General features: G+C 58.1%; 48 protein-coding genes, 2 tRNA genes and 4 rRNA genes (2 of these 54 only partly in view). 13 read left to right on the top strand and 41 right to left on the bottom strand.

What is annotated here, in order from left to right; translation table 11 throughout:
• The 4 genes in view from LVW35_RS00810 to LVW35_RS00795 are tightly spaced (at most 40 nt apart) and all read right to left on the bottom strand, a layout consistent with a single transcriptional unit that may run on beyond the window.
• A protein-coding gene (locus LVW35_RS00810) for a DUF799 domain-containing protein (RefSeq protein ID WP_078046326.1) crosses the window boundary here: on the bottom strand, positions 1–313 show its 5' portion. Its footprint begins 338 nt before the window's first position; the window shows 313 of its 651 coding nt (coding positions 1–313); it begins with the start codon at positions 311–313; its stop codon lies beyond the left edge, outside the window.
• Positions 310–672: a DUF4810 domain-containing protein gene (locus tag LVW35_RS00805; protein WP_233893233.1), complete on the bottom strand. Its 363-nt coding sequence runs from the start codon at positions 670–672 to the stop codon at positions 310–312. The genes LVW35_RS00810 and LVW35_RS00805 overlap by 4 nt, the downstream gene beginning before the upstream one ends.
• A gap of 29 nt (positions 673–701) precedes the next feature.
• A complete protein-coding gene (locus LVW35_RS00800; RefSeq protein WP_233893232.1) occupies positions 702–1,382 on the bottom strand; it encodes a CsgG/HfaB family protein in 681 nt (226 codons plus the stop codon).
• Between the two features lie 40 nt (positions 1,383–1,422).
• Positions 1,423–2,004 carry a hypothetical protein gene (locus LVW35_RS00795; protein ID WP_233893231.1) on the bottom strand — a complete coding sequence of 194 codons (582 nt, stop codon included), beginning with the start codon at positions 2,002–2,004 and terminating at the stop codon, positions 1,423–1,425.
• A 270-nt stretch (positions 2,005–2,274) separates the two neighbouring features.
• On the opposite strand from LVW35_RS00795, the gene LVW35_RS00790 reads away from it, so the two are divergent.
• Positions 2,275–2,886: a hypothetical protein gene (locus LVW35_RS00790; RefSeq protein ID WP_233893229.1), complete on the top strand. Its 612-nt coding sequence runs from the start codon at positions 2,275–2,277 to the stop codon at positions 2,884–2,886.
• A gap of 16 nt (positions 2,887–2,902) precedes the next feature.
• A complete protein-coding gene (locus tag LVW35_RS00785) occupies positions 2,903–3,490 on the top strand; it encodes a hypothetical protein (RefSeq protein ID WP_233893227.1) in 588 nt (195 codons plus the stop codon).
• A 194-nt stretch (positions 3,491–3,684) separates the two neighbouring features.
• Here the strand turns inward: LVW35_RS00785 and LVW35_RS00780 are convergent, their stop codons facing one another.
• From LVW35_RS00780 to LVW35_RS00690, 19 genes are all read right to left on the bottom strand, one after another.
• Positions 3,685–3,996 (bottom strand): hypothetical protein, encoded by a 312-nt coding sequence (locus tag LVW35_RS00780; RefSeq protein WP_233893226.1) that lies wholly within the window; start codon positions 3,994–3,996, stop codon positions 3,685–3,687.
• The gene (locus LVW35_RS00775) at positions 3,997–4,950 is read right to left on the bottom strand and encodes a hypothetical protein (RefSeq protein WP_233893225.1); all 954 of its coding nucleotides are present in this window, start codon (positions 4,948–4,950) and stop codon (positions 3,997–3,999) included. It abuts the gene before it with no gap.
• A gap of 147 nt (positions 4,951–5,097) precedes the next feature.
• Positions 5,098–5,580: a poly-beta-1,6-N-acetyl-D-glucosamine biosynthesis protein PgaD gene (gene pgaD / locus LVW35_RS00770; protein ID WP_233893224.1), complete on the bottom strand. Its 483-nt coding sequence runs from the start codon at positions 5,578–5,580 to the stop codon at positions 5,098–5,100.
• 2 nt (positions 5,581–5,582) lie between these two features.
• Entirely contained in the window at positions 5,583–6,923 is a 1,341-nt protein-coding gene (gene pgaC / locus LVW35_RS00765) for a poly-beta-1,6-N-acetyl-D-glucosamine synthase (protein ID WP_233893223.1), read from the bottom strand.
• A 2-nt stretch (positions 6,924–6,925) separates the two neighbouring features.
• A complete protein-coding gene (gene pgaB, locus LVW35_RS00760; protein WP_233893222.1) occupies positions 6,926–8,923 on the bottom strand; it encodes a poly-beta-1,6-N-acetyl-D-glucosamine N-deacetylase PgaB in 1,998 nt (665 codons plus the stop codon).
• A gap of 12 nt (positions 8,924–8,935) precedes the next feature.
• Positions 8,936–11,416, bottom strand: coding sequence for a poly-beta-1,6 N-acetyl-D-glucosamine export porin PgaA (gene pgaA / locus LVW35_RS00755; protein ID WP_233893221.1), 2,481 nt, complete (start codon positions 11,414–11,416; stop codon positions 8,936–8,938).
• A gap of 249 nt (positions 11,417–11,665) precedes the next feature.
• A complete protein-coding gene (locus LVW35_RS00750) occupies positions 11,666–13,162 on the bottom strand; it encodes a YdgA family protein (RefSeq protein WP_233893220.1) in 1,497 nt (498 codons plus the stop codon).
• Positions 13,163–13,307: 145 nt separating this feature from the next.
• Complete coding sequence (locus LVW35_RS00745) at positions 13,308–13,940, bottom strand: hypothetical protein (protein ID WP_028615228.1); 633 nt, start codon at positions 13,938–13,940, stop codon at positions 13,308–13,310.
• A gap of 81 nt (positions 13,941–14,021) precedes the next feature.
• A complete protein-coding gene (locus tag LVW35_RS00740) occupies positions 14,022–15,464 on the bottom strand; it encodes an efflux transporter outer membrane subunit (protein WP_233893219.1) in 1,443 nt (480 codons plus the stop codon).
• The gene (locus LVW35_RS00735) at positions 15,461–16,351 is read right to left on the bottom strand and encodes an efflux RND transporter periplasmic adaptor subunit (protein ID WP_233893218.1); all 891 of its coding nucleotides are present in this window, start codon (positions 16,349–16,351) and stop codon (positions 15,461–15,463) included. Before LVW35_RS00735 ends, LVW35_RS00740 begins: the two co-directional genes overlap by 4 nt.
• On the bottom strand, positions 16,348–16,557 hold the full coding sequence (locus LVW35_RS00730; protein WP_010214247.1) for a DUF1656 domain-containing protein: 210 nt from the start codon (positions 16,555–16,557) through the stop codon (positions 16,348–16,350). The genes LVW35_RS00735 and LVW35_RS00730 overlap by 4 nt, the downstream gene beginning before the upstream one ends.
• On the bottom strand, positions 16,554–18,632 hold the full coding sequence (locus LVW35_RS00725; RefSeq protein ID WP_233893217.1) for an FUSC family protein: 2,079 nt from the start codon (positions 18,630–18,632) through the stop codon (positions 16,554–16,556). The genes LVW35_RS00730 and LVW35_RS00725 overlap by 4 nt, the downstream gene beginning before the upstream one ends.
• A complete protein-coding gene (locus LVW35_RS00720; RefSeq protein WP_233893216.1) occupies positions 18,629–19,039 on the bottom strand; it encodes a MarR family winged helix-turn-helix transcriptional regulator in 411 nt (136 codons plus the stop codon). Before LVW35_RS00720 ends, LVW35_RS00725 begins: the two co-directional genes overlap by 4 nt.
• 87 nt (positions 19,040–19,126) lie before the next feature.
• Positions 19,127–19,435: a hypothetical protein gene (locus tag LVW35_RS00715; protein WP_233893215.1), complete on the bottom strand. Its 309-nt coding sequence runs from the start codon at positions 19,433–19,435 to the stop codon at positions 19,127–19,129.
• 60 nt (positions 19,436–19,495) lie between these two features.
• Entirely contained in the window at positions 19,496–19,912 is a 417-nt protein-coding gene (locus LVW35_RS00710; RefSeq protein WP_233893214.1) for a hypothetical protein, read from the bottom strand.
• Positions 19,909–20,583 (bottom strand): hypothetical protein, encoded by a 675-nt coding sequence (locus LVW35_RS00705; RefSeq protein ID WP_233893212.1) that lies wholly within the window; start codon positions 20,581–20,583, stop codon positions 19,909–19,911. The genes LVW35_RS00710 and LVW35_RS00705 overlap by 4 nt, the downstream gene beginning before the upstream one ends.
• A 127-nt stretch (positions 20,584–20,710) precedes the next feature.
• Positions 20,711–22,183, bottom strand: a complete 1,473-nt coding sequence (locus LVW35_RS00700) for a Fic family protein (protein ID WP_233893211.1) — start codon at positions 22,181–22,183, stop codon at positions 20,711–20,713.
• A gap of 101 nt (positions 22,184–22,284) precedes the next feature.
• Positions 22,285–22,530: a DUF2789 domain-containing protein gene (locus LVW35_RS00695; RefSeq protein WP_233893209.1), complete on the bottom strand. Its 246-nt coding sequence runs from the start codon at positions 22,528–22,530 to the stop codon at positions 22,285–22,287.
• Positions 22,531–22,563: 33 nt separating this feature from the next.
• A complete protein-coding gene (locus tag LVW35_RS00690; RefSeq protein WP_233893208.1) occupies positions 22,564–24,168 on the bottom strand; it encodes a glycosyltransferase family 39 protein in 1,605 nt (534 codons plus the stop codon).
• Between the two features lie 168 nt (positions 24,169–24,336).
• On the opposite strand from LVW35_RS00690, the gene LVW35_RS00685 reads away from it, so the two are divergent.
• Both LVW35_RS00685 and LVW35_RS00680 read left to right on the top strand, forming a co-directional pair.
• Entirely contained in the window at positions 24,337–26,505 is a 2,169-nt protein-coding gene (locus LVW35_RS00685) for an outer membrane assembly lipoprotein YfiO (protein ID WP_233893206.1), read from the top strand.
• Positions 26,502–27,206, top strand: a complete 705-nt coding sequence (locus LVW35_RS00680; RefSeq protein WP_233893204.1) for a DUF3142 domain-containing protein — start codon at positions 26,502–26,504, stop codon at positions 27,204–27,206. The genes LVW35_RS00685 and LVW35_RS00680 overlap by 4 nt, the downstream gene beginning before the upstream one ends.
• Here LVW35_RS00680 and LVW35_RS00675 read toward each other — a convergent pair.
• From LVW35_RS00675 to LVW35_RS00635, 9 genes are all read right to left on the bottom strand, one after another.
• Entirely contained in the window at positions 27,106–28,656 is a 1,551-nt protein-coding gene (locus LVW35_RS00675) for an efflux transporter outer membrane subunit (protein ID WP_233893203.1), read from the bottom strand. The genes LVW35_RS00680 and LVW35_RS00675 overlap by 101 nt on opposite strands.
• Positions 28,653–29,711: an HlyD family secretion protein gene (locus LVW35_RS00670; protein WP_233893202.1), complete on the bottom strand. Its 1,059-nt coding sequence runs from the start codon at positions 29,709–29,711 to the stop codon at positions 28,653–28,655. Before LVW35_RS00670 ends, LVW35_RS00675 begins: the two co-directional genes overlap by 4 nt.
• A 15-nt stretch (positions 29,712–29,726) precedes the next feature.
• Positions 29,727–31,262, bottom strand: a complete 1,536-nt coding sequence (locus tag LVW35_RS00665; RefSeq protein WP_233893201.1) for an MFS transporter — start codon at positions 31,260–31,262, stop codon at positions 29,727–29,729.
• Between the two features lie 102 nt (positions 31,263–31,364).
• On the bottom strand, positions 31,365–32,285 hold the full coding sequence (locus tag LVW35_RS00660) for a LysR family transcriptional regulator (protein ID WP_233893200.1): 921 nt from the start codon (positions 32,283–32,285) through the stop codon (positions 31,365–31,367).
• A gap of 52 nt (positions 32,286–32,337) precedes the next feature.
• Positions 32,338–32,964 carry a TonB family protein gene (locus LVW35_RS00655; protein WP_233893199.1) on the bottom strand — a complete coding sequence of 209 codons (627 nt, stop codon included), beginning with the start codon at positions 32,962–32,964 and terminating at the stop codon, positions 32,338–32,340.
• 99 nt (positions 32,965–33,063) lie between these two features.
• A complete protein-coding gene (locus tag LVW35_RS00650; RefSeq protein ID WP_233893198.1) occupies positions 33,064–33,912 on the bottom strand; it encodes an ABC transporter permease in 849 nt (282 codons plus the stop codon).
• Positions 33,913–33,923: 11 nt separating this feature from the next.
• Complete coding sequence (locus tag LVW35_RS00645) at positions 33,924–34,775, bottom strand: ABC transporter ATP-binding protein (protein ID WP_233893197.1); 852 nt, start codon at positions 34,773–34,775, stop codon at positions 33,924–33,926.
• A 1-nt stretch (position 34,776) separates the two neighbouring features.
• Positions 34,777–35,802, bottom strand: coding sequence for an ABC transporter substrate-binding protein (locus tag LVW35_RS00640; RefSeq protein WP_233893195.1), 1,026 nt, complete (start codon positions 35,800–35,802; stop codon positions 34,777–34,779).
• Positions 35,803–35,816: 14 nt separating this feature from the next.
• Positions 35,817–36,710 (bottom strand): TauD/TfdA dioxygenase family protein, encoded by an 894-nt coding sequence (locus tag LVW35_RS00635; protein ID WP_233893194.1) that lies wholly within the window; start codon positions 36,708–36,710, stop codon positions 35,817–35,819.
• A 368-nt stretch (positions 36,711–37,078) separates the two neighbouring features.
• Here LVW35_RS00635 and LVW35_RS00630 point away from each other — a divergent pair, with 368 nt between their 5' ends.
• From LVW35_RS00630 to LVW35_RS00610, 5 genes are all read left to right on the top strand, one after another.
• Positions 37,079–37,789: a GntR family transcriptional regulator gene (locus tag LVW35_RS00630; protein WP_233893192.1), complete on the top strand. Its 711-nt coding sequence runs from the start codon at positions 37,079–37,081 to the stop codon at positions 37,787–37,789.
• A gap of 337 nt (positions 37,790–38,126) precedes the next feature.
• Positions 38,127–38,885: a DUF3050 domain-containing protein gene (locus LVW35_RS00625; RefSeq protein WP_233893191.1), complete on the top strand. Its 759-nt coding sequence runs from the start codon at positions 38,127–38,129 to the stop codon at positions 38,883–38,885.
• Positions 38,882–39,829: a diiron oxygenase gene (locus LVW35_RS00620; protein ID WP_233893190.1), complete on the top strand. Its 948-nt coding sequence runs from the start codon at positions 38,882–38,884 to the stop codon at positions 39,827–39,829. The genes LVW35_RS00625 and LVW35_RS00620 overlap by 4 nt, the downstream gene beginning before the upstream one ends.
• A complete protein-coding gene (locus LVW35_RS00615; RefSeq protein WP_233893189.1) occupies positions 39,826–43,203 on the top strand; it encodes an amino acid adenylation domain-containing protein in 3,378 nt (1,125 codons plus the stop codon). The genes LVW35_RS00620 and LVW35_RS00615 overlap by 4 nt, the downstream gene beginning before the upstream one ends.
• A gap of 18 nt (positions 43,204–43,221) precedes the next feature.
• On the top strand, positions 43,222–43,680 hold the full coding sequence (locus LVW35_RS00610) for an SRPBCC family protein (protein WP_233893188.1): 459 nt from the start codon (positions 43,222–43,224) through the stop codon (positions 43,678–43,680).
• A 45-nt stretch (positions 43,681–43,725) separates the two neighbouring features.
• Here the strand turns inward: LVW35_RS00610 and LVW35_RS00605 are convergent, their stop codons facing one another.
• From LVW35_RS00605 to LVW35_RS00565, 9 genes are all read right to left on the bottom strand, one after another.
• On the bottom strand, positions 43,726–45,606 hold the full coding sequence (locus tag LVW35_RS00605; RefSeq protein ID WP_233893187.1) for a methyl-accepting chemotaxis protein: 1,881 nt from the start codon (positions 45,604–45,606) through the stop codon (positions 43,726–43,728).
• A 283-nt stretch (positions 45,607–45,889) separates the two neighbouring features.
• Positions 45,890–46,005, bottom strand: a 5S ribosomal RNA gene (rrf, locus tag LVW35_RS00600).
• A gap of 109 nt (positions 46,006–46,114) precedes the next feature.
• Positions 46,115–46,230 (bottom strand): 5S ribosomal RNA (rrf, locus tag LVW35_RS00595).
• A gap of 157 nt (positions 46,231–46,387) precedes the next feature.
• Positions 46,388–49,279: ribosomal RNA gene (locus tag LVW35_RS00590) — 23S ribosomal RNA — on the bottom strand.
• A gap of 243 nt (positions 49,280–49,522) precedes the next feature.
• Positions 49,523–49,598: transfer RNA gene (locus tag LVW35_RS00585), tRNA-Ala, on the bottom strand.
• A 10-nt stretch (positions 49,599–49,608) separates the two neighbouring features.
• Positions 49,609–49,685: transfer RNA gene (locus LVW35_RS00580), tRNA-Ile, on the bottom strand.
• 123 nt (positions 49,686–49,808) lie between these two features.
• Positions 49,809–51,345 (bottom strand): 16S ribosomal RNA (locus tag LVW35_RS00575).
• Together the 16S, 23S and 5S rRNA genes with 2 tRNA genes alongside form the textbook arrangement of a ribosomal RNA operon.
• Positions 51,346–51,919: 574 nt before the next feature.
• On the bottom strand, positions 51,920–53,140 hold the full coding sequence (locus LVW35_RS00570) for a CaiB/BaiF CoA transferase family protein (protein WP_233893186.1): 1,221 nt from the start codon (positions 53,138–53,140) through the stop codon (positions 51,920–51,922).
• A 12-nt stretch (positions 53,141–53,152) separates the two neighbouring features.
• Entirely contained in the window at positions 53,153–54,334 is a 1,182-nt protein-coding gene (locus LVW35_RS00565) for an acyl-CoA dehydrogenase (protein ID WP_003187423.1), read from the bottom strand.
• Between the two features lie 158 nt (positions 54,335–54,492).
• Between LVW35_RS00565 and LVW35_RS00560 the strand changes: the two genes are divergently transcribed.
• The 4 genes from LVW35_RS00560 to LVW35_RS00545 all read left to right on the top strand — a co-directional run.
• Positions 54,493–55,392, top strand: coding sequence for a LysR family transcriptional regulator (locus tag LVW35_RS00560; protein WP_233893185.1), 900 nt, complete (start codon positions 54,493–54,495; stop codon positions 55,390–55,392).
• Between the two features lie 451 nt (positions 55,393–55,843).
• Positions 55,844–56,965, top strand: a complete 1,122-nt coding sequence (locus tag LVW35_RS00555; protein ID WP_099493329.1) for a Re/Si-specific NAD(P)(+) transhydrogenase subunit alpha — start codon at positions 55,844–55,846, stop codon at positions 56,963–56,965.
• A gap of 15 nt (positions 56,966–56,980) precedes the next feature.
• Positions 56,981–57,301 (top strand): NAD(P) transhydrogenase subunit alpha, encoded by a 321-nt coding sequence (locus LVW35_RS00550; RefSeq protein WP_003220416.1) that lies wholly within the window; start codon positions 56,981–56,983, stop codon positions 57,299–57,301.
• A protein-coding gene (locus LVW35_RS00545; protein WP_233893184.1) for an NAD(P)(+) transhydrogenase (Re/Si-specific) subunit beta crosses the window boundary here: on the top strand, positions 57,301–57,671 show its 5' end (the start). It continues 1,066 nt past the right edge of the window; the window shows 371 of its 1,437 coding nt (coding positions 1–371); it begins with the start codon at positions 57,301–57,303; its stop codon lies beyond the right edge, outside the window. The genes LVW35_RS00550 and LVW35_RS00545 overlap by 1 nt, the downstream gene beginning before the upstream one ends.

The following is a 57,671-nucleotide window of genomic DNA, read 5'->3' as shown; positions in this document are numbered from 1 at the left end:
CAAAGATGTCGTGCAGCTTGGTCGGCGGTACGGCCTGGATATCGTTGGCGGTGGTGAGGCCGTTCTGGCGGAAGGTTTCGTCCACCAGGGCAATCGGCAACACGTAGTAGCCGGCTTCGGCCAGCGGGTAGGTCACTTGCGAGACCATGCTGTAGGACGCCTGCACTTCCGGCGACTCATTGAGCGGCGGCAGTACCAGGATCGACTTGGGCCGCGCCTGCTTGTACGCCGTGTAGTCGATGGTCTTGGGGGCCGCGCAACCGCCGAGCAAGGCCAGAGCCAGCAAGGCGCCGGTGAGTTTCAACAGGCTCATTTAGTGGCGACTCCAGTCTTGGCATTTTTCAGCAGGAAATCCATATATGCAGCGGACTCAGGGAACAGTGCCTTCTCGGTGCGGAATTCCTGCACCATCTGGTCATCCTTGCCCATGCTCAGATACAGCATGCCCAAGTGGGCGTGGTAACCCGGCGGGGCCTTGCGGCCACTGGCGTTGATCTTCTGCAGATCGCGCTCCAACGCCTCGACCTGCGCTTCCTTGGGTTCGCCCTTGAAGTACTCGTAAACCTGCGGCTGGTAGCTTTCCCATTGGTACAGCGGCTGGGGCGCCGTCTGGCACCCGGCGACCGTCGCCATTGCTGTCAGCATCAGCGCCAACTTGACTGCCTTGCTCATCCTTGTACTGCTCCTTGAGGTGCTGCTGATCAGTTGCGTGGGTTCCAGGCGCCGGCGTTGATGCCGTCGACAAGGCGGTTGATGGCTTCACGCATGGCCAGGTCGAGGACCTTGCCATTGAGGGTGGAGTCGTAGCTGGCGGTGCCGCCGAAGCCGATCACTTCGCGGTTGGACAGCGCGTACTCACCGGCACCCTGGGTGGAATACACCACTTCGGAGGTGCTGATGTTGACGATATTCAGTGCGACTTTTGCGTAAGCCACCTGGGTCTTGCCACGACCGAGGATGCCGAACAGCTGGCGGTCACCGGTTTCTTTGCGGCCGAACTCGGTCACATCGCCAGTCACCACGTAGTCAGCGCCCTTGAGCTTCTGCACGGTGCCTTTGATTTTGGCTTCCTGGGAGATTTCGCCCATGTTGTCGCGGTCCAGCACGCTGAAGCGGTTGGTCTGCTGCAGGTGGGTGATGAGGATGGTCTTGGCCTGGCCGCCGAGACGGTCAACGCCATCGGAGAAGATGCCGCGCATGTAGCTGGAGCGGTTATCGAACTTGCCCACGGCAATCGGCACACGCACGCCGGAATAGGCCACGTGGGCGCTGGCGACTTGCTCCACCGGCATCGCGCGGTTGCTCTCGGTGGCGCAACCGGCCACGGTCAACAGCGCTGCGGCGGTGAAGCCGGACAGCAGGATTTTGGACAGTGTGTTCACAGGGTGCTCCTAAGTGGGAAAACGGGTGCGGCAGCTAACGCTAGCGGGACGGAATGTCACGCAGGTCGTCAACGATGAATCGGCTCAATAAACCGGTGTAGAAGGTCTCGACGCTGGAGTTGCCAGAGTTGGTCAGCACCCCGGCCATCGTTTTCATGTTCTGCCAGTCGCCCTTGTACCCGCCTGGCATCAATCCTTGACGAGCCTGAGAGAAATGCAACACCTCGGCACCAGCTTTCTTGACCTTGACCTGGTAGTTGAAGTCGACACTGGCGAGGATCGTCTTGTCATCGACAATGGCCGTCATGAACCCGCCTTGGGTGTCTTGTATGCGCCGGGTATAGATGACGTTCACATCCAGCAGGTAATCGGCCTTGTCCTTGCTGCTGGCGTAACGCTTGGCCTTGAGCAGGCGGTCGACCAGATCGACACCCAGTTGCTGGCGCACTTTGTCATCCGGCAGGAAGCGTTCGTTCTTGCCCACCACCTCGACGTCGAAGGTGTCGAGCCAGTAAGTAGCCGTCTTGGAAATGGTCACAGGCGCCGGGGAGATGTAGTAATCCGGCTTGGAGGCACAGCCCACCATAAGGCAGGCCGCGAGAAATACGGCAAACACGCGCATGTCTGAATTCGTCCCTGAAAAGTATCGTGTTTTAAACAATCGCGGCATTTTACGGAGTTGAAAGGCGTTCTCAAGCTGTTTTGACGCCTGAACTGCGCCGTTTTACTGGCGCTTATGCCCAAGCTTCTGGCGAAATGCGCTAAGACATTGGCTGCAAAACAAAAAGAATGATGGCTATTTGATTTCACTCGATAAATAAAAATGCGCTCTCAAGTTATGCCCTTGTAGGACGAGACACTGGCTTGGTTCATTAACTTATAGGGATATTGCGTGTTGAAAACCCTTCTCCGGGCGACGGCGCTCGTCGCCGCATTATCGATGACCGGCTGTGTGTCATACACCGTCACCGGCCCCATCGGCGCCCCGCTCCATCCGGCCTCAACCACCAGCCCGCGCAGCGCGCAAGTCGCCGATGTGACGGTGAATGCCGCTGACGTCAACGAAGCCAACAAGACGGCCATCAGCCGCTCCCTGACGGCCCAGATCAATCAATACGTGCGCACGGCAGGTTATTTCAAGCAGATCACCGAGTATCCAGTACGCCTGGGCGAGCACGACGTCACACTCAAATTCAACATGACCGCTCTCGATGGCCATCGCGCCCCGCACCCAGCCTACGTACCCGGCGCGCTGCTGACGCTGACGATCTGGATCTGGGTCAACGGTCCGATCTACGTGGACAGCTTTGACGTGGCCGGCAACCTGGTCATCGTCGATCGCGACGGCAAGGAACTGGCTTCAGCGAAGGAGTCGATCAAGTTCGAACACAACGTCGGGCTTTACAGCGGCCAGTATTGGGCGCCCTCGATGGGCGGCCAGCAACTGACCAAACTGGTCGCGCAATTACTCGACACCGCTACCGCCAAACTGGCGAAACCGTAAATTTCAGGAGCAACACATGAAAGGATTGATCAAACACTGTCTGGTACTCGCAGCGGTCTTGTTGACCGGTTGCGTTTCTTACTCACAGCACGAGCTGCCAGCAGTGCAAACCTGGCCGCCGACCGCTAACGCACCGGCACAAAAGCCGACGGCGTACGTGCGCACCACGGCGCAAAACCACGTCAACGGTGGCCCGGGCAACGCGGCAGTGGGTGCCCCAATAGTGCTGTGGGAAAAAGCCGTGGCCGATTCGTATCGCGCGTCCAATCGTTTTTCGCGGGTGAGCACCGACAAGGTCGACTCGGATATCTACGTCGACGCCACGCTGCACAACAACGAAGAGTACAGCCCGGTGTCGGCGTTTATCACCGGCTTTACGTTTTTCATCATCCCTTCTACGGCAAAAAACATCTTCACCTTGGAGACGGTGTTCAAGGACAAGGACGGCAAGGAACTGGGCCGCGTGAAAAAGAGCGAATCGGTGCGCACTTGGATGCATCTGGTGCTGATCGTGGGCATCCCGTTCCAGGCGGATACAAAGGAAGTGGTCGAGGCGCTGACGCGCAGTACGCTGGATGAAGCGGTGCAGCGCAAGTTGCTGTAAAGGTTCTGTAGCGAGGGAGCTTGCTTCCGTGAGGCCAGTGACTGATGCTCCCATATTGATCGGTTGTGGCACGTATAAAAAAGGGGGTAGAATTATTTAATACGCTTTTCAAGCCTAATTCAAATAAACCTGTCCCCTTTTCTTTTTTACTTTTCTTATGGGGAGAGAAAAGTAGAAAAATTACTAATTAGCAATCAACGGAACCGCTCAATTAAATCCGCCTCGATCTGACCTAGCAAGTTATCCTTATCTTCACCATTTTCCACAATCAAATAATTCCCTATCTGACTGTCGTGATAAACAGTTAACATAACCCCATTACATATCAACACCCAACGTCGAGAGTAAATATTATCAGCGATTTGAACTGGGCTCGCCTGCCAATATATTTTTAAATACTTTACAATCGAGTCAAAACCATCCCAATCAGAAGAAAAGCCCAAATGACACTCGACTCTCCCATCAGCGTTAACTCTTTTAGTTATAATTGGCAACGACTCATCCATTCAGTCAACTCCAAGACGCTTATTAACTTCTGCTCTAGTTCTTTGAGAACTGTCTAAAATAGCTTTATAAATATCATCACCTGACAAGCCCTGGGATTTTCTGTAGTCGATCATTTCGGACCATGTCATATTAGGTTCCTCTCCAATCAAGCGATCTGCACTTACCCTATCCGACATAAACTCTCTAGCTTGAGCTCTATTTTCATTCCTCATATCAAAAGCTTGTTTAGCTTGAGCGTCTAAGGGGGCACTCTTATCGACACGATCTAGAGTTTTCGAATCCTCATTCCAATACCATTGACGCGCTTGTAGATTTGTTTTTGTACCTCTTATTGGATTATCTCCATACAGAGCGTAAAACTCCGAACTTCTGAGGTTAACGATATCTGGACTGAAAGAAGTCCCTTCTAGGGTCGGTGTACCACCCGAAAATTCAATAGGCTTGCTTGGCAGTGTATTTGCGCTACTACGTAGAGTCCAACGCCCACCAATCCACTCAACTGCCTTGCCGCCCACGCCTGCGGTAATTGCCCCCGTGGCTGCATCAAACACAATTCCGCCAAGCTTATCCGGGGTTGCAAAAATCAGCTCGTCGCCGGCCCGCTCGAGGCTCTGTGCTGGTATGGGGCTATTGATCCAATTGACACCATCCTTACCCGCCTGAAGTAGATTTGCCGGGATGTCCGTCAGGTGAGTGATCGTGTCATAGACCTTACCTGGCCAATCTACAGCCCTATCAACAAACCCAGCCCCCATTTCGCCGGCGATATATCCCAGCTCATGAGCGGGTTCATAGCCAGTCCAGACTAACTCGCTTCTATCGATTCCATTCCAGTAAGAATCCAAGGCATCCTTGTACTCTCCAGATGTCATTCCTTCTTGATAGTTGGCTAAATCCACCTGACGAATCTGATCAGCTCGCTCCATATCCCGAGCTTTATCAAGACTGTCCATCGCTTGCGTGATACTTCGCTTACAACCAGCGACATCTCCTCCACGTGCATTACATCCTTCACGCGCTTTGTCCGCCGCTTCTCCCATTTGTCGGGATTAAACCAGATCGCTCCCAAGTTGCATGGGAACGATCTTCCTGCGTTCAACCTAGCTGGCGTCTTTGTTCTGATCCTTGTCAGCCACCAGCGTCAGACCCGGCTTTTCCACATCGAGGGAAACGTGAGACCTCACTTGCGCCACACCGCCCTCCTCATCGTTATGGATCACCAAAACACCAGGCCGGCGCAGTTGCTCCAGGTCCCCGTCAGCAAGGCTGAAGCTCTCGTTCAGGTTCTGATCGGTCAAAGCCTTTACCTCGGCCCGACGCTGGGCGAATTTTCGGCCTCGGCGCTGCTGGTAGCGTGCCCAGCTAATCAGGATCACGGCGTTGAAAAGGGCGATCCACAAATAGATCTGCAGGGTATTGAGCGCTGCAAAAATCGGCGCCTCGATGCGGGGCCCACCGTGGGTTTCCAGCATTGAGCTGATCCCGCGCGCCAGCAACCAGATCAACCCGGCCCAGGCCATCAAGGTCAACAGCACGTCGATGATCCACATCACCGTACGTTGGCGAGTTCTGACCAGTTTCATGATCACGCCTCCTCTTCAGTAAGTTTGATGCCGCGATCGGGACTGACCCAGCGCGCACGCTTCTGGTGTTGGTTGAACAGCACCTTGGGAAAACTGACCAGGGTGGTGAACAAACTGACCAGCCAGAACACCATCGGGTACCACACGGTCCAGAACAGCGTTTTCCACAGGTCCTTCTCGTAGCGGCGGTCGATGATGATGCTCACTGCGAACTGCAACAGACACACCATTGCCAATACCAGGCCGGTAAACGCCGGCGGCATCAGGGAGTCGACGGCAATCGCTTGCGGCAGCGGGATGAATTTCCCCACGCCCCAGAAGATCACCGACAGCAGGAAGGTAAACGCCCAACCGGTGGACAGGCAGTATTCGAACAACAGCGGCCACAGGTAGCGATGACGCCACTGCCAGATGCCACGGATGTTTTTGAACAGCACTTCGGCACCGCCCTGGGCCCAACGCAGGCGCTGTTTCCACAGGCCGCCGACCGTTTCGGGCATCAGAATCCAGCACAGAGCGCGAGGCTCGTAGAAGATGCTCCAGTGATCGAGCTGCAGCTTCCAACTGACATCGATGTCCTCGGTGATCATGTCGGTGCTCCAGTAGTCGATGCGATCGAGCGCCTTTTTACGGAACGCGACCACCACACCCGACACCGTGAAGATCCGGCCAAACACCCGTTGCGTGCGCTTGATCAAGCCGATGATCGAAGAGAACTCACCGACCTGCACGCGGCCGATCAAGGTCGAGCGTGTGCGAATGCGCGGGTTGCCGGTCACCGCGCCCAGGCGTGGGTTGTCCAGCATCGGCGCAACCAGATAGGCGGCTGCGTTTTTATCCAGCAATGCGTCGCCGTCGATACACACCAGGTATTCACTGCGCGCCGCCACAGCGCCCATGCGCAAGGCCACCGCCTTGCCCTGGTTCTGCGCCAGGTGCAGCACGCGCAAGCGCGGATGTTCCAGTGCCAAGGCGTCGAGTACGGCGGCGGTGTTGTCTTTGGAACCGTCGTTCACCGCGATCACTTCGATGTTCGGGTAGAGCTGACCCAGCGCCGCATGGATAGTATCGGCAGCGTTATCGCCTTCGTTGTAGCAAGGAATGATGATCGAGATCAGCGGGTTGCCGGCCAAGGTGGGACCCGGCGTGTCCTCTTCCCACGGCCAGTGGCGCTCCCAGTGCAGCCAGAAATACAGGCCGCCTGCGATCCACAACGCTGACATGAACAGCGGGTAGAAAAACACAAAGTCCATCAGGAACTGCCCGGTGACCAGGAAGATCAGGCCCAGGGGCACGCCCAATACCAATGCCAGTACGAATAAAGCCAGGAGTCTGTCGAACATGGTCAAGGGTTCCATTGGTTGGAAAGGGCCGGACGCACAGTCTTCAGGTCCGGGGAATTTTCCAGGAAGTTATCCGGGTAGTAGCCAAAACTCGTGACACCCTGGCGCTTGAGTACACCCATCCATTCAGCCATCTGCTTGGCATTGATGTCCGGTGCGGCTTTGGTGCGCCAGTCTTTGGCTTGCAGTTCAAACACGGTGCGCTCCATGGCGCCGGGGCGCGCCTTGATCGTGGCAACCAGCTTTTCCAACCAGGCATTGGAGTGGCTGTACTCCTGGCCTTCCATCAACGGCATGGCCATGGGCGCGGTCCAGTCGTAGGTCTGCAGGAAGTCATCGAGGTTCTGCGCGAACCAGGCTTCGCTGCCGGGGTTGAGCATCGGTTCGGCGAAAATATTGCGCGCGGTCTGTATCTGCGGCCCCCCGATGGCGCGGACCTTGGCGGTCAGTTCCTTGGTGAAGTCAATCAGGTAACGGCTTTTGTAGCGGGTCCAGCGCTGCATCACCGCCGGATCGGCGCGCAGAGCCTCGATCGTGTCCGGCAGGCCGGCGGCGGCGTAAGCTTTGAGCGCGGCGGGGCTGGCATCTTCGAAATCGTTGAACACCGCATCGTCGTGGTACAGCACACCGTCGATGGCGTTGTTGCGCGCCAGGTCCTCGTAGATCTCACCGATGATCTTGCGTACCTGCGGGTCAAACGGCGACAGGCGTTTGTATTGGTCCGGGTCGAGCCCGACCTTGCCGGTTTCCGGGGCCCAACGCGTCACGCGCGGCAGCTTGGGATCGAGGGCGAAACTGAGCACCGGCATCCAGGCATACACCACGGCATGGGCGCGAGTGTGCAACTGCCAGGAAACGCGGTTGAACAGGTCGGCGCGCACCGGTAAGTGGCGGTTGGGGAAGTACAACTCATGCACCAGGCCGTCGCCCTTGGGGTCGGCGAAGGCTTGCAGGAACACGGTGCCCGCCCCCATGTCCACCACGCGCTGCACCAACTGGTCGAGATTGCGCGCTTGTTGGGCCGGGTCCGGGTCGTAGACGTTATCCAGGTCCACATGCAATACGCGCATCGGTGCCTTGGTTTGCACCGCAACCATGCTATTGGCGAAATGCTCGCCGTCCGGGTCGGAGGCCACCAGGAAACGCGGGCTGTTCATCAAGTCACTGGAGCTGTCGAGGCCATCTTCCAGGGTCAGGGCCATCTGGTAACCCTGCTCGCCAATGATCGCCAGCGAGGTACCTTTGGCGGCACCGTAAGGCCATACCCACACCCGTGGTTTCTTGCCGGTGACGCTTTGAATCTTGTTGGAGATCGCCGCAACGTCAGCCCGCATGCGCGCATCGAACTGCGCCTGGCTTTCATAGCGCCCGGTAGCCGGATCGAAGCGCAGCGAGGTCGCCGCCGGCTCCAGGTTGCCCTGCGGGTTGGCCAGGATGCCTTTGTGGTTGTTGTCGGTGTGTGCGGCGATTTCCACCAGGCCCGACTGGGATACTTCGCGGATCTGCTGCCAGGTCAGGAACTCACCCCGCGGCCGTGGCTGGCCGGCGAAGTCCACAGGCTGGTTCATCGGTGTGTCGATCCAGTAGCCCACAGGCGCCAACAAGGCTGGCCAGCGGTAGGCACGCAGGATCGGCATCACCCGCGTGTAGAAGCTGGAATAGCCATCATCGAAGCTGAGCATGATCGCTTTGGGCGGCAACTCAGGCCCACCGTTGCGCGCCGCCAGAATCTGGTCGACGCTGACCGCCTTGTAGCCGTTCTCGCGCAGCCAGGCCAACTGCTCGATCAAACGCTCGGTACGCACCGCCACCACCGCCTGATCGGGGTCGCGATCCTCGACGTCGTGGTAGGCAATGCCCAGGAAATGGTTTTTCGGCCACGGCGCTTCGTTGGCCGGTGTCGGCCGCTCGGCGGGTGGAGTAAAGGGCGCGGGTTGCTGGGCACAGGCACTGGCCAGCATTACGCCCAGGATCAACAAGCAACGGCTGAGGACGGTCATGGTCAGGCTCTTTTAGAAACGGTAAGTGAGGTCGACGAGCAGACGCAGATCGCGTTCGCGATCGCCGTCATAAGGTCGGCTGATCAGGCTCAGGTTGGCGCCGGCGTCCAGGACATCGTTCCAGCGAAAGCGTTGGCCGTAGCCCACCAGACCGATACCACCCGTGGAATAATCCTGCTGGCTATACGTACCCGCACCGACCTGGAACTGCTGACTCCACTGGGTCTCGTAGCGGTGATAGAGCACATGATTGATGTTGAGGACAGGCAACACGGTGAAGTCCGACTTCGGGTTGAAGTAGACCGTGTCTTCCTTGCTGTTGCGGCTGGCACCGACTTCCAGGCCCAGGTCCACTTGCACTTTCGGCGAGCTGTAGAGGCCTTCGCGGCCGCTGAGCAAGGCTTCGAAGCGGTCATTGCCGTCGCTGAAATGGGAAGGGCTGAGGGTCAGTTTCCACTCGCGGCTTTCATTGGCGCGCCAGCGGATAAAACCGCTGCCGCCGTTAGCGGTGATCCCGTCATTCAACGCCCGTAATGGCGTGGTGGACAGCAGGTAGCCGAGGCTACCGCCGTACTGCCAGTTGTCGTTGATGTCGCGGGCAACCGACACGGCGGCACCTTGTTTTGAACCATCGCCGTAGGAGTGGTTGGAAACCTCGGCTTCAATGGTCATGTCGCGGGTACGTCGCTCTACGCCCACCACTTGCCAGCGGTGATGGCCGGTGCCTTCTTCAAAGTCGGCAGTGGCATAACCGGCCCCGGCGAACAGGCGCCAGTCTTCGTCGATGGGCGGCGTGTAGATCCGACTTTCAATACCCCAGTCGCGGCTACCCGAGACGGCACCGGCATCGCCATTGTTGCCGCCGCCGAAGCTTTTACCGGTGTAGGCCTCGACCCGCAGTTCGGCCATGTCATGTACATCACGCAGGCGTTTGAGGCGCTGCACCTGGCGGTTGTCCGGGTTACGGGCGACCACGTCGTCGGTGAGGATGTCGAGCTGACGCCACTCCTGCAGGTCCAGGGCCGTGAAGCCTTGGGACATCTCCAGGCCAATGTCACGCGGGCTTTGCGTTTCGGTTTCCTTCAGTGAACGTTCGGCGCGCCGGGGCCAGTCGCGAGCACGGTACATCTCGGCTTGCGCCAGGCGCAGGCCGATGCTGCCAGGGGCCTTGCCCACCAACTCTTCCAGAGCCTTTTCGCTCGACGGCAGGTCGGCACCATAGGTGCCGGCCTGGGCAGCCAATTGTTGGGCGTCCATCCACTCATCGTTCGGGTTGCCGATAGGCAGTCCCTTGAGTTCAACCCGGGGTTTCTGGCTGTCGGCCAAGTGCTTGGCGACCGCCCGCGCTTCATCTACCTGATCGTTTTCGAGCAAGGCGTAGAACAAGGCAGTGCTGTCTTCAACACGGTCACCCACGTCTGCATCTGGAGCCGTCAGGGCCTGGCGATACAACGGCGCGGCTTTTTCCGGCAGGCGCTGGTCGAGGTAGGAGGCTGCTACCCAACGCACTGCATAGGTGGGCAACTGCACACCTTCGGCTTGGAGGGTTTCGTACTCTCGGATCACCTCGGCGGTACGCGCCCGCGCCTTGAGCGCACCCAGGCGGTCAATGCGCCAGCGCACCACGTCGTCCTTGGCCGTGGGGTCCGGGGTCCAGCGCGCGAGGAGTTGGTCGTAGCCCTGCAAGGCGCGATCCGCGATGACATAACGCTCTTTCTCGGTACGCGTAGCGAACTCGGCCATGCGCACACGCTCGGCGGCCAGGTCACCTTCCAGGCGACGCTGGGTCACCGGGTCGACAAGCCCTGGACGCTGGGCCGACAAGCGCAACGCAGGCTCGGGCAGACGTGCTTTTTGCAAGGCGACCACGTACTCACGGGCGACTTCCGGTTTGTCGCCTGCGAGGATAAACGCCTGGTCGAATTCGTGCAGCGCGTCGTACTGCAAACCCGCGCGGGTCAGCGCATAACCCAGGGCCATGCGTCGATTGGGATCGTCCGGTTTGGCGGCCACCAATGCGCGGGCACGTTGCACGGCTTCGCTGGCTTTGCCGCCGTCGGCCTGGGTAAGGGCCAGGCCCAGTTGCAGGTCGACATTGTTCGGCTCACGCAGCAGCGCCTTGCGATAGACCGCCTCGGCCTGCGCCCACAGCTTCTGGTTGCGATAGGTACGTGCGACCGTGGCCAGCGCCTGGGCGGTCAGGTTGCGATTCTGACCCTGCGCCTCATACACCTTCAGCACTTCGGCATCCTGGCCGGCCCAGCCGGCGATCACCAAGTGATCGCTGATCTGGCCTGGCGTCCGGCGCTCGGCAGGCAATTGGCGTAACTGAGTGAGGGCAGGTGTGAAGTTGCCGTTGCGCGCCTGGATAATCAGGGCGTCATAGGCTGGGTCGGCCATGGCAAAGGTGGGCATCAGCAACTGGCTGCACAAGGTTACCCCGATGAGCAGCCTTAACCGGCCTGAGGCACTGAGTGGGAGTGTTCGCAGCATATCGTGAGCTTCCTTACACACGGAAAGCTGTAACGATAGGTGGTCCTGAGCGATTGCTTCAGGGTGTCGGCGTCTCGTGACCCGACCTAGCTTTCCTGTATGAACTATCCCCGACAGCTGTATGAAAAAGGACAAATCATAACAATTGTTCAGAATTGCCCGACAGGTGCCACAAACCAATGTGGGAGCAAGCCCGCTCCCACAGTTTGATTGCCTTTCAATCGGGCCGCCTTGGGCAGCCCCGAGTGCTTACTGAGCGCCGCTCACCGCACCAACTTTGGACATCACGAAGCCAATGAATTGCTCGACCGTCATTTTCTGGCCGTTGAAGGTCACTTCATTGTTGGCGTAATGCAGCTTGGACACGACGTCGCTGCCGACCAGGGTCGCCAGCTGCGTGCCGACCGCCATGCCGCTGACCATTTCGCTGGCCATCTGGGATTGCTGCTCGATGGCTTTAGGGTCGGTCACACCACCGACCTGCGCCTGCAGGGCGGCAACGTCGGCGATCATAGGCTTGGACAGGGTCAGGTTGGCGTCCAGCAGCGCAACCATTTGCTTGCCCAGTTCAACCGGCGGCAGTTCCATGGACGTAGGCTTGGTCAGATCCACCACCAGGTTGAACTTGCTTTCACCGTGGGTGGTTTTCAGGGACAGGTTTTCCAATGCCAGGTGCGGTTTGGCGGCGAGCAACTGGTTGACATTGGCTTCGGCCAGGGTTTGCTCGGCTTCGGTCAGTTGCAGCTCAGGCACCGGTTGACCGGCGGCAGCAGCGGCTTGCACCGGCTGCATTTTGTCCTGATACAGCTTGGTCAGCACCAGGCCCGACGGCACGTCGATGTTCTTCAAGCTCACGGCCATGGCGGCAGAGCCGACCGGTTTACCCTGATAGCCGATCTCGTCGATCTTGTAATCGACGCGGCCGGACATGTTGTTGTCTTTGACTTCGCTGGTGTCTTTCTGCTCAAAGCCCTTGAGGGTCATCACCGCTTTCTGCGGGCCGAACGTGAGCTTGGTATCGCTCAGCTCAACGGTGTTCTGCCCGGTGTAGAAGCCGAAGGTGGATTTCTCCAGGTTGCTGGCCACGGTCAGGCCGGCGAATTCGGCATTGAACGGCGCGCCGTTGGCATCGACTACGTCCAGCTTGAGGCTGTTCATGTAGCCATCCACCTTGACCTTCTTGCCCTCGGCGGTGCTGTCAAAGTCCAGGTTCAGGCCGGAGAAGTTCACCGAGGAGGTCTCGTCCTTGAACTCCAGCGGCAGCAATTCGAGGTTGCCGGTCACCGAACGGCTGTAGCCAATATTGGCCACGCCTTTGAGCGGCGGCATGTCTTTGGCGGCAGCGAACCATTTTTCGGTGGTGGCGTTCTTTTCCAGTTCATAGTGACTGGTAGCCATGACCGGCAGCCATTTCAACGACACCAGACGCGAGAACGGCAGCGGACCGTGTTCGATATGGTCGACAAACAACAGCTCGGGGTTCGGGTTCTGCTCACCGAAGAACGAGCCTTGGCCCTTGAGACGGTAGTGCGCGGTGCTGCTGAACAGGCCACGGTCCAGGGACACCAGCTCCAGGTTAACAGTGCCGTCGACGCCGGCCATGGAACGTTGCAGTTCCTTGTTGGCGTCCTGTACCGCCGTTTGCAGTACCGGTTCCAGCTGCTTACCGGTGTACCAGGCACCGCCTGCACTGACGACGCCGACGGCGACAACGAAACCTAAAAGAACAACGGCTGGCTTATTCATGAAGTGACCTGATCAAATCCTGTGAGAAGTGGGCTGTCTTCCTTGAACCCATAGGGGTTGGCTCAAGCCCGCCAAAAGCGGAGGAAGATTAGCACTGGCGGCCGCGAACGGCCCAGCTTTTCAGAGGGATCAGTTCGGTACTAGTTCACGAATACTCCAGTTCAATTTCATCCAGTTGGTGGTCGAAACTCTTCAACCGCGCCGTCCAGGTGTACACCAGCACCTCAAACTCGCGGTGTATCACGGCATTGCCTGGGGTGTCGGCCTTGGGGTCGCAGAAGTCCAATTGGTAGCGCTCGCGGGCCATTTGCGTGGCCACATCGGACAATTCCCGCGCATTGTTCAGCCAGTGCCTACCGTCAGCGACCTGCTGATCGAGGGCCACGCACTGTTTCTTCAGCACTTCGAGGCTTTTTTCCAGCGGCGTGCCGGTGAGGTCACCCATGACTTCCTGGAAGGTGCGCCCCGGCTGCCAGTAGCTGCCCCAGAAATAGCGGTCGAACACAGTCTCGACGCGGCGCAACGCAACCTTGGTATCCCAGATCGCCACGCGGGTCTTGCCTTGCTCGAGGAGTTTTTTCTTCACCCGTTGATTTTGGTAGGAAGCCCAGGCGACGACGCCGATGGACAGGGTGCCAATCACCAGGCAGGCGCTGTCGAGAAACACCATCGCCTTGTCGAGTTGGTGAGCCAGCATGACGCCGTAGAAGTAGGTAGCCGACAACAACACCAGTGCAAAACACACGCACCAGAAAGCGGGAGCATAAGGGTTTTTCATTATTGGAATCCCCATGAGCAAACGCGAACGTTGACCGGCGGGCCATCACGGGAGCCCGCCAGTCAAAGCATAGCTATTTGCTCAGGGTTTGCTGGCCGGCGCGGGTTGCGTTCGTCCGCTTTCCCAGCCGCCGCCCAGGGCCAGGAACAGATCGATCTGGCTCATGGCAACCTGGGTGTTGGCGGCGGCCAGTTGTGCTCGCATGCTGGTGTGGGTGCCGGTGGCCTGCAGATCGGCCAGGAAAGAGGCGCGGCCGGCTTGGTAGAAGCGGTGCGTCTGCTCGGCAGCTTCTTGCGACGAGGCTTCGGCTTCGGCCAGGGCTTCACGCCGTTGCAGCAACGCGGTGTATTGCGCCAGCCCGGTCTGGGTCTCGCGAATGGCGTTGAGCACCACCCCATCGAAGTGCGCCAGGGCGCCCTGGGTCGCGGCTTCGGCTTCATGGATACGGGCGCGGGCGCCGTTGGTCGGCACCGTCCAACTGATCAGCGGGCCAAAGCCCCAACGGTTGGTCGCGGGCTCGCCGAGATTGTCCAGGATACCCACCGTGCCGACCGTGGCGCCGATGCTGATGTCCGGGTACAGCGCGCCGGTGGCCACGCCGATCCGCGCCGTGGCGGCGGCCAGTTGGCGTTCGGCCTGGCGCACATCGGGGCGGCGTTTGAGCAAGGCGGCGCCATCACCTACCGGCAACAGCTGGGCGATGTGCGGTAACTCGGCGCAGCTGCTGGTGCCGGTGGGCAATTGGTCCACCGGCTTGGCCAGCAACATCGACAAGCGGAACAACCCGGCCTGGCGCGCGGCGTCATAGCGCGGCATATCGGCGCGCAAAGACTTGAATTGGGTTTGCGAACGGGTGACTTGGGTTTCGTCGCCACGGCCGGCGTCGCGCAGGCGCTGGGTCAGGCGTGTGCCTTCAGCTTGCAGGTCGAGCGAATGCTGGGCGATGGCCTTTTCTTCGTTGGCAGCGCACACCTGGGTGTAGGAGCGCACCACGTCGGCCACCAGGGTGATACGCGCGATATCAGCCGCAGCTTGCGCGGCGTCGGCACTGGCCTGGGCGCTTTCGATGCCACGCTGCAAGGTGCCGAACAGGTCGAACTGATACGAGGTGCTGATACCGACACTGCCGATATTGGCGACCGGCACTTTATCCGCCAGCAAAAACGCTTCACCGGACTCCTGCAGGCGCTGGGCCTCGGCTTTGGCGCCGGCGCTCCAACCACCCGCAGACTCGGCCTGCTGCACCTGATACCGCGAGCGCTGCAGGTTGGCGGCGGCCACGCGCAGATCGGTGTTGGAGGCCATCGCCTGACGCACCAGCTCATCCAGGCGCGGGTCTTTGTACAACCGCCACCAATCCGCCGGCACCGGCGCCGACACCACATCGTTGCCCTCACCGGCGATCTTTCCCTGCAGGTCGCCGCGATTGACCGCGGCTTTATCCGGCAGCGAGTAATCCGGGCCTACCGCCTGGCAGGCCGACAGCAACACACCCAGCGCAGCGGCGGCCAACAGCTGCTTCATGGTTGGCCTCCGTCTTTAACCTTATCGCCGATGATCGAGACGGTGGCCGTACGCCCAGCAATCATGCGGAAGTCCGCCGGCACATCATCAAAGGCGATGCGCACCGGAATCCGCTGAGCCAGGCGCACCCAGCTGAACGCCGGGTTGACGTTGGGCAACAGGTTGGAGCCGCTGCTGCGGTCACGGTCTTCGATACCGGCGACGATGCTCTGCACATGGCCGCGCAGGCGGGCGTTGTCACCAATTACACGGATGTCCACGCCCATGCCGATGTGGATACCGTCGAGCTTGGTCTCTTCGAAATAGCCATCGATATGGAAGGAGTTGCTGTCGACCACCGACAGCACCGGGCGACCGGCGGTGACGAATTCCTGGGTGCGCGGCGCGCGGTCGTTGACGTAACCGTCAACGGGGCTGCGGATCACCGAGCGGTCGAGGTTGAGCTGGGCGGAATCCACCGTCACCTGGGCTTCGGCCAGGGCCGATTGGGCGCGGGCCACGCGGGACTGGCTTTCTTCCAATTGCTCGCTGGGCACCAGGTTGCCAAGGCCACGGTTACGCTTGTACTCGCGCTGGGCCTGGGCCAGGGTTTCCTGGCGATCGGCCACGGCGGCCTGGGCTTGGCGCAACGCCAGCTTGAAGCGGTCCTGGTCGACGGCGAAGAGCACTTGGCCCTTGGTCACTAGTTGGTTATCGCGCACGTCCACGCGCTGGATCAGCCCGGACACGTCCGGGGCGATCTGCACGATGTCGGCACGGATGTGGCCGTCACGGGTCCAGGGGGCAAACATGTAGTACATGACCATGCGCCACACCACGACGACCGCAAACGTCACGATCAACAACGTGAGGACCACACGGCCGATGGTCAAAAAAGGTTTTTTCATGTCATCAGGTATCGACTGAGTGAGTCCACCGCGCCCAGCAACAGCGCGTAGAGCCCCACATTGAACAATGCCCGGTGCCAGACCAGGCGATAGAAGTGGAGCCGGGTCAACAACCCGTGCACCACCAGGAACAACACATACGTAATGCCCATCAGCACCAGCAGCGTGGGCAGGAACACCCCGCTGATATCCAGATCACCGATCATAAAGGCGCTCCATCAGGCAGCGGCGCTTCCATCTCGGTGCCGCCAATAAATTCCACGCCCGGCAGCAGTGACAGGCGCAGGCCGGCCAGCGCGTGCAGCAGATGCAGGCGGGTGTCGTCTTCGTCTTGCAGGCCCTGGCCGTTGAGGGCGCGGCGCGTGCGGTCCAGGGTCATCAGCAGACCGCTCGGTGCGGGCAAGCGTTCACCAGCTTTGAGGCACGCGTTGAAATAGCCGCCTACACCTTCCACCACCTGATTGAGCAACACCCGTGGCGCACCGAGAATGCGCGGCGAGTAGGCCAGCAGGTCGAGCAGGTTCAGCGCCACGCGCAAATCACGCAGGGCGGTGCCGGTGTCCTGATTGATCAGCGCCAGACGCGGCAGGTGCTGCATCAGGCGATCGAGCATCTGTGCGGCCATGTGCCGGTGTTCGGCCAGGGTCGCAGGTTCGGTGAGGCTGACGATGTCGCGCCAGCTGAAACGGGTCAGGCGTTTGGCCGCCAGTTCAGCGCCGAAGGGCCGCGCGATCAGCGTCCACACGAAGGCGAACAGCAAGCCCACGGGCCCCGCCAGGTTGACGTTGGCGAAGTTGAGAAAGTCGGCGTCATAGGCGCCCTGGATGCTGATGAATGACGAGGTGTTCACCAGCGTCAGCAGCATGCCCAGGTAAAAACGCGGCTGCACCGTGAGTGTGCCGATGCAGATAAACGGCACGGCAAACGCCAGCACCAGCATCGGGAAATCATGCAGGTTGGGCAGCACCAGAAACAGATAGAGGCTGGCGAACAGCACCGACATGGCGGTCCAGAAAAAGAACCGGTAGATCTGCGGCGCCGGGTCATCCATCGAGGCAAAGAAGCTGCAGGCGACGGCGGCCAGGATCACGGCGCTGCCGCCGTCGGTCCAACCGAGCAGGATCCACAGCACCGAGGCGACAATGATCGCGCTGACGGTGGAAAACGCCGAGTAGAACATCAGGCCACGGTCGAGGAATGGCGTGAGCCGGCCCAGGCGCCAGTGGCGGTAGACGGCGCGCCAGGTGTCCTGGCTTTCGCACTGGATGGCGGCTTGCAGGCTGCGGCAGTCTTGCCACAGGTCGATCCACTCTGCGAGACGATAGAGTGCATTGGAAAACAACAGCGTGTGCCGGTCATCCAGCGCTTCGCCAGTCGGTTGCAGGGCGTCGACCTGGTCACGCAAGGCACGCCAGTTTTCCATCGGCGCAGCGTCTGTGGTGTCTTCCAACCACTGGCTGGTCGCTTCCAACAACGGCGTGACTTTATCGAGGAACTCCGGCGCACGATGCTCAATGGCATACAGCGCATCGTCGAGCGCATCCACCACCGGCAGCAGGTGGATCATGCGCCCGCGCAGTTCCTTGGTGTTGCGCACCGTCTGCGGCCGCGCGCCTTCGTGGGGCAACTGGCCGATCATCAATTCAAGGGTGTTGAAGGTAGCGACCATACCACCACGCAAGGTGCTGATTTCTTCAGGCTCAACTTTGCGCGTCAGAAAGCGCTGGCTGTAGATCTGAGCGTCGGCAAACCACTTGGTGACCGAGCCATCGAACACGGGCATCAGGCGGCGCGGCCAGAACATCGCGCCCACCACTGCTGCGACGGCAATGCCGAGGAAGATTTCTTCGGTGCGCGCCTCGGCCACGTCCCACACTGCCAGCGGGTTATCCACCACCGGCAAGGCGATCAGCGGCAACGTATAGCCGGCCAGCATCAGCGCGTAGTTGTTGGCCGTGCGCAGGTGCATGGAGAGGAACAGCAAGGTGCCCGTCCACAAGGCAATCACCACCACCAGCAGGTAGGGCGATTGCACGAACATCGGTACAAACAGCACCGCCGCCGCCGCTCCCATGAAAGTGCCGATGGCGCGGTACAGCGCTTTTGAACTGGTAGGGCCGACAAACGGGCTGGACACGATATACACCGTGGCCATCGCCCAGTACGGACGCGGCATTTGCATCAGCATGGCGATGTACAAGGCAATCATTGAGGCCGCGAAGGTACGCACCCCGTAGAACCAATCACGGGCGGGCGGGAAACCGGTAAAAAATCCGTTCAAAGCGACGCCGCCTCGAAGGCGCGCAATACACGCAACGCGGCTTCCAAATCATTGGGGGCGATATCCGCCAGCACGTCCTTACGCAGACGCACCAATTGCACTTCCACCGCTTGTACCAACTCACGGCCGCGCGCGGTGAGGCTCAAGGCCTTGGCGCGACGGTCGTGGATGTCTTCGGTGCGACACACGTAACCGTCGTTACACAGACGATCGAGCAAGCGCACCAGCGATGGGCTTTCCATCCCCGACGCCTGGGCGACTTTGACCTGGTGCACACCATCGCCCAGGCGGCCGATCATCAACAACGGCACGGCGCAGGCTTCGGAGATGCCATAGCTCACCAGCGTGGTCTGGCAGATTTTGCGCCAGTTACGGGCGCCCGTCACCATGCTGCTGCTGAGGTTCATCTGGAGTTGTTCGAGGGTTTGAGGCACTGGATAGTTCGCATACAGTTAGTTTGCTAACTATCAATATGGCGGATGGATCCAAATGCGTCAAGATTTGAAACAATTTAGCGGATGGGTGGTGGGTGGCTGGGTAAGTAAAGCGGGTTTGGGCGTCGGTGCAGCATTTACCAACACCGCAAAACGCTGTGGGAGCTGGCTTGCCTGCGATTGCAGCGAGACCAGTGCGGCCGTGACCAGATGATGCAAGTTCTGGCTGTCCGCTTTGGCGGTGAGGGTTTCCAACAACGCTGTGCCACTGCGCGCTTTCTCGTGGAGCAGGTGCGAGGGCGCGAAGGTGTTGAAGGCCAGGACCGGGCCGGTGGTGGGGATGGACTGGAATGCGAAGAATTGTTCCATGTTCGGTTCGCACTGACGGTTGGATGTAGCGCATTGGAAATGCACGCTCAGACCAAAGCATCACCCTTTTTTGCTCCATCGCCACACGCTCCAGATTTTTAGAATCTCCGATGCGCCAATCAATCCAACCATTAACGGCACGCTGTAATGCGGGGCGATTCGAGCGCCTATTAACAGTAGTGAAACGGACGGAATAACAAGCACAAGCCGTAAAGGCGTTTGGAAAAAGACAAGCCACCCGACTGATCTTTTTTGAAGAAAAAACATCGCGCACGATGCAAATATTGACACGTGTAAAATCAACGCCAACACAAACATATACAGTTGCACAACACTGTGCTCCTGCAAAATAACTGAAGCGTTTGCCACGTCACTCAAATACGGAATTCTGTTATTTAAAAAACTATTGATTGAGTACCAAATGAGATAAATCGCATCCATCGCTCCCCACAACAGCCAAATTCTACGACGGCTCATTTTGTTCCAGCCTTTATCTCATACGCCTCATCTTGCGTAACTGGCTGCCAGTGCCACGATTTTCCCCCAACCTGCCACTTGTCCTCTCCTTCCAGAAACCGTTGCGGGGTATGCCGCAGCTCGCCATATCGACGTATGGCAGAATCCGGGATGCGGTGCTCCTCGAAATCATTAAGTGGTACCCATTGCTGAATGAGTGTTCTGGTCGTGTTTGCTAAATCTTTACCGTCAGAACCAAATACTCGACCTTGATCACCCATAGACCCTAATCGATTGGCGGCTATAATCGCGGTGTTTTTCACTCCGTCATAATCGATGCTAAAAAATGCCCATTTTCTCGGCCCTGCCGCCTCCTCGCTCTCAAGCTGGCGAGGAGAGAATCCAATAGGGATACATCGCCCGGCACCTGCGTCATTTAAAGCACCCACCCGCTCTGAAATAAGCAGCCACTCTCCACTTTTAATTTTCTCAAGTATTCCTTTTCGCTCATTCCTCGCTACACACGAACTCAAACGTACACCACACTCACGGATGAGTTCAGACAAACCGAATAAATGGGCAGTAGAGGAAAGTTGAGACTCAACAATTGATGTCGCAAAAAAAGGACTTATAAGTTCAATCGTCGAGGGATCAAAATTTTGTAGTTGTCTACGCGGAATTAGTTTTTGCATGTCGCATCTCTTGTCAATAGGAGGTCCTCCCTTTGATAAGAAAAACCGTCTGCTGCGACCATCGTCCGTTTCCTTTAAAGAAATAGGACATTTCCCATATTTTCCACAAGATTTCAGAATCGCCCTATTACTCCCCTATTAACCTCAAGGTCTCCTCCTCGATAAACTCAAACACCTCCTCCGCCACGCTGTACTGAAACTGCTTGCGCCGATGCTTCGAAACCTTGCCCTCGTTATCCAGGCACATCATCACCAGCCTCGACAGATCACTGCCGCGCACGTCATAGCGTTGGTTCACAGCCTTGATTACCCGGTCGTAGCGATCGAGGAATTCGGTTTCCTCGCGCAGTTCCACTTCCAGTGCGCGACGGGCCATTTGCAGGGTGAATTCAACACAGCGGGTGGCGTCCCAATAACGGTAGATCGAGGGGTGGCCGATGAAGTCGAAGGCCATGTGCTCACCATCCAGCCAAGTGACATTCCAGAATTCGCGAATCGGTTGGGAAAACGCTTTTAGTGCCTCCAAGTAGGCTTGTTCTTCATGCTTCATGGCAACGGACACTGGCAACAACAGACCATTTTCGAGTGCACCGTAATGGCATAAAGTCTGGTGGATCAAGAAGCGGGACAGGCGGCCATTACCGTCCATAAACGGATGCAGGAATACGAAACCGAAAGCAGTCACCGCAGCCGCGACCAGAGGGTCGACCGCACGTACGGGCTGATTGGCAAAAGCCATCAACTCCTCCATCAGCTCCTGGCACAGGTCAGGAGCCGGCGGCACGTAGCTGACACCCGCTGCACCACGCAGGCCGTTGTGCAGGTGGTTTTGTTCATGGCGGAATGCAACGGCTTTGTCGAACGGGTTGGAGACGGTGCTGTTTTGCAGCTCGACCAAGTAGTTCTCTGTCAGCAGCCGCCCTTCGTGGGCCTGGCGTAAAAGCTGGACAAAGCGTCGGGATTTTTCTTCACTGGGCTGCTCTTTTTCGATAGCAAATGAATCGCGGGTTTCGTGGAGATAGGCCCACTGGATCGCGCGGTCCATCATTTCTGGAGGCAGGGTCGCCATGAAAGACCTGGCGCGACCCAACACATCAAGCGCCAACAGCGTCTCCAACTCAGGCGTTCTCTCCACCGTCGCGCAGTAATGCAGAGAGCCCAGGCCATTAAAATCAATTCGCCAACGACTGTTGCGGATGCTTGGGCCAGTCACATAGCGCTCGGGATCAAACAAGGCGACAACACGCCCCCGAACAGGTAGTGCGTAATCAAGCGCTCGCCCGGTAAATCCTTCCCACAAGTAACAGGCTTTACGGATAAAGGCGCCATTGGGGGATTCCGCCAAACCGGCCAAAAATGGCTCCGGGCCAAGACGTTCAAAAACCTGGGCAAGTATGGCGAGATTCACACCCTCATGCTTGAGTGCGAACAGCACGTGCTCAAACAGGGCATGTTGCGCAGGTGCGACGGCATGCGGAACCGCCAGGCAGTTGCCGATCAAGGTAATTCTGGTCACGGGTTTAATCATCGCGACGCGGTGAGGCGGGATGACTTTTAAATCCAGCGATTCGCAGAGATGGGCATATCCGACTGTCGCCAAGGTGAGCTTCCCCAGAAAAAATTCACTTGAGCGATTAAAGCCCAGTTTTTTTTACCTCTCACCATTTTTTTTTACATTACCGTGTTTCAGCAAAGTTTTTTTTACACCCCTCGCCCACTCCGCAACATCAAATTCAACTCATCCACCACCTCAGCCCAATCCGCATCCTCCAGAATTTCCTCGCGCAGAAACGCCTTCTGGCTGTCCGTCCAGAAAAAAGCATCCGCCAGTTTCAACTCCGGCTTGAGCGGCGAGTGAACCGCCACAAACTTCTCGATACTCACCGGGTCATCCGGCAGACCCAGCTGTTTGAACAGTGACGGCAAGCTATGCACGGGCGATTCCATGGCGGGCTCCTGATAGAAAGGTGTCAACCCAGTCTAGCGGCAGCCCTCGGGTTGCGCCGACGGTACGTTGCACAGCACGAACAACCGCGCCCTCGCGCCGCCGCCATCCTGGCGACTGAGTTCGCGCCAGCCTTCGGGGAGCGGGGCGAAATCGTCGGGTGCTTCGTTGCTGCTGATCAGCCACACGCGGCGGGTCTCGGCGGGCAGTGCCGACAGGTGGTCGAGGTAGATACGCCCGCCGTCCTGGTCCACCAAGGTGCCGAAGCCGTAGGCATTCGGACGGGTGGGCGTGCCGTCGGGTTTTGGAGGGGTGTAGAGCTGCAACTGGGCGTCGGTCTGGTCGTAATACACGTAGCTGAGGTACCACATCATGTCGCTGAGGACGATACGGTCGTCTTCCTGGTAATTGCGGTTGACGAATTCCACCGGCACGTTGAATTGGTCGTGTTCATCTACGGTGAAGTTGTTCTTCAAGCCCACCAGTTCCACGCCGACAAACAGCACGAACAGCGCCGCCCCCAACAGTGAAAACCGCGACGGAAGGCGATCGATAGCCATCGCCAGCAGGATCGGCAAGCCCAAGGCGTACACCGTCAGGTAACGTTCGATAAACACCGGGGAAATAAACGAAACGCTGTAGACCAGCAGCAGCGGCAGCAAGAAAAACAGCGCCAGCAGGCTGGCCGGTCGATAGCGCTCACGGTCACGCCAAGCGGTGGCAACCACGATAACCACCAGCAGCAACGGGAACAGCCAGAACAGCGGCGACCAGAAACCGACACCTTCATCCTGCAGAACGAACTGCCAGATCATCGACGGCAAGGAGAACAGACTGACCGGCTCTTCCCAGCCAATATCGCCCCCCACCTTGAGCTGTTCGACATGCTGCACCAGGTCCAGCAGGTTCGGCAGCCACGGCAGGTAAAGCAGCACGATCGTGGCGTTGGCCACCCACCAGACCGGGCGCGTGATCAGGCGTTGGTCGCGCGGCACCGTGCCACTCAGCACGCCCAGGTAAGCCCAATGCACCAACACGCACAGCGCGGTGAAGTAATGGGTGTAGAACCCGGCACTCATCAACACCACGTACGCCGCCAGATACCGCGTGCGCTCGGGTTGGCGCATCCAGTACACCAGCGCCACCGTGGCGCCCAGCAACCACACGCCCAGCAGCGAATACATGCGTACTTCCTGGCTGTAGCGCACCGCCGTCGGAAACAATGCCAGCAGGATCCCCGCCAGTAATGCGGCACGACGAGTGGACAATTGCCGCGTCAGCCAGATGCCCAAGCCCACGGCGACTACGCCGGGAATAGCGCTCATGCCGCGAATCGACCAGATGCTGTCGCCAAACAGCTCTATCCAGCCGCGTAGCAGGAAAAAATACAACGGCGGGTGCACATCGTGCGCCGCGTGGAACCACAGGTCGGAGAAGGCGTATTCGCTGAGCAACAGGCTTGAGCCCTCGTCGCCCCAAATCGCCGCCGACGTCAGGTTGTAAAAACGCAGGGCCATGGCCAGCGCAAGGATCGGCACCCACCAGAGACGACTGATCCAGCCGGCACCTTCCCAACTGAGGCGGTTGAGTGCAGGTAACGTTCCGACCTTTTCGTTTTGCTCTACCACAGACCGACGCACCTCGATTCCCCTGATTGCCCAAGCGCAAACACCGCCACTCTAGGACAAAAGATCCAGGCTGGCTGCTGGAATCGGACAAATCATCAATTTGTGCAGGACCTCTCCGAAGTCAATGCAGGAACAGGCTATTATTGCCCCCCTCCAAGGACTCAGGATCAAGGACACGTCATGCGCATCGGTTTTCTGTCACCCCTCGCTCTGGCACTGCTGGCAGGTATTACCCAGCCAGCTCAGGCAAGCTCTGACGACTCGTGTTATCCCGATTGGCGCGTCTCACGTGACAACCTCGATTCATGCAGCAACCTGCCCTTCCTGAACCCCGGCAACGACAGCCGCGTCAACCTGCGCCTGCTGCTGGCGGACAAAAAGGCTGTACCGCTTGCGCCCAATGCCTTGAACGATGACGATCTGTCCCAGGGCTTCGGCCCGGTGCCCTTCCCGGTCTATCGCTTGGCACCTGTCCCCGTGACAAACGATGAGCCCGACAACAAACCGGACGACTCGCGCACCGCCGAACTCGACACCCTGCTCAAGCCCCTGGGCATCCAGCGCGACGAGTACAAAAGCGCAGGCGAAGCGTTCCTCAATGGCGAGGGCAGCCGTTGCCGCAGCAACGATGATGACAGCGCCACGGCGTTCATCAGCCAGGTGGTCAAGGCCGATATGCCAGCGGCCGAGCGTGAGCTGCTGATTAAGGCGCGCCTGCAAATGCTCACGGCCTGTTCGTGGGAAGGCCAGGTGGTGGACACTCAGCAGATCCAATCCGCCGACGGCCAACTGTTCCGTACCTACCTGCAAGCCGCCGCCGACTTCTACAGCGGTCGCTTCGGTTACGCTGAGCGTGGTTTTGCAGCGGCCGCCACCAGCAACGTGCCGTGGTTGAAGGAAACCGCGCTGTACATGACCGCGCGCACCTCATTGAACCAGGCTCAGGCCGAAGCCTTTGACGAATACGGCATGCCGCAGCTCGAGCATGTGGATAAGTCCGCCCTGAGTGATGCCGAAGAAGGCTTTCTCGGCTACCTGAAAACTTATCCACAGGGCGATTACCTGGCCTCTGCCCGTGGCCTGTTGCGCCGTGTTTATTGGTTGGCCGGTGACAACAGCAAACTCGCCGAGGCCTACGGCTGGGCGATGACCGAAGCGACTGACGCGCAGCGCAATGTGTCGGTGGATGAACTGGTGGAGGAAGCCGACCTCAAGCTGCTGATGGTCAATAGCGAAACCGTCACCACACCAATGATCCAGTTTGTCAGTGACCTGATGGTGATGCGCGGCGGCAACCAGCCCGCCCTCTCCCGCGCCGACCTGGAGAAGCAAAAAGCGGCGTTTGCCGGCGCGCCGGAGCTGTACGACTACCTGCTGGCGGTAAATGCGCTGTACACCGATCATCAGCCGGACGCCGCGCTGAAACAATTGCCCCAGAGCGTACCGTCGAGTCTGAATTACTTTGCCTTCAGCCAGCAGACCCTGCGCGCCCTGGCTCTGGAAGCCAAGCAAGACTGGAAAGGCGCCGAGGCGCTCTGGCTGCAATTGCTGCCGCTGGCGAAGCTACCTCTGCAACGCGATCAGTTGGAATTGGCCCTGGCCATGAACTACGAGCGCAGCGGCCAGTTGGCCAAGGTGTTTGCCGCCGATTCACCGATCAGCGCCAAGCAGGTGCGCTACATCCTGCTGCGCAATGTCGCCGGTCCCGAATTGCTGCGCCAGCAGATCGCTCAGGCCAGCGACCCACTGGAGCGCCAGACCGCGCAATTCGTGTTGCTCTATAAAGACCTGCTGCGCAGCCAGTTCGCGACTTTCGCCGACGACCTCAAGCAACTGCCAGCCGCCGCCCCGGAAGACAAACTGGGCACCAGCCTGGGCTATGTCTACAGCGCCAGTCAGACCTTGAAGCTGTTCCAGTGGAACGGCGACAAAGCCGAGTCCGGCTACGCCTGCCCGAGCATCGCGCAAACCGCCGCGACTTTGCAGGGCGATGCCAAAAACCCACAGGGCCTGAACTGCCTGGGTGAGTTCATCCTGCGTAACGGCCTGGATGGCATGCCGCTGGAACAGGCACGTGCCGCCGGCAGCCTGGGCAGCAGCGCATCGGATTTCAAGGGTGAAACCTTCTCGCGCCTGGACGGCTACAAACAGGTGATCGGCAACGCCAAGGCGCCGAAGAACGACAAAGCCTACGCACTGTTTCGCGCCATCAACTGCTACGGGCCGTCGGGCTACAACAGTTGCGGCGGCGTCGATGTGGAGCCAGCCATGCGCAAGGCCTGGTTCCGCCAGCTGAAAACCAGCTACGCCGACACCCAGTGGGGCAAGTCGCTGCAGTACTACTGGTGAAACACCTGTGGCTGGGCTTGCTGCTGCTGGCAAGCCCGGCTTTCGGCGCCGTCGACGCACGCGACTATGACGCCTTCTGGCTGTGGAGCGGCGTCACACCACAGCCTGTGCTCAAACAGGCCAAAACTCTGTACATCCTCCAGGGCCAGATCAACTCCACCCGACGAGCGCCAGGCCGTGGCGTGCAGATGATCGCCCAAGGCATCAGCGTGCCGCGCCTGAGCCAAGGCGACATCTGGATCGTCTACCGCGCTCACACCCTGCACTGGCCCGAACAGATCTACCGCCAACTGTTCGGCCAGGTGCAACGCTGGCGCGATGCGGGCAATCCGGTGGTGGGCATTCAGATTGACTTCGACGCCCGCACTCAGTACCTGCACGAATACGCCGACTTCCTGCGCGACCTGCGCCAGCGTCTGCCCGCCGACCTGCGCCTGAGCATCACCGGCCTGATGGACTGGAGCAGCAACGCCGACCCCACCGCCATCGCCCAACTCAAGGGCGTAGTGGATGAAGTGGTAGTGCAGACGTATCAGGGTCGGCACAGCATTGCGGATTATGCGGCGTACTTGCCGCGCATGAACCGGTTGGGGCTGCCGTTCAAGATTGGCTTGATTCAGGGTGGGATGTGGGAGGAACCGGGGTATTTGCAGGGGAGTGAGTGGTTTCGAGGGTATGTGGTGTTTTTACAGAATCCGTAACCACACCCGCACGCGCCGTTTGCAAGGGGTAAACCGATTCCCAACCTCCGCCCAACGCTTTGTACAACCCAACCATCGCCAATGACACGCCGGTCGAGCTTTCCACCCACTGCTCCTGCGTGGCCAGCAACGCGCTTTGCACGGTGAGCACGTTGACGAAGTCCACCACGCCTTCGACGTACTGCTGCTGCGCGGTGCGCAGGGCAATCTGGTTCTGGCGCACGGCTTCGGCAAGGCTGTCGCGGCGCAGTTGGCTGGCGTTATAGCGGGTCAGTTGGTCGTCGATTTCATGCCAGGCCCGCAGCACGGTTTGCTGATACGCGAGCGCCGCTTCCTGTTGCTGGGCTTCGCGCAGATTCAACATGCCCTGCAACCGCCCACCGTTGAACAGCGGCAAGCTGAACTGCGGGCCGAAGGCAAGCGCGCGGGAACCCCAGGAACCGAAATCCGAGAGTTGCATGGCCTGGGAGCCGAGGCTGCCGGACAAGGTGATGCGTGGGTAGAAGTCGCCCTTGGCCACACCGATGCTCGCGGTGGCGGCATGCAAACGCGCCTCGGCCTGGCGGATATCCGGGCGGCGCTCAGCCAGCTCGGACGGCAGGCCAATCGCGATTTGACGCAGGGTTTGCGGCACGGCGGCATCCTTGGACAGTTGCGTGTGCAAGGCCTGCGGCGGTTCGCCCATCAACAGGCTGAGGGCGTTGATCAGTTGGTCCTGGCGCTGCTGCAGATCCGGCAGGCGAGCCTCGATGGCCGCAACCTGGGCAGCAGCTTCCGCTACGTCCAAGTCCGTCGCCACGCCGTCCGCCAAGCGCAACTGCGACAGCTTGAGGCTGTGACGGGCAACGTCAAGGTTCTGCTCGGTCACGGCACGGGTGTTCTGCACGCCGCGCAGTTGGATGTAGTCCTGGGCGGTCTCGGCCAACACTGACAGCAGCACGGCACGGCGATCGTTTTCGGCGACTTGCAGGGTGGCGTCGGCAGCTTCGGTTTCGCGTTTGACGCGGCCCCAGAAGTCCAACTCCCAGGAAGCGGAGAAGCCCGTGTCCCACTGGTTGAAAGCCGAACGACCATTGTTGCCGGACGGGTCGCTCAAGCCTTTGCCGCTGTTGCGTTGGCGCAGGTAATCACCGTTGGCGTTGACGTTCGGATAACGCTCGGCGGTGGTCACCTGGCGTACGGCGCGGCTTTGTTGCAGGCGGCTGCTGGCCAGTTTCAAATCGAGGTTATCAGTGAGCGCACGGCGTGTAAGCGCCGAGAGTTGCGCGTCGTGGAACACATCCCACCAGTGCTCCTGCAGCGGATCGCTGACGGCACGGCTGGCCGCTTGACGGCCATGCGGTTCGCTCCATTGCGTCACTTGCGGGCTCTGGGGCTTGTGGAAGTCGGGACCGACCGTGCAGGCGCTCAGGCTGATGAGGCTCAATGTGAGCCAGGCAATGCGCTTCATTGCTGGGCTACCTCACGGGCCTGTGCGACCGGCTGGGTGTCGACGCTGGCTTCCACCGACATGCCAACCCGCAGCCGCTCGGTGTGCGCCTGGTTGGGTTCGAGGACAATTTTCACCGGAATGCGCTGCACCACCTTGGTGAAATTGCCCGTGGCGTTGTCCGGTTTGACCGAGGCAAACGTCACGCCCGTCGCAGGCGCGAGGCTCTCCAGATGACCGTTGAGCAACTCGCCGTCTAGGCTGTCGACACGCACCTGCACGGCTTGGCCGGCGCGCATATGGGAAAGCTGGGTTTCCTGGAAATTGGCCACCACGTAAGCCTGCTCCAGCGGCACTACCGCAAGGATCTTGCTACCTGGCGTCACATAGGCGCCGACCCGCACCGCACGCTCGCCGACCATGCCATCCACCGGCGCGACGATGCGCGTGTACGACAGTTGATAACTGGCCAACTCCAGCGCCGCCTGAGCACGCTTGAGTCCCCCTTCGGCGGCGTCGCGTTGGGCGGTGAGAATTTCCACTTGCTTGCGCTCCGCCGCCAACACTGCTGTGGCATTGGCCAGGCGTGCGGTGGCCTGGTCGATACGGGTCTTGGCTTGCTGGGCGTTCTGCACGGTGCCAGCGCCGACACCGGCGAGGTGGTTGTAGCGATTGAGTTCGTGTTCGGCAAAGGCCATTTCGGCGCGATCCGCCGCGACGGTGGCCTGAGCCTGGGCGATCACCGAGCTTTGGCGTTCCAGGGTCGCCGTGGCGTTTTTCAGCTGGGCCTGGGCGACCAAGGTATCAGCGTCGGCCGCCTGCGCGGCGGCACGCAAATCGCGGTCGTCGATCAGCGCCAGCAGTTGCCCTGCCTTGACGCGCTGGTTGTCTTCCACCAGCACTTCTTTGATAAAGCCGGCGACCCGCGGCGCCACCAAGGTAAAGTCAGCGGCGACGAAGGCGTCGTTGGTGGTCTGGCGCTTGCTGCCCAGCACACCCGGCGCGATCAGGTACACCAGCACGCCGACGGCAAATACGGCGATGACGGAGACGGCTATTTTGTCTTTGCGTTTCATGAGCAGTCCTTTCTATCAAGTCGGTGCGCGAGGCGGAAAGATCCGCGTGGGCATCCAGAAAATCAGCAGGATCAACGCCACCGCGACCGCGGCCATGACGTAATACAGATCCGAAGAAGTCAGCACCACGGCCTGCTCGTGCAGGCGGTGCGCCAGGCCTGGCGCGTCGCCGTTGGCCAGGGGTGAGTTGCCCAGCCTGTCCACCAACATCGTCGAGTGAAAGTGCAGGCGTTGGGTGGTCAAGGTATCGAGCACGCCAGTAGCAATCACAGCAGCCAAGCCTTTGATGGTGTTGAACCAGGCGGAGGCGAACGGGCCGTCAGTGGGCTGGATGCTGCCGGTAGAGAGCATCAGCAGCGGCAACACGGCCATCGGTTGTCCGAAAATCTGCAACAGGTAAAAGCCATAGAAATCGTCGCGAATCCACTCCGAGGTCAGGTGTGCACTGCCTACGCAGCACACCACCAGCATGCCCAGGCCGATCCCCAGCACCCAGCGGCAATCGACCCAGCGCAGGTTGCACAGCGCCGCCACCAGCGGCAGCGCGATCAACTGTGGAATAGCCATCAGCAACATTACCGGCGCGGTTTGCAGCGGACGGTAACCCTGGACCTGGGCGAGAAAACTCGACGGGATGATGATCACCGAGGTCAGCACCATCAACACGCCGGCCAGCACAATCAGGGCGAATGAGAGGTTGCGCAGGCCAAGCATTTGCAATTTGAAGAACGGTATCGGCTGCGACCACTCATTCACCATGAACAGTGCCAGCAACACACCGCCGCCACACAGCAAAAAGGTGATCAGGCCCGATTCGAACCAGTCCAGGCGATTGCCTTGCAGGATGCCGATCACCAGCATGCAGATTGCCGGAAAGCCCGTCAGCAGCCCGCGCCAGTTGAACTGCTTGAAACGCTCCAGGCGCACTGGATCCTGGGGCAGCCCGTAGGCCACGGCGACCATGGCCAGCAGGCACGGCGCGACGATCTGCCAGAACGCCCACTGCCAGCCGACATATTCGGTCCACAGCGCCGCCAGCGGCGTGCCCAGGCTCGGGCCGAAGGTGGCGGTGAGTGCGTAGCCGGCCAAGCCGTACAGTTTGACGTTGGCCGGCAGGAAACGCAGTGCGACGGTCATCAGCATCGGCGGCAACGCGCCGCCGGCCAGGCCTTGCACGGTGCGCAGCACCAACAGGCTTTCGTAGTTCGGCGCGAACGGGCACAGAATCCCCAGCACCGTGAACAATCCTATAGCGCACAGGGTGAAGCGACGCAGCGAAAAAGTCACCGAACACCAGGGCGCAAACGCCATGGCCGCCACGGAGGTGGCGGTGTAGGCCGCGACCAGCCAGGTGCCTTCGTCAAAGCCGATGTACAGCGCACCACGGATATCCGCGAGGGCCACTTTGGTGACCATCTCGTTGAGGCCGGAGACCAATACCGCCAGCAACACGCCGACCAGCCCGATGATGATGCGCGGGCCGAATACGGGTGGGGTCATGGCAGTAGGTTTGGCTGCGGCCGCAAGGGTGGGGGCAGCGAGGGAGGTCATGAACAGGTAACTCGGAATGTTAAATACCTGAGCAGTTTAATCAGGCACAAACATGACAAAAAGTTACTTGTCGGAAGGATATAAGTGCGTCAAACGCAACTATCAGACAGGCTGCGCTTCGAGCCAGGTGGCGTGGCAACTCTCGCGCATGGTTTCGCGCAGCCATTTGTGGGCGGGGTCTTTGTCGAAGCGCGGGTGCCAGGATTGGGCGAGCACCAGCGTGGGCAACGAGATTGGCAAGGCGAACGAGCGCAGGGGCAGTTTCAGGCGATTGGCGCTCAATAGCGCTTCCTTGGGCACCGGCAGGAGCAGGTCCGAATCGGGCAGCATGAACATCGCGCCGTGAAAACCAGGGGCAATCATCGCCACGCGGCGCTCCAGGCCCTGGGCATTCAGCGCGGTGTCGATCGGCCCGCGGGCAATGCCGCGCCGTGAAATGCTGATATGGGAATAGCTGGCGAAGCGTGCGGCGGTGATCTCCTCGTCGAACAACGGATGGTCTTCTCGTGCCAGGCCGACGAAGGTGGTGGAGAACAGGTTTTGCACCTTCACTTCGGGGGTGATCGGCAGGGTGTTGCTCACGCGTAAATCCAGGCGACCCTCGCGCAGGGCCTCGTCGTCGGTATCACCTTCGGGCACGAAGCACAGCTCGCACAGCGGTGCCATACGCTCCATGGTGTCGAACAGACGACCGCCATATACACCGATGAAAAAGTCATTGGCGCGCACGCTGAAACGACGGCGTAACGTGCTCAAATCCACTTGGTCTGCCGAGCGGAACAGCAGCGCCGCCTGCTCCACCACATTGCGCACCTGGCCTTGCAACTGCAGGGCTTTGGGCGTCGGCACCAGGCCGCGACCAGCGCGCACCAGGATCGGGTCGCCGACAGCTTCGCGGATACGCGTGAGGGTGCGGCTCATGGCTGCCGGGCTGAGGTTCATGCGACGTGCAGCGCCGACCACACTGCCCTCGTCGAGCAGGGCGTCAAGGGCGACCAGCAGGTTCATGTCCGGTAGTTGCATGCCAAGCACTCGTGATCAGTCGGGAGTGAACTGGGCGCAATCCTAGCAGGCTTTACAGGTAGCGCTTCAAGTCAATCGGCAGGTAGTCCGCGTAGGCGGCTTCGGGATGAGCCAGGCATTTGCGCACGATGTCCGGCAGGGAGTTTTCCAGCTCGTCGGCACGGGTCAAGCCTTCGTTGTAATCGCTTTTACCGCTCAACGCCGGGAACATCACCGCCACACGGGTAATGGCAAAGCTCTTCATGGCAATCAACGGACGGGTGGGATGCTCACGACGGAACTGGCTGACTTCTTCCGTCAACGCGCTGCAGGATTGGTAGGTGGTTTGTGTGAAGGTCAGTTGGGTCGTTTCCTTCCTCTGCGGTTCAGGCGTGAAAACCATATCGTTCTGTGCGTCGATTACCGCAGGCCGATCGGCACTGACCGTCCAAGGCTTGAAGCGCCAGAGTGTGGCCGCAGCCACGGCGGCTTCGCCAAACGCCGCCTTGGTGGCGCTGAGGGCTTTGACATCGCTGACCGTTCCATCGTTATGAATATTCAGGCTGATGCGTGCGTGCCCTTGGGTGGAGGTCAGGTGACTGGGATAAAGCGGCTTGGGCATGCTGACCACCTCGGGCACAAACTCCGCGAAGACCGAGGTCGACAATAGCAGGGCTGCTGCCAAGACAAAAAACCGCATCGTAGTAAATCCTTTTACCGGGTATGCCTGACGCCAAGGCGGCGTCAGATTCGGCCGGCATTATCGGACTCACGGTGAGCAAAGAGCAATCATTCCTGTTTAGCGCTGCATGCCCCAGCGCTTTACTGTCAGACGCTCAAAGGTGTCAAACACAAGGTTTTCCACGAGCAGTCCGATCAGAATCACCACCGCCAGTCCGGAAAACACCTTGTCGGTGTACAGCTCGTTGCGGTTCTGGAAGATGTACCATCCCAGGCCGCCCTTGCCACTGGTGGCGCCGAATACCAGCTCGGCGGCAATCAGTGTGCGCCAGGCAAATGCCCAGCCGATCTTGAGGCCCGCGAGGATTGACGGCAGTGCCGCCGGGATCAGGATGAACAGCACAAAACGCATGCCCTTGAGACCATAATTGCGCCCGGCCATGCGCAGGGTTTCGGACACGCCGAGGAACCCGGAATAGGTATTGAGCGCCAGCGCCCACAACACCGAATGCACCAGCACGAAGATCAGGCTGTTCTGCCCCAGGCCAAACCACAGCAGCGCCAGCGGCAGTAGCGCAATGGCCGGCAGCGGATTGAACATCGACGTCAGCGTGCTCAGCAGATCGCGGCCCAGTTGGGTCGACACCGCCAAAGTGGTCAGGGCGAATGCCAGCACAATGCCAATCAGGTAGCCCTTGATCAGCACGACCAACGAGATGCTGACTTTACTGAGCAGTTCGCCGCTAAGCAGACCTTCGTACAGCGCGTGGAAGGTCTGCAGGAAACTCGGCAACAACAGGTCGTTGTTCTGGTAGCGCGCAACGGCTTCCCAGAGGATCGCGAGTACGATCAGGATCAGGCCCTTGCGCAGCCAACCTTGTTGCCACAGGCGTTGGCGCAGTGGCAGTTCGCGCTCCACGGGGACGCTGAGCAGCGGTTCGAGAGTAATTTCATATTCCTGGCGCATGGATGCTCCCCTTAATACGCGATGCGGATATCAGCGAAACCCAACTCACGTTCGGCCTCGGGCGCTTCATCGAACAGCAGGCGATGAATCCGCCGCGCCGACGCCTGGAACGCCACGCCACCAAGACTGTGCAGGTCATATTGATGGCTGTGGATTTCGGCGCGCACGCGCCCCGGGTGGGGTGACAGCAACAAGATGCGATTGCCCACCACCAGCGCTTCTTCGATGGAGTGGGTGACAAACAACAGGGTGAAACGCACCTCTTCCCAGAGCAGCAGCAGCTCCTCTTGCATCTTGCGCCGGGTCAGGGCGTCGAGGGCGGCGAAGGGTTCGTCCATCAGCAGGATTTTTGGTTGCATGGCCAAGGCGCGGGCGATGGCGACACGGGCCTTCATACCGCCGGAAAGCGTGTGGGGATAGGCATCGGCAAACGCCGTGAGGCCGACTTTGTCGAGGTAGTGCAGCGCGCGCTCTTCGGCTTCGGCGCGCTTCAAGGTTTTCGAAGCCAGCAGGGGGAACATCACGTTCTGTTTGACGGTTTTCCACGGCGGCAACTGGTCGAATTCCTGGAACACCACGATGCGGTCCGGCCCTGGTTGCTCGACCTTTTGCCCCAACAGACGGATCTCGCCTTCACAGGGTTTGAGAAACCCGGCGATGGATTTGAGCAAGGTAGATTTGCCGCAGCCCGACGGGCCGAGCAGCACATAGCGGTCGGCCGGGTCGATCTCGAAACTGACCTGATGGGTTGCCCGTACTACGCGCTCCGGGGTGCGGTATTCCAGGCTGACGTGATCCACCGCCAGCAACGGAGCGGTGGTGTGCAGGTTGCTGGCCGTGTGGCCTTGCAAGGGTGCGTTCATCTCAACTTCCTTGCAGGGGCCTGACATCCTGGAAGAAGTAATCCTTCCACGATTCAGGCTTGTTTTTGATGGCGCCGACGCGGTAGAGAAATTCCGCCAGTGGGTAGGTGTTCTTCGGTGTGACGCTGAATTCGAATTGCGGGTTGTCGATGATTTTCAGCAGCTCGGCGCGGTCGATCTTGGCCTTGGTCACGCGGATGTAGGTATCGGCCGCGGCACCTTTGTCGTTCTGGGCGAATTGCGCGGCTTCGGTCAATGCCTCGACGAACGCCTTGTAGGTTTTCGGGTTGTCGTTGCGGAACTTCTCGGTGGCAAACAGCACCGTCGGCGAGTTCGGGCCGAGCAGGTCGTAGGTGTTCAGCACCACATGCACATTCGGGTTGGCCAGGGCCTGGTCCTGGAACGGCGGGTTGGAAAAATGCCCGGTCAGCTCGGTGCCGCCCGCGACCAATGCTGCGGTGGCATCCGGGTGCGGGACCGCCACGGTGTATTTGTCGAGGCGATTGAATTCCTTGTCACCCCACTGTTTGGCAGCGGCGTATTGCAGGAAGCGCGACTGTACCGATACGCCCACCGCGGGGAGGGCGATACGGTCTTTCTCGGTGAAATCGGCGATGGTCTTGACCTTGGGGTTGTTGCTCACCAAGTAGTATGGAAAGTTACCCAGGGAAGCGACGGCCTTGACGTTCTGCTTGCTGTGGGTGCGGTCCCAAATGGTCAACAGCGGGCCGACACCCGCGCCGGCAATGTCGATGGAGCCGGAGAGCAGCGCGTCATTGACGGCGGCGCCGCCGGACAGCTGGGTCCAGTCGACCTTGATGTCGATGCCTTCCTGCTTACCGTATTTTTCGATCAAATTCTGGTCGCGCACGACATTGAGCAGCAGGTAAACGATGCCGAACTGTTCGGCGATGCGGATCTCACCCTCGGCCTGCGCAGTCGCGGGTGCGACAAGACTGCCGGCGAGCAGGCTGACACCCAGGCCGACGGTCGCGACCAGTCGTGCAAATGGAATTTTCCTGGACATGGTCAGGCTCCGAATCAGAAAGGCGCGTCGCCCTGGATGGTGGTGCGAAACAGCTTGCGGCGCAGGTGGCTCGGGCAACCGGCGGCCAGGTGGATCAGCGAGCGGTTATCCCAGAACACCAGGTCGTGGGGTTGCCATTGGTGGCGGTAGATGTTTTGTGGCAACACGCTGTGGGCGTAAAGTTGGGCCAACAGGTCGCGGCTTTCGTCTTCCGGCAGGCCGACGATACGAGTGGTGAAGCCTTCGCTGACGAACAGCGCCTTGCGGCCGTTTTCCGGGTGGGTACGCACGATGGGGTGTACCACTTCCGCAACTTGGGCAAGCTGCTCAGGGGTCAACGTGGGACGCCAGTTGCCTTCGAATTTGGTTTCGCTGTAGCGCGCGGTGTAGGAATGCGCGGCGCGGCGGCCTTCAACGGCTTTGCGCAGGTGCTCGGGCAGTTGGTCCCAGGCTTTGTGCATGTCGGCGAACAAAGTGTCGCCACCTTCGGACGGCAACTCCTGGGCGTGCAGCATCGAGCCCAGGCTTGGCAGTTCTTTATAGGACAGGTCCGAATGCCAGAATTTGCCAGCATCTCCCAGGCCGATGGATTGGCCGTTCTCGATGATGTTGGAAACGATCAGGATTTCCGGATGGTTGGGCAGCAGGAACTGCTTGAGTACGTGGATCTGCAGCACACCAAAGCGGCGGCTGAAGGCAATCTGCTGTTCGGGCGTGATGCGCTGATCACGAAAGACCACGACGTGATGGTTCAGGTGCGCACGGTGAATGCGTGCGAAATCCTGCTCGTTGACTGGGCGTGACAAATCCAGGCCAATGACCTCGGCGCCTACGCTGCCGGGAAATGAACGAATCTCGAAGGTTTGGACGGTAGCGGTCGCTGTTGGAACAGTAGAGGTGGCGGACATGAGGTCACTCCCGGTCAGACAGGAATGTGACTTTATAGGTATAAGAAAGGCATCTTAAATACCGTTAGTGAATATCGATATACGGGAATGTAACGCCCCGAGCCGACGCGCCTTGGTATGCAGGGAATAAATCACATCGGTAGCGTGTTCAATCCCTACCAACCGATATTGCCGTGACTGGCGCTAGAAGCCGCCATGTTAAACCTGGCGGCGTAAGACCCCATAAATGGCCGCTGTGGGCGCTGAGAGCCGCATGTTGAAACGCTTACAAGCCGAAACCGTGCCCGTTTGACAAGCTTACGGGCAGTCTCTAGTGTGCATTGGATCCAATTAACCACCCCCATTCGAATAAGGAGGATAGCGTAACCGTGACGCAGAAGCCGACCCCTTTGAACAGCATCAAGATCAGCGGGCCTATTCCCGCCCATCTCGCTCGCTCCGTGATTGAAGAAACCTTGCGCAATGCCATTCTTGACGGAAGATTGCCCTGTGGCACCGCCATGCGCCAACAGGAGCTGGCCAGCCTGTTCGGGGTCAGCCGCATGCCAGTGCGTGAGGCCTTGCGCCAGTTGGAAGCCCAGTCGCTGTTGCATGTGGTGACGCACAAAGGCGCCGTGGTTGCACCGCTGATCGAGGACAACTCGGCCGAAACCTATGAACTGCGGATGCTGCTGGAATCTGAAGCGTTGCGCTTGTCGATTCCGTTGCTCACCGAAGCCGATATCGCCGAGGCTGACGCCCTCATCGTTGCCCTGGAGCAGGAGAAAGACTATAGCGAAATTGGCCGCCTCAACCGGTTGTTCCATATGGCCCTGTATGCCAAAGCCCCGAACCAGCGCCTACTCAACTTGGTGGAGCACGGGTTGAACGAGGAGGAGCGTTTCCTGCGGTACAATCTGGAGGCCATGGGGTTGGGTGAAACGTCCCAGGAAGATCACCGTGAACTCCTGAACCTGGTGGCCCAGAAAAGAACCCAGGAAAGCATCCTGACTCTGCGTAATCACTTGATGCGAGGTATGGAAGTGGTCACCGCGTACCTCAACAGCCTGGATGCCGGCGGCAAGAAAGGCACGCACTAAGGCTTGCGCCTTTCATTTATAGACTCTCCAATATCACGGGGCTCCCTAACTCACTGTAAGAGCCCCACCCCTGAAGAAACTTCCCACTTACAACAAAGAAACTGAACTACAGCACATATTATTTAGAAAAACATCTAACACATTTGTATGCTCGCCAAACTGTTTAATCCGCTTATTATCTTTTATTACTAAACCAGACACTTCAATCGACGCTCCGGCGCCTCTGAGTGAGCCCTTCTGCGCCCCAGCAGCTGGTTTATACCGGCTCATCTCTTGCCGACCACAAACACTCATCGCTATTTTTCACAGCAGACGCAACAACTTATAGGCATCAACCATGCACCAACCGTTACTTGAAACAGCAAAACTTCAGTTGTGCAGCCATTCGTTATTTACAGAAATAACTTCCCTACGCAAGTTACAACTATTTATGGAAAGCCATGTATTTGCTGTCTGGGATTTCATGACCCTCGCCAAACGCCTGCAACGGGACCTGACCTGCACTTACCTGCCCTGGCTGCCACCCGCCGATCCCCAAGCAGCACGCCTTATCAATGAGATCGTGTTGGGTGAAGAGTCGGACGAACATCCGGGGCAGGGCTATTGCAGTCACTTCGAACTTTATCTGGAGGCCATGGCCGAGGTGGGCTGCAGCACCACCGCTATCAACCACTTCATTGCGCTGCAACGTCAAGGGCTGGAAGCAACTGCCGCCTTGCAGGAGGTCGACATTCTCCCCGGTGTGGCCCGCTTCGTCAGCGACACCTTGCACCTTGCGCTGCACGCGCCGACCCATTGTGTGGCGGCGACGTTTCTGCACGCTCGTGAGCATGTCATCCCGACAATATTCGAACGCATCCTGCAATCCGATGAGTTCATCCACCGCCAGGCACCTACCCTGTGCGCCTACCTCACACGTCACATTGAATTGGATGCCCAGGATCATGGACCTGCAGCGGAGCAGTTACTCCAACGCCTGGCCAGCGCAGACCCGGCTTACCCGCAGCAGGCCAACGATGCCGCGCTGGCTGCCGTCGAAAGCCGTATCGCGTTCTGGGATGAAGTTCGGGCCTCGCTGCACGGGGTGCACCCATGAACGCCGACAGCTACCAAGCCATTGCCGGCGACTGGGAGAACCGCGCAACGATCCGCACACGCCCTCGCCGCCTGCTGGAAGACGATGACAAGCTGATTTACCCGTTGTGCCGTCAGCCCCTGGTGCTCTGTGCGACCTTTCTCGAACACTGCCCGCAGTGGCGCGATTTCGTGCTCGTGCAGAGCTTCTACAAATTCATCAACGACGTGGTGATATTCGAAACCGAGATCGTCGACAAGACCGCACGCAGCATTGCCAAGAACCGCTTTTCGGTGCCCTTCCCACTGGCCTGCCGCGTTGATGCGATGACCGTCGTTGTGGACGAGGATTACCACGCGCTGGTCGCGCTGGATTTCCTGCAGCAAACGGTAGCCATGACTGGCGTACAACCGTTGGCACTGCCCCGGGAAATCGAATTGAGCCGAGCGCTGCCGGCGGCACAGGCGCAGGTACCCGCCCACCTGCATGATGCCGTAGCACTGATCGGCGTGGCCATCGCCGAAAACACCGTGACCCACGATGTGGCGGCGTTCTCCAAGGACACCAGTGTCAAAGCCTCCATCCGTGGCTTGATGGCCGACCACTTGTTTGATGAAGGTCGCCACGCGCAGTTCTGGACACGACTCGTGCGCTTGTATTGGCAAGCCGCAAGCACGGACGAACGCGACAGCATTGCCAAGGTACTCCCGATTTTCCTGACTCAATACCTGACGAACGACCTGCAAAAAAACTTCGATCTGTACTTGATCGAACACCTGGACATCAGTGCAACTTTGCAAGACGCACTGCGCGAGGAAGTGACCGCACTGGCCTTTCCCATCACCCGTCAGCATCCGTTGATGGGCAATATTCTGACCTTCCTGCAACACAGCGGCTTGCTGCAAACGCCGAGTGTGGCGCAAGCATTGAACGATTACCTGCCAGTATCAGGGAGGGTGAAATGAGGCGCCTGACCATCGGATTTGCCGGCGCCAGCAGCGCCCTGAGCGCCATCAGGCAGAAGCTGGAACAGTACGGCCATGCCTCGGCTACCAGAGGCATCGACCTTTGCATCAATGACGGCAGTCAAGCGGTGCGGGTCCACTCAGGCCCAATCCCCACATTAAGCCTGCGCCTGGGTATCGGGCAGGTCACTCACTGCGGGTTGCCCGCGCTGCAACTACGCGCCTATGGGCCTGGCCAGGGATTGTTGGCCATCTTGAACATCGCCGACGAACCCAGTGGCAACGGCCAGCGGTTGCGTGGCCAGGTAACGCATGCGTTGGTGGAATGGGCCGCGCTGCATGTCAGTGGTTTCTCGCGGGACCCTGGATATTTCTCTACGAGTGCAGTCGCGAATGAATGGCCCGAGCGGGGCTTGAGCGAGCTGGATACGCTGGCATTTGAACACCGTTTCAATCGCACCGAAGACCTCGCAGTATTGCGGGAAGCCCAGGTGCCTGTGATCGAACGGTTACAGGCCAGTCTTTACCGATTTGCCGATCGGCGGGCGCTGAACGTCGATGACTGCGTCGTGACTTACCGAGAGCTGCACCTCCAGGCCCTCACGATCCAGCAACGTTTACGCCCCTTGTTTGGCGTTGCACAGGCTCCAGCGGTGGTTGGTGTGTGCCTGGAAAAGTCCGTCGAGTTGTACGCCAGTATTCTTGCTGTGCTGGGCTGTGGCGCGGTGTACCTACCTCTGGATCCGGGACAACCCCCTCAACGCCATCAGGCCATGATCGAAAGCGCAGGCGCCGAGGTATTGCTGGATGCCGGTCATCATCCCTTGCGAGGACGCTTCACTGCACTGGATGTCAGCCGTCTTGACCCACGCAATGCAGACATCACATCCACGTTGATGCTCACTCGCCCTCACGCCGATGCTCCCTGCATGACACTCTTCACATCGGGCACCACGGGCGAGCCTAAGGGTGTTCTGCTCAGTCAAGCTAACCTGGCGCATTTCACGGCCTGGTTCCGGTCCTGTATGGACCTGGATGAACAGAGCCGCGTTCTGCAATTTTCACCGTTGAGCTTTGACTCCTCGCTGATCGACATTTTCCCCGCCCTGATAGCCGGTGCCGAATTGATCATCCCCAGGCCAGAGCAACGACAAGACCCCCAGCAACTGCTGGATTTGCTCCATCGTCAGTGCGTCACCCATGCCTTTCTACCGCCCGCACTGCTGAGTATTCTGAAGCCCGACCGGCCGCTGGAACTCAAGCACCTGCTGACCGGAGGTGATGTGTGCGAGCCCCATGTAATCGAGCGCCTGGCGGGCCAGTGTCAATTTCACAATCTCTACGGGCCCACCGAAACCACGGTGCTCGCCACCCACCGGACGCTGCACTCCGGTGACAACAACCGCGCCCTCGGCCGCCCGATCGCCAACAGCCAGGTACTGATCCTCGATGACAACCTACAGCCGGTAGATGAAGAGGTGATGGGTGAGGTTTATATCGTTGGGCCAGGGGTTAGTCTGGGGTATGTGAACGCACCGCAACAGCCTGCCAGCCCGTTCGTGGAGCTCGCCGTGCCGGGAGGCCGCTCACTGCGGGCTTACCGCAGCGGAGACCTGGCTAAGTGGACCGCCGACGGGATCGTACTGGGGGGCCGGCGTGATGACCAGGTGAAGATCCGAGGTTATCGGGTCGAACCACTGGAGATTGAGCAGTGCTTGCGCAACAGTCGGCTGTATCGCCAGGTGGCGGTGGTGATCGACCGTGACCGCAGGATCCGTGGCGCTGTCGCCCAACCAGAGCCTGGGGCTACCCTGACGGCCCTCCAGCAGCACGTGCGGCAGTGGCTGCCGGACTACATGCAGCCCGGTTTTTGGAACGTTCTGCCGCAACTGCCGTATTCCAGCAACGGCAAAATCGACCGAGAAGCACTGCTGGCGCTACCGCTCCTGCTCACTTTGCAGGCTGCCCGTACCACTGCACAAACCCCGCTTCAAGTGCAGTTGACCCTTTTGTGGAGTGAACTGTTGGCGTTACCTGCAGGTGAACTGTCTGTTGACGAGAGCTTCTTCGAACTCGGCGGCCATTCGATTTTGCTGTCGACCTTGCTGTTGCGCGTTCGCGAGCAATTCGGCCGCAGTTTCGCGTTGGGTCACTTCATTGAAGTGCCGACGATTCGTACGCTCGCAACACTGGTGGAAAGCGGTGAACGCCCCATTGCGCCCTCCGATCGCGCTGTTCGCGATGCCCAACGGAACTGGATATACAACACGCTGCCCGAGCACCACGCAGGCAACCCACATAAGGTCATTGTGACAGGTGCCAACAGTTTCGTCGGTGTCCATATCGTCGAGGCGTTGCTGGCCGGTGGCGCAACCCAAGTGGCTTGCCTGGTACGTGAGGAACCGGGGTATTCGGCAATGGCGCGATTCACCCACGCGTTGCGTGAGTACCATTTGGAACATCTGGACCTGAGCAGAGTGCAGGTATTTGCCGCCGATATCAGCCTGCCGCGTCTGGGTTTGGCCAGCGATGCATATGACGCTCTCGCCAAGGACTTCGGTGTGTTAGTGCACAACGCTGCACGGGTCAACCACGTGATGGACTACGCGTCACTGGCCAAGGACAACGTTGACCCCATACTTGAATGCCTGCGCCTGTGTGAGACCTATTGCAAGAAGGTCCTGAACTTTGTTTCGACGCTATCGGCCTCAAGCAGTATCGACAGTCAGGGCTATGTTCTCGAAGCACCCGCAGCAACCACGCTGCCGCTTTACATCAAGAATGGCTACAACCTGTCCAAGTGGGTCGCAGAGCGGCAATTGGGCCAGGCGGTGGAGCGCGGCGCCTGGGTGAACATCCATCGACCCGGCAATATCAGTTTCAACAGTCGCAATGGTGTTTGCCAACCGCAGAAAAATCGCCTGATGCTGATGCTCAAGGGATCACTGCAATTGGGTCTGCTGCCGCGACTATCGTTGAACTTCGACCTGATGCCGGTGGACTTCCTGGCTCGCTTCATTGCATTCCACGGCACCCGCTTTCAAGCCGATAGAAATGTTTTCAACCTGCACAACCCAAAGCCGTTGAGCTGGGCGAACTACCTCGAAGCATTCAGCCTGATGGGACACCGCTTCAAGTGGGTGAGCATTGCGCACTGGCAAAATGCGCTGCGAATGGTGAACCAGGACAACGCACTGTTTGGGGTACTCGGCTTCTATCTTGGCCGCCTCGACGAAGACATCGGCGACACCTCGATGATTCGTCACGACAACGCTCGACAGGGTATCCAGCAGATGAAGGCCGACTATCCCGAGAAAGACCCGGCACTGCTGAACAAAGGCTGCAATTACCTCAAGGCCATCGGCTTTCTTTGAACTTCTCAGGACACCCTCATGAAATCACTGCGACCCGATACGTTGATTCGCAACCCGAACAGCATGCCGATCGTGGCGTCTGCCGTGGTCGGCTGCCCTGCCCCTCGTCTATGGGACATGGTGGGACAATTTGCAGGCTTCGACGCATTTATTCCTGACCTGACACATATCGAAATGACAGGCACAGGCGTGGGTGCCTTGCGTACAAAATTCTTCCGGGATGGAAACTGTGTGGTAGAGCAGCTCAATAGCCGGGACGAGGAGGCCATGTACATGACCTGGACCACGATCTACAACACGCTGGGCGTAGCCAGATTATGGGCGGCGATTCACGTGGAAGCCGTTGGAACAGGGTGTTCCAAGGTGACATGGACGATAATTGCAGAGCCCGCCGACAAAGCAGACATCGGGTTTGAATCGTTTGTGCAACGCTTCGCCGATGGCGCCCTGGAAAATGTTCGCCGGATACTTGGCTAAGCGGCAGGAGCAACATGACTCACTCCTGCCCGATCAATCAGCAGGTCAGATTTTGAAACTATCGACCAGTTGTTTCAACCGATTGGCTTGCTGCGACAACGCATCGCAATCTCTCAGGGTTTCATTGAGGTTGGCCACACCCTGCTGGTTCAGCAAGTTGATCTGGTTGATGTCCACGTTGAGGGTTTCCACAACGGCTGTCTGTTCTTCGGTGGCAGCCGCGACGGACTGGTTCATACCGTCGATTTCAACAATTCGCTGCGTCACGCTGATCAGACGCTCGCCGGCCTGGTTTGCAACCTCTACGCTTTCTTCACTGGAGGCCTGACTTGCATTCATGGTGGTGACGGCCTCACGCGAACCCACTTGCAGTGAAGTGATCATTTTGTGGATCTCTTCGGCCGACTCCTGGGTGCGGTGAGCCAGGTTACGCACCTCGTCGGCGACTACTGCAAACCCTCGACCTGCCTCACCGGCCCGGGCGGCTTCGATGGCGGCGTTGAGCGCCAGCAGATTGGTTTGCTGGGAGATGCCTTTGATCACATCCAGAATGTGACCGATGTTGTCGGTGCTGGCGTTCAAGGTTTCAATCTGAGTGCAGGACAGGCTGATCTTCTGCGACAAGGCTGACATTGCGAGGATGGTTTGCTCCACCACCTTGCGTCCATCGTCGGCCTGTTCACTGGCACCGCTGGCGTGCTGCGAAGCATCGGCGGCGTTACGTGCGATTTCCTGTGTGGCTGCGCCCAGTTCATTGATCGCTGCGGCTACGCTGTTAGTGCGCGCGCTTTGCTCGTCGGAGCCAATGATAGAAGCATTGGACGAGGCCATTACGCGCTGGGACAGGTCGTGCACCTGGCGGGTTGCCGACGACACTTCCGAAATCGAAGCGTGAATACGCTCCACAAACTGATTGAAGGCGCTGCCGACTTCGCCAAACTCGTCTTTGCTACTGACGGCCAGGCGGCGGGTCAAATCTCCCTCGCCTTGGGCAATGTCCTGCATGGCCACGCCCATGGTAGTCAGGGGCCGCAACAAGACTTGGATCAGCAAGCTAAGGAGCACGGCAATCGCGACCACTGCGATTAACATGGCAATCAATGCTGAAGTGCGAAACTTGCCTAGCGGCGCGTAGGCCTTGTCTGTATCAATCGACAGACCGATATACCAATCTGCGCCAGGCAAGCCGCTGATAGGGGTGAAGGACAGGATGCGGTTCTGACCATTGAGGACTACGTCCTGGTTAACTTTCTCAATACGTACCTGGGTGCCGGGGTAAATGTCCTTGAGGTTTTTCATCACCTGGTCCTGGTCAGGACTGACGATGACTTGGCCATCGCCGCTGACAAGGAACGCATGACCGATACCGCCGAAATCCACCGAGTTGATGATCTTCACCAAGGTCTGCAGGCTCAGGTCACCGCCGACTACGCCGAGCAATTCACCGTTTCTTTTCACCGGCATGGCGATGGTCACGATCTGCCCACCTACTGCGGCCATGTATGGCGGTGTGAGCATGGGCTTGTCTGCGGCTACTGCTTGTTTGTACCAAGGGCGCTGACGGGGGTCATAGCCGTCGGGCATTTTTGCGTCCGGACGTTGAGTGAATACACCGTTGGTTTGACCAACATAGGTGAACTGAAAGTTCGAGGTGAACGCTGGTTGATCGACCAAGCCAGGGAGGTCGGCGGCACTGCCTTGGTGTGCAACGTTTTGGGTGAGACTTTCGAGTACCAGTATTCGCCCACTGAGCCAATTCTGCACACTGCTGGCAGTGAGTTCTCCAGATTGCTGAATGGACGACTCCAGGTTCTGCTTGATGGTGCTGCGTTGCAGGTAGTCGTTATAGAGCGTGAATAACGCGAAGGCCAGAACTACGACGCCTGACGCGGCCAACAGAATTTTATGACTGAACTTGAGATTCATTTCATCGACTTCTTTTTGCCAAAGGGGGATGAGCGTGCCGAGTGGAACATTCCATGTGACGGTATAGGCAGCTCTCTGGCCGCTCTATTTCGGTGCACGCATGGCTCGTCAGGCTTTCGGCCAAAGTTTGGCAAATCTTAAGTTTTTGTGAGGCGTTTCTTCTTTTTGTATGAGAAACAGATAGGCGGTAGGCATATGGGAAAGGGCTACCAAGCCTGCGACTTGGAGACTCTAAACGACAAAACCCCTGTCTGCGCTAGCAGACAGGGGTTTCGGAATTCAATCTTGACGATGACCTACTCTCACATGGGGAAACCCCACACTACCATCGGCGATGCATCGTTTCACTGCTGAGTTCGGGATGGGATCAGGTGGTTCCAATGCTCTATGGTCGTCAAGAAATTCTGTGTATCGGCCCGTTGCGTTAGTAACAGGACGATGAAATTCATGGACTTCTACATAAACAGAACCCCTGTTTGCGTTAGCAAACAGGGGTTCTGGAATTTAATCTTGACGATGACCTACTCTCACATGGGGAAACCCCACACTACCATCGGCGATGCATCGTTTCACTGCTGAGTTCGGGATGGGATCAGGTGGTTCCAATGCTCTATGGTCGTCAAGAAATTCGGGTACTGAGTCGCGACCTGTTGGCCTCGCTTCAGCAAATTGGGTATGTGACAGCGTTCGGTGTTTTGTGAGATTCGAACTTTCGGTTCATTTCGTCTTCACACACCGCAATCTGATGCTCGTTAGAGTAGTCAAATTGCTTGGGTGTTATATGGTCAAGCCTCACGGGCAATTAGTATTGGTTAGCTCAACGCCTCACAGCGCTTACACACCCAACCTATCAACGTCGTAGTCTTCGACGGCCCTTCAGGGAACTCAAGGTTCCAGTGAGATCTCATCTTGAGGCTAGTTTCCCGCTTAGATGCTTTCAGCGGTTATCTATTCCGAACATAGCTACCCGGCAATGCCACTGGCGTGACAACCGGAACACCAGAGGTTCGTCCACTCCGGTCCTCTCGTACTAGGAGCAGCCCCTCTCAAATCTCAAACGTCCACGGCAGATAGGGACCGAACTGTCTCACGACGTTCTAAACCCAGCTCGCGTACCACTTTAAATGGCGAACAGCCATACCCTTGGGACCGGCTTCAGCCCCAGGATGTGATGAGCCGACATCGAGGTGCCAAACACCGCCGTCGATATGAACTCTTGGGCGGTATCAGCCTGTTATCCCCGGAGTACCTTTTATCCGTTGAGCGATGGCCCTTCCATACAGAACCACCGGATCACTAAGACCTACTTTCGTACCTGCTCGACGTGTCTGTCTCGCAGTCAAGCGCGCTTTTGCCTTTATACTCTACGACCGATTTCCGACCGGTCTGAGCGCACCTTCGTACTCCTCCGTTACTCTTTAGGAGGAGACCGCCCCAGTCAAACTACCCACCATACACTGTCCTCGATCCGGATAACGGACCTGAGTTAGAACCTCAAAGTTGCCAGGGTGGTATTTCAAGGATGGCTCCACGCAGACTGGCGTCCACGCTTCAAAGCCTCCCACCTATCCTACACAAGCAAATTCAAAGTCCAGTGCAAAGCTATAGTAAAGGTTCACGGGGTCTTTCCGTCTAGCCGCGGATACACTGCATCTTCACAGCGATTTCAATTTCACTGAGTCTCGGGTGGAGACAGCGCCGCCATCGTTACGCCATTCGTGCAGGTCGGAACTTACCCGACAAGGAATTTCGCTACCTTAGGACCGTTATAGTTACGGCCGCCGTTTACCGGGGCTTCGATCAAGAGCTTCGCGTTAGCTAACCCCATCAATTAACCTTCCGGCACCGGGCAGGCGTCACACCCTATACGTCCACTTTCGTGTTTGCAGAGTGCTGTGTTTTTAATAAACAGTCGCAGCGGCCTGGTATCTTCGACCGGCATGAGCTTACGGAGCAAGTCCTTCACCCTCACCGGCGCACCTTCTCCCGAAGTTACGGTGCCATTTTGCCTAGTTCCTTCACCCGAGTTCTCTCAAGCGCCTTGGTATTCTCTACCCAACCACCTGTGTCGGTTTGGGGTACGGTTCCTGGTTACCTGAAGCTTAGAAGCTTTTCTTGGAAGCATGGCATCAACCACTTCGTTAACTAAAAGTTAACTCGTCATCAGCTCTCGGCCTTAAGATCCCGGATTTACCTAAGATCTCAGCCTACCACCTTAAACTTGGACAACCAACGCCAAGCTGGCCTAGCCTTCTCCGTCCCTCCATCGCAATAACCAGAAGTACAGGAATATTAACCTGTTTTCCATCGACTACGCTTTTCAGCCTCGCCTTAGGGACCGACTAACCCTGCGTCGATTAACGTTGCGCAGGAAACCTTGGTCTTTCGGCGTGGGTGTTTTTCACACCCATTGTCGTTACTCATGTCAGCATTCGCACTTCTGATACCTCCAGCAAGCTTCTCAACTCACCTTCACAGGCTTACAGAACGCTCCTCTACCGCATCACTTACGTGATACCCGTAGCTTCGGTGTATGGTTTGAGCCCCGTTACATCTTCCGCGCAGGCCGACTCGACTAGTGAGCTATTACGCTTTCTTTAAAGGGTGGCTGCTTCTAAGCCAACCTCCTAGCTGTCTAAGCCTTCCCACATCGTTTCCCACTTAACCATAACTTTGGGACCTTAGCTGACGGTCTGGGTTGTTTCCCTTTTCACGACGGACGTTAGCACCCGCCGTGTGTCTCCCATGCTCGGCACTTGTAGGTATTCGGAGTTTGCATCGGTTTGGTAAGTCGGGATGACCCCCTAGCCGAAACAGTGCTCTACCCCCTACAGTGATACATGAGGCGCTACCTAAATAGCTTTCGAGGAGAACCAGCTATCTCCGAGCTTGATTAGCCTTTCACTCCGATCCACAGGTCATCCGCTAACTTTTCAACGGTAGTCGGTTCGGTCCTCCAGTTAGTGTTACCCAACCTTCAACCTGCCCATGGATAGATCGCCCGGTTTCGGGTCTATTCCCAGCGACTAGACGCCCTATTAAGACTCGCTTTCGCTACGCCTCCCCTATTCGGTTAAGCTCGCCACTGAAAATAAGTCGCTGACCCATTATACAAAAGGTACGCAGTCACCCAACAAAGTGGGCTCCCACTGCTTGTACGCATACGGTTTCAGGATCTATTTCACTCCCCTCTCCGGGGTTCTTTTCGCCTTTCCCTCACGGTACTAGTTCACTATCGGTCAGTCAGTAGTATTTAGCCTTGGAGGATGGTCCCCCCATATTCAGACAAAGTTTCTCGTGCTCCGTCCTACTCGATTTCATGACTAAGAGATTTTCGCGTACAGGGCTATCACCCACTATGGCCGCACTTTCCAGAGCGTTCCGCTAATCTCAAAGCCACTTAAGGGCTAGTCCCCGTTCGCTCGCCACTACTAAGGGAATCTCGGTTGATTTCTTTTCCTCAGGGTACTTAGATGTTTCAGTTCCCCTGGTTCGCCTCTTGCACCTATGTATTCAGTACAAGATAACCATCTTATGATGGCTGGGTTCCCCCATTCAGACATCTCCGGATCAAAGTCTGTTTGCCGACTCCCCGAAGCTTTTCGCAGGCTACCACGTCTTTCATCGCCTCTGACTGCCAAGGCATCCACCGTATGCGCTTCTTCACTTGACCATATAACCCCAAGCAATCTGGTTATACTGTGAAGACGACATTCGCCGAAAATTCGATAATACTCAAAACTGAGTAACTCACAAATTTTACCTTAGCCTGATCCGTTACCAGTGAAAGTAACGTTCAGTCTATCTTTCTATCACATACCCAAATTTTTAAAGAACGATCTAGTCAAAGACTAGAAATCAATATTCTCAACGGAATACTCATTTCTAAGCTTTCAAACCTTCAGAAGCAGTTATATGGTGGAGCCAAGCGGGATCGAACCGCTGACCTCCTGCGTGCAAGGCAGGCGCTCTCCCAGCTGAGCTATGGCCCCATAACAAAATTGGTGGGTCTGGGCAGATTCGAACTGCCGACCTCACCCTTATCAGGGGTGCGCTCTAACCAACTGAGCTACAGACCCAATTTCGAGCGCGCAACTGTTAGCTTGGAGCTATCAGCTTGGAGCTTAAAGCTGCTTCTATCGTCTTCTTCAATGAATCAAGCAATTCGTGTGGGAGCTTATGGAGCAGCTGATGTCGTCGATTAAGGAGGTGATCCAGCCGCAGGTTCCCCTACGGCTACCTTGTTACGACTTCACCCCAGTCATGAATCACACCGTGGTAACCGTCCTCCCGAAGGTTAGACTAGCTACTTCTGGTGCAACCCACTCCCATGGTGTGACGGGCGGTGTGTACAAGGCCCGGGAACGTATTCACCGCGACATTCTGATTCGCGATTACTAGCGATTCCGACTTCACGCAGTCGAGTTGCAGACTGCGATCCGGACTACGATCGGTTTTATGGGATTAGCTCCACCTCGCGGCTTGGCAACCCTCTGTACCGACCATTGTAGCACGTGTGTAGCCCAGGCCGTAAGGGCCATGATGACTTGACGTCATCCCCACCTTCCTCCGGTTTGTCACCGGCAGTCTCCTTAGAGTGCCCACCATCACGTGCTGGTAACTAAGGACAAGGGTTGCGCTCGTTACGGGACTTAACCCAACATCTCACGACACGAGCTGACGACAGCCATGCAGCACCTGTCTCAATGTTCCCGAAGGCACCGATCTATCTCTAGAAAGTTCATTGGATGTCAAGGCCTGGTAAGGTTCTTCGCGTTGCTTCGAATTAAACCACATGCTCCACCGCTTGTGCGGGCCCCCGTCAATTCATTTGAGTTTTAACCTTGCGGCCGTACTCCCCAGGCGGTCAACTTAATGCGTTAGCTGCGCCACTAAAAGCTCAAGGCTTCCAACGGCTAGTTGACATCGTTTACGGCGTGGACTACCAGGGTATCTAATCCTGTTTGCTCCCCACGCTTTCGCACCTCAGTGTCAGTATCAGTCCAGGTGGTCGCCTTCGCCACTGGTGTTCCTTCCTATATCTACGCATTTCACCGCTACACAGGAAATTCCACCACCCTCTACCATACTCTAGTCAGTCAGTTTTGAATGCAGTTCCCAGGTTGAGCCCGGGGATTTCACATCCAACTTAACAAACCACCTACGCGCGCTTTACGCCCAGTAATTCCGATTAACGCTTGCACCCTCTGTATTACCGCGGCTGCTGGCACAGAGTTAGCCGGTGCTTATTCTGTCGGTAACGTCAAAATTGCAGAGTATTAATCTACAACCCTTCCTCCCAACTTAAAGTGCTTTACAATCCGAAGACCTTCTTCACACACGCGGCATGGCTGGATCAGGCTTTCGCCCATTGTCCAATATTCCCCACTGCTGCCTCCCGTAGGAGTCTGGACCGTGTCTCAGTTCCAGTGTGACTGATCATCCTCTCAGACCAGTTACGGATCGTCGCCTTGGTGAGCCATTACCTCACCAACTAGCTAATCCGACCTAGGCTCATCTGATAGCGCAAGGCCCGAAGGTCCCCTGCTTTCTCCCGTAGGACGTATGCGGTATTAGCGTCCGTTTCCGAACGTTATCCCCCACTACCAGGCAGATTCCTAGGCATTACTCACCCGTCCGCCGCTCTCAAGAGAAGCAAGCTTCTCTCTACCGCTCGACTTGCATGTGTTAGGCCTGCCGCCAGCGTTCAATCTGAGCCATGATCAAACTCTTCAGTTCAAACATCTTTGGGTTTTTAAGAAACCCTAAACTTGGCTCAGCAATCGTTGGTTACATCTTTGATTTCTCGCGGAGTAACTTGTGATGCTGATAATCTTGTTGACTATCAGTCTGACCCCACAAGCACCCACACGAATTGCTTGATTCAGTTGTTAAAGAGCGGTTGGTTAAGATCTTTCGTCTCAACCGAGGCGCGCATTCTACAGCAGCCTCATTTGCTGTCAAGTGATTATTTTCAGAAGTTTTCGAAGATTTCTTCAACAACTTCAACCACTTGCGCTTGCGATCTCTCGTTAGCGGGAGGCGAATTCTACAGCGTTACACGCTGCTGTCAACACCTCTTTTTCAACTTCCTTTTGACTTCGATGACCTGAAGCAACTTACCGTCTAAACCTACATAACCCATTGTTTACCAAGGAGTTTTCCGTTTCGACTGCGCCGGAAGTGGGGCGAATTATAGACTTCCAGAAACTGCCGTCAACCCTTAATTCTGCTTTTCTATCAATTAGTTGGCGTTGATTAAAAAACCACCAGCAGTGAGCAACCAGGGCCCTCTATATAGAAAGAGAAGGACTTAGATAATACCCGCCCCCTTTAAAGCAGCCACATTAGCCACACCCAATCCCAACACCTCCTGAAGCACCTTAGCCGTGTGCTCTCCTAATAAAGGAGGCGCACTGCGGTATTCCACTGGAGTCTTGGACAAGCGTATTGGACTGGCTACCTGGGGCACTATGCCTGCCAACGCATGGGGCAATGCCATCGCCAGCCCACGCGCCTTGACCTGAGGATCCGCAAACACCTGCTCCAGATCATTGATGGGCCCACAAGGCACACCAACCCGCTCCAATTGTGATACCCACTCAGCCGTCGTCTTGAACACCGTAGCCTGACGAATCAACGGAATCAGCTCCGCACGATTGGCCACCCTTACTTTATTAGTAGAGAAGCGCGGATCATCCGCCCACTGTGGCTGCCCGGCCACTTCGGCAAATTTACGGAACTGCCCGTCATTACCCACCGTAAGAATAAAGTCGCCATCGGCCGAGGGAAAATCCTGATAAGGCACGATATTCGGATGAGCATTGCCCAGGCGCCTTGGCGGCACTCCCGTAGTCAGGTAATTCATCGCCTGATTCGCCAGGCAAGCCACCTGCACGTCCAACAACGCCATATCAATATACTGCCCACCACCGTCATGATCCCGATGAGCCAGTGCTGCCAGTATCGCAACGGTCGAGTAGAGCCCCGTAAGGATGTCGGTCAGCGCCACACCCACCTTAACCGGGCCAGCCCCATCATCACCTTCGGGACGACCTGTCAGGCTCATAAGCCCGCCCAGCCCCTGAATCATGAAGTCGTAACCCGCTCGTGCCGCGTAAGGCCCCGTCTGACCAAAGCCCGTGATAGAGCAGTAGATCAACTCAGGATTGATCTCCTTGAGTGACTCATAGTCCAACCCATACGCCGCAAGCCCACCCACCTTGAAGTTTTCAATGAGGATGTCCGACTTGGCGGCCAGCTCACGCACCAGCGCCTGCCCTTCCGGCCGCGTAAAATCGATCGTCACCGACTGCTTATTACGGTTGGCCGACAGGTAGTACGCCGCCTCACTGGTGTTCTCCCCATAGGCATCCTTAAGGAAGGGCGGTCCCCAGGCGCGCGTGTCATCACCACTGCCCGGCCGCTCAACCTTGATCACTTCAGCCCCAAGGTCCGCAAGGATCTGTCCGGACCAGGGGCCCGCCAGTACCCGCGATAGATCCAGTACCCGCAGATGCGAAAGCGCGCCCATGCCATGCTCCTATTAATAGAACGCCTGAAGACCGGTTTGCGCACGCCCCAGAATCAAGGCATGCACGTCATGAGTACCTTCGTAGGTGTTCACCACTTCCAGGTTGACCAGGTGACGCGCCACCCCGAACTCATCGGAGATACCATTGCCACCCAACATGTCCCGGGCCATACGTGCAATATCCAGGGACTTGCCACACGAGTTGCGCTTCATGATCGAAGTGATCTCTACCGCCGCCGTGCCTTCATCTTTCATACGCCCCAGACGCAGGCAGCCTTGCAGAGCCAGGGTGATCTCGGTCTGCATATCGGCCAGTTTCTTCTGGATCAACTGAGTCGCCGCCAATGGACGGCCGAACTGCTGGCGATCCAGCGTGTATTGGCGAGCCGTATGCCAGCAGAACTCGGCAGCGCCCAAAGCGCCCCAGGAGATGCCATAGCGCGCGGAGTTGAGGCAGGTAAAAGGGCCTTTCAAACCACGCACATCCGGGAAGATGTTTTCTTCCGGCACGAACACGTTATCCATCACTATTTCACCCGTGATGGAGGCACGCAGGCCGACCTTCCCGTGAATCGCCGGGGCACTCAGGCCTTTCCAACCTTTCTCCAGGACGAACCCCCGGATATCACCGGCATCGTCCTTGCCCCACACCACGAACACATCTGCGATCGGGCTGTTGGTGATCCACATCTTCGCGCCGGTCAGGCTGTAGCCGCCGTCCACTTTACGAGCACGGGTAATCATCGCACCCGGGTCAGATCCATGATTGGGCTCGGTCAGGCCGAAACAGCCGATCCATTCGCCCGAAGCCAGCTTCGGCAGGTACTTTTGTTTCTGAGCCTCAGTGCCAAACTCGTTGATGGGCACCATCACCAGTGACGACTGCACACTCATCATCGAGCGATAGCCGGAGTCGACACGCTCCACCTCACGGGCAATCAACCCATAACTGACGTAGTTCAAGCCGCTGCCACCGTACTGCTCGGGAATCATCGCACCGAGCAAACCGGTCTCGCCCATCTCGCGGAAAATGGCAGGGTCGGTCTTTTCATGGCGGAAGGCTTCGAGCACACGCGGCGCCAACTTGTCCTGGGCGAACTGCTCAGCACTGTCGCGCACCATGCGCTCTTCTTCGGTGAGCTGTTGATCCAGCAGCAGTGGATCGATCCAGTTGAAGCTTGCCTTGCCAGCCATGAATAAGTCCTCGCGAAAAGAATCAGAAGTCGTGGAAGCAGCCTAGGCCCGGCAAGCGCAGAGGGCAAACGAGGTTTCTGCATAGGGTTGTGCTAATTTCTCACTTCGAAGCAGCCGAAAATGGCGCATATGCGCCTTGGCAAGTGAGGACACGGTATATGCGCAGAAAAATTCCCAGCACCACCGCTCTTGTCAGTTTTGAAGCGGCCGCCCGCCACGAGAGCTTTACCAAAGCGGCGCAGGAGCTTTCGATCACTCAAGGTGCCATCTGTCGACAGATCGCCAGCCTTGAGGAGTTTTTAAGTGTCGAGCTGTTTCGCCGCTCACGGCGCGGGGTAAAGCTGACAGAAGCGGGGTTGTCCTATAGCCGCCGCGTCGCCACGCAATTAGATGCGGTGGAACGCGACACGCTTTCCGTCATGGGTCAGCAGGGCACTAACACCATCGAGTTGGCCGTAGTCCCGACGTTTGGCACTCAGTGGCTGATCCCTCGCCTTAAGGACTTTCAGCGCCAGCATCCGGAAGTCACGGTCAACCTGACGAACCGAACACGGCCCTTCCTGTTTGCCGATACCGAATTCGACGCCGCCATTTACTTCGGCGATGCCGACTGGTCCGGTACGCAATCGCACCGCTTGATGGGAGAGAACCCTGTACCCGTGTGCAGCCCGCGACTGCTGGGTAACAGCACGCAATTCAGCCCTCAGGAAATCGCAGAACTGCCGCTTCTGCAGCAAACGACAAGACCCTACGCGTGGCGCCAGTGGTTCAACGCCCAGCAGCTGAGCGTACCGCGCGACATGACAGGCCCCCGTTACGAGCTATTCTCGATGTTGTCTCAAGCTGCCATGCATGACATGGGGATCGCGCTGATTCCACCGTTCCTCATTCAGCGCGAGCTAGAGGAAGGCCTATTGGTAATCGCAAGCCCCGAAGCGCTGAGCAGTTCGAAGGCTTATTACCTGATGATTCCTGACAAAAAGGTCGAATCGGCGTCGCTGCACGCCTTCAGGGACTGGCTGCTTGATCAATCGCAGCGCTACAGCCCCAGTATTTAAAGGCAACAACACATTGCTGACCCTGTAGTCAAATAACCTAAAAACCTACAGATATACATATATGTCGCATTTCGACAGACTGTATCCATCATGCAAAAACGGGGCTCCAGACCATGATCCATATGGCTTGTAGCGACTAATACAAGCCAATGAACGACCATTCACACCAACGAGGTCAAACCGCTGCAAAAAAACTTGAAACCCTTTAAATACCTGTATTTGAAGAGGTTATTTCAGATCATTGCGACAATCAGTCACAGGGTGACTTGTAGTTAATTTTTCGTCACCCGTCATAATCCCTTGAAGGCCGTAAAGTTCGCCTGCAAAATGCCGCGCCCCGCTGTCATTTCAGCGGGATCGTGCTGATCGGCCGCCCCAGTTGCGCCACTCGCGGTGCACTGGCCTTTTTACAAAAAGATCAAAAGCAAAAAGATCATGCAGGAGATTTGACGTGCACATTGGTGTTCCTCTCGAAACCCAGACCGGTGAAACGCGGGTGGCTGCCACCCCGGAAACCATCAAGAAGCTGATCGGCCAGGGCCATAAGGTCACTGTACAAAGCGGCGCAGGCATCAACGCCAGCATCGTCGACAGTGCCTATGTAACGGCAGGCGCAACCATCGGCAGTGCCGGCGATGCATTTGGCGCCGAGCTGATTCTCAAGGTGGTTGCCCCCAGCGACAGCGAACTGGCGCTGATCAAAAGCGGCACCGTGTTGGTGGGCATGCTCAATCCGTTCAGCAACGAAACCATCGCCAAGCTCGCCGAACGCGGCATCACCGCCTTTGCGCTCGAAGCGGCTCCACGCACCTCGCGTGCCCAGAGTCTCGACGTGCTGTCGTCCCAGGCCAACATCGCCGGCTATAAAGCCGTGTTGCTCGCCGCTCATCACTACCCGCGCTTCATGCCGATGCTCATGACGGCGGCCGGTACGGTTAAGGCTGCACGCGTGTTGATTCTCGGCGCCGGCGTTGCAGGCCTGCAGGCGATTGCCACGGCAAAACGCTTGGGTGCCGTGATCGAAGCTTCTGACGTACGCCCGGCGGTAAAAGAGCAAATCGAATCTCTAGGCGCCAAGTTCGTCGATGTGCCCTACGAAACCGATGAAGAACGCGAATGCGCCGTCGGCGTTGGTGGTTACGCCCGTCCAATGCCGACCAGCTGGATGCAACGCCAGGCCCTGGCTGTGCACGAACGCGCCAAGCAGGCAGACATCGTCATTACCACCGCCCTGATCCCAGGGCGCAAAGCGCCGACCTTGCTCAGCGCCGACACCGTCGCGCAGATGAAGCCCGGCTCGGTAGTGATCGACCTGGCAGCCGCCCAAGGGGGCAACTGCCCGCTGACCGTTGCCGACCAGGTGGTCGTCGAGAACGGTGTGATCATTTGCGGCCCGACCAACCTCGCCGGCGCTGTCGCCGCCGACGCCTCGGCCCTGTACGCGCGCAACCTGCTGGACTTCCTGAAGCTGGTCTTCACCAAGGAAGGGCAGTTTGAAATCAACCTCGAAGACGACATCGTCGCCGCGTGCCTGATGTGCCGCGACGGCCAAGTCATCCGCAAAAACGCCTAAGCAGGGATTCAGACGATGGAAGAGCTTATCTCCCCCGGTATCTACAACCTGATCATCTTTGTGCTGGCAATTTATGTCGGTTACCACGTGGTCTGGAATGTTACCCCCGCACTGCACACGCCATTGATGGCGGTGACCAACGCCATTTCCGCGATCGTGATCGTCGGCGCCATGCTGGCTGCCGCCCTCACCGTGACCCCGCTGGGCAAGACCATGGGCACCCTGGCCGTGGCGCTGGCAGCGGTCAATGTGTTCGGCGGCTTCCTGGTCACCCGCAGGATGCTTGAGATGTTCAAGAAGAAAGCCCCGAAAGCAAAAGAAGAGGCGCCTAAGTAATGAGCATGAATCTCGTCACGACGCTCTACTTGATCGCGTCGATCTGCTTTATCCAGGCACTTAAAGGCCTGTCGCACCCAACCACTTCGCGGCGCGGCAACCTGTTTGGCATGCTCGGCATGGCGCTGGCAGTGCTCACCACCGTCGGCCTCATCTATAAGCTGGGTGCCGAGTTGGCAACGGCTGGGATTGGCTATGTGATTGTCGGCCTGCTGGTAGGCGGCACCGCCGGCTCGATCATGGCCAAGCGCGTAGAAATGACCAAAATGCCGGAACTGGTGGCGTTCATGCACAGCATGATCGGCCTGGCTGCGGTGTTCATCGCGATTGCCGCCGTGGTCGAGCCGCAATCCCTGGGCATCGTCAAACA

Origin of the sequence: Pseudomonas sp. HN11 (assembly GCF_021390155.1) — a bacterium.
Lineage (GTDB): Bacteria > Pseudomonadota > Gammaproteobacteria > Pseudomonadales > Pseudomonadaceae > Aquipseudomonas.
The sequence above is the reverse complement of the archived record's forward strand: the minus strand, read 5'-3'. Positions and strand labels throughout refer to the sequence as shown.

Bases quoted from the DNA above. Each gene is read 5' to 3' on its own strand.
- LVW35_RS00730 (WP_010214247.1), bottom strand. From the start codon at position 16,557: ATGATCGGTGATCTGGATATCAGCGGGGTGTTCCTGCCCACGCTGCTG.
- LVW35_RS00720 (WP_233893216.1), bottom strand. From the start codon at position 19,039: ATGAACCTCAGCAGCAGCATGGTGACGGGCGCCCGTAACTGGCGCAAA.
- pgaA (WP_233893221.1), bottom strand. From the start codon at position 11,416: ATGCTGCGAACACTCCCACTCAGTGCCTCAGGCCGGTTAAGGCTGCTC.
- LVW35_RS00645 (WP_233893197.1), bottom strand. From the start codon at position 34,775: ATGAACGCACCCTTGCAAGGCCACACGGCCAGCAACCTGCACACCACC.
- pgaD (WP_233893224.1), bottom strand. From the start codon at position 5,580: ATGAAACTGGTCAGAACTCGCCAACGTACGGTGATGTGGATCATCGAC.
- LVW35_RS00805 (WP_233893233.1), bottom strand. From the start codon at position 672: ATGAGCAAGGCAGTCAAGTTGGCGCTGATGCTGACAGCAATGGCGACG.
- LVW35_RS00780 (WP_233893226.1), bottom strand. From the start codon at position 3,996: ATGGATGAGTCGTTGCCAATTATAACTAAAAGAGTTAACGCTGATGGG.
- LVW35_RS00640 (WP_233893195.1), bottom strand. From the start codon at position 35,802: ATGTCCAGGAAAATTCCATTTGCACGACTGGTCGCGACCGTCGGCCTG.
- LVW35_RS00740 (WP_233893219.1), bottom strand. From the start codon at position 15,464: ATGAAGCAGCTGTTGGCCGCCGCTGCGCTGGGTGTGTTGCTGTCGGCC.
- LVW35_RS00705 (WP_233893212.1), bottom strand. From the start codon at position 20,583: ATGCAAAAACTAATTCCGCGTAGACAACTACAAAATTTTGATCCCTCG.
- LVW35_RS00625 (WP_233893191.1), top strand. From the start codon at position 38,127: ATGCACCAACCGTTACTTGAAACAGCAAAACTTCAGTTGTGCAGCCAT.
- LVW35_RS00785 (WP_233893227.1), top strand. From the start codon at position 2,903: ATGAAAGGATTGATCAAACACTGTCTGGTACTCGCAGCGGTCTTGTTG.
- LVW35_RS00660 (WP_233893200.1), bottom strand. From the start codon at position 32,285: ATGCAACTACCGGACATGAACCTGCTGGTCGCCCTTGACGCCCTGCTC.
- LVW35_RS00750 (WP_233893220.1), bottom strand. From the start codon at position 13,162: ATGAATAAGCCAGCCGTTGTTCTTTTAGGTTTCGTTGTCGCCGTCGGC.
- LVW35_RS00670 (WP_233893202.1), bottom strand. From the start codon at position 29,711: ATGAAACGCAAAGACAAAATAGCCGTCTCCGTCATCGCCGTATTTGCC.
- LVW35_RS00710 (WP_233893214.1), bottom strand. From the start codon at position 19,912: ATGAGCCGTCGTAGAATTTGGCTGTTGTGGGGAGCGATGGATGCGATT.
- pgaB (WP_233893222.1), bottom strand. From the start codon at position 8,923: ATGACCGTCCTCAGCCGTTGCTTGTTGATCCTGGGCGTAATGCTGGCC.
- LVW35_RS00605 (WP_233893187.1), bottom strand. From the start codon at position 45,606: ATGAATCTCAAGTTCAGTCATAAAATTCTGTTGGCCGCGTCAGGCGTC.
- LVW35_RS00550 (WP_003220416.1), top strand. From the start codon at position 56,981: ATGGAAGAGCTTATCTCCCCCGGTATCTACAACCTGATCATCTTTGTG.
- LVW35_RS00565 (WP_003187423.1), bottom strand. From the start codon at position 54,334: ATGGCTGGCAAGGCAAGCTTCAACTGGATCGATCCACTGCTGCTGGAT.
- pgaC (WP_233893223.1), bottom strand. From the start codon at position 6,923: ATGTTCGACAGACTCCTGGCTTTATTCGTACTGGCATTGGTATTGGGC.
- LVW35_RS00570 (WP_233893186.1), bottom strand. From the start codon at position 53,140: ATGGGCGCGCTTTCGCATCTGCGGGTACTGGATCTATCGCGGGTACTG.
- LVW35_RS00560 (WP_233893185.1), top strand. From the start codon at position 54,493: ATGCGCAGAAAAATTCCCAGCACCACCGCTCTTGTCAGTTTTGAAGCG.
- LVW35_RS00775 (WP_233893225.1), bottom strand. From the start codon at position 4,950: ATGGACAGTCTTGATAAAGCTCGGGATATGGAGCGAGCTGATCAGATT.
- LVW35_RS00665 (WP_233893201.1), bottom strand. From the start codon at position 31,262: ATGACCTCCCTCGCTGCCCCCACCCTTGCGGCCGCAGCCAAACCTACT.
- LVW35_RS00610 (WP_233893188.1), top strand. From the start codon at position 43,222: ATGAAATCACTGCGACCCGATACGTTGATTCGCAACCCGAACAGCATG.
- LVW35_RS00675 (WP_233893203.1), bottom strand. From the start codon at position 28,656: ATGAAGCGCATTGCCTGGCTCACATTGAGCCTCATCAGCCTGAGCGCC.
- LVW35_RS00615 (WP_233893189.1), top strand. From the start codon at position 39,826: ATGAGGCGCCTGACCATCGGATTTGCCGGCGCCAGCAGCGCCCTGAGC.
- LVW35_RS00620 (WP_233893190.1), top strand. From the start codon at position 38,882: ATGAACGCCGACAGCTACCAAGCCATTGCCGGCGACTGGGAGAACCGC.
- LVW35_RS00650 (WP_233893198.1), bottom strand. From the start codon at position 33,912: ATGCGCCAGGAATATGAAATTACTCTCGAACCGCTGCTCAGCGTCCCC.
- LVW35_RS00715 (WP_233893215.1), bottom strand. From the start codon at position 19,435: ATGGAACAATTCTTCGCATTCCAGTCCATCCCCACCACCGGCCCGGTC.
- LVW35_RS00635 (WP_233893194.1), bottom strand. From the start codon at position 36,710: ATGTCCGCCACCTCTACTGTTCCAACAGCGACCGCTACCGTCCAAACC.
- LVW35_RS00695 (WP_233893209.1), bottom strand. From the start codon at position 22,530: ATGGAATCGCCCGTGCATAGCTTGCCGTCACTGTTCAAACAGCTGGGT.
- LVW35_RS00735 (WP_233893218.1), bottom strand. From the start codon at position 16,351: ATGAAAAAACCTTTTTTGACCATCGGCCGTGTGGTCCTCACGTTGTTG.
- LVW35_RS00745 (WP_028615228.1), bottom strand. From the start codon at position 13,940: ATGAAAAACCCTTATGCTCCCGCTTTCTGGTGCGTGTGTTTTGCACTG.
- LVW35_RS00685 (WP_233893206.1), top strand. From the start codon at position 24,337: ATGCGCATCGGTTTTCTGTCACCCCTCGCTCTGGCACTGCTGGCAGGT.
- LVW35_RS00795 (WP_233893231.1), bottom strand. From the start codon at position 2,004: ATGCGCGTGTTTGCCGTATTTCTCGCGGCCTGCCTTATGGTGGGCTGT.
- LVW35_RS00655 (WP_233893199.1), bottom strand. From the start codon at position 32,964: ATGCGGTTTTTTGTCTTGGCAGCAGCCCTGCTATTGTCGACCTCGGTC.